This window comes from Massilia norwichensis, from assembly GCF_024753245.1.
GTDB classification, from domain to species: Bacteria; Pseudomonadota; Gammaproteobacteria; order Burkholderiales; family Burkholderiaceae_D; genus Telluria; species Telluria norwichensis.
The window spans coordinates 1-57,671 of the sequence record NZ_JANUGX010000003.1 but is presented as its reverse complement, the minus strand read 5'-3'; the positions used below and the strand labels follow the sequence as shown (position 1 = coordinate 57,671).

50 protein-coding genes, 3 pseudogenes and 1 riboswitch (1 of these 54 running past the window's edge) are annotated in these 57,671 nt (G+C 61.2%); of the genes and pseudogenes, 21 read left to right on the top strand and 32 right to left on the bottom strand.

The features are described from left to right. The 3 genes in view from NX782_RS03540 to NX782_RS03530 are tightly spaced (each overlapping or abutting the next) and all read right to left on the bottom strand, a layout consistent with a single transcriptional unit that may run on beyond the window. Positions 1 to 2,915, bottom strand: the 5' portion of a protein-coding gene (locus tag NX782_RS03540) for an efflux RND transporter permease subunit (RefSeq protein ID WP_258844088.1). The gene continues 166 nt to the left of window position 1, outside the view; the window shows 2,915 of its 3,081 coding nt (coding positions 1-2,915); the start codon lies at positions 2,913 to 2,915; the stop codon falls past the left edge of the window. Further along, the gene (locus tag NX782_RS03535; protein ID WP_258844087.1) at positions 2,912 to 3,985 is read right to left on the bottom strand and encodes an efflux RND transporter periplasmic adaptor subunit; all 1,074 of its coding nucleotides are present in this window, start codon (positions 3,983 to 3,985) and stop codon (positions 2,912 to 2,914) included. Before NX782_RS03535 ends, NX782_RS03540 begins: the two co-directional genes overlap by 4 nt. Beyond that, complete coding sequence (locus tag NX782_RS03530; RefSeq protein WP_258844086.1) at positions 3,982 to 5,358, bottom strand: TolC family protein; 1,377 nt, start codon at positions 5,356 to 5,358, stop codon at positions 3,982 to 3,984. The genes NX782_RS03535 and NX782_RS03530 overlap by 4 nt, the downstream gene beginning before the upstream one ends. 106 nt (positions 5,359 to 5,464) lie before the next feature. Here NX782_RS03530 and NX782_RS03525 point away from each other — a divergent pair. Then, positions 5,465 to 5,737: pseudogene (locus NX782_RS03525) on the top strand (efflux RND transporter permease subunit); the annotation flags it as partial. A 113-nt stretch (positions 5,738 to 5,850) separates the two neighbouring features. Here NX782_RS03525 and NX782_RS03520 read toward each other — a convergent pair. Together NX782_RS03520 and NX782_RS03515 are read right to left on the bottom strand one after the other, a co-directional pair. Continuing rightward, entirely contained in the window at positions 5,851 to 7,308 is a 1,458-nt protein-coding gene (locus NX782_RS03520; RefSeq protein ID WP_258844085.1) for a heavy metal sensor histidine kinase, read from the bottom strand. Then, the gene (locus NX782_RS03515) at positions 7,286 to 7,975 is read right to left on the bottom strand and encodes a heavy metal response regulator transcription factor (RefSeq protein ID WP_258844084.1); all 690 of its coding nucleotides are present in this window, start codon (positions 7,973 to 7,975) and stop codon (positions 7,286 to 7,288) included. Before NX782_RS03515 ends, NX782_RS03520 begins: the two co-directional genes overlap by 23 nt. A gap of 261 nt (positions 7,976 to 8,236) precedes the next feature. Here NX782_RS03515 and NX782_RS03510 point away from each other — a divergent pair, with 261 nt between their 5' ends. The 6 genes and pseudogenes from NX782_RS03510 to NX782_RS03485 form a co-directional block, all read left to right on the top strand. After that, a complete protein-coding gene (locus tag NX782_RS03510) occupies positions 8,237 to 8,887 on the top strand; it encodes a VTT domain-containing protein (protein ID WP_258844083.1) in 651 nt (216 codons plus the stop codon). A 44-nt stretch (positions 8,888 to 8,931) separates the two neighbouring features. Continuing rightward, complete coding sequence (locus NX782_RS03505) at positions 8,932 to 9,264, top strand: PepSY domain-containing protein (RefSeq protein ID WP_258844082.1); 333 nt, start codon at positions 8,932 to 8,934, stop codon at positions 9,262 to 9,264. A 35-nt stretch (positions 9,265 to 9,299) separates the two neighbouring features. Next, on the top strand, positions 9,300 to 10,058 hold the full coding sequence (locus NX782_RS03500; protein ID WP_258844081.1) for a COG4705 family protein: 759 nt from the start codon (positions 9,300 to 9,302) through the stop codon (positions 10,056 to 10,058). A 205-nt stretch (positions 10,059 to 10,263) separates the two neighbouring features. Beyond that, the gene (gene eptA, locus NX782_RS03495; RefSeq protein WP_258844080.1) at positions 10,264 to 11,898 is read left to right on the top strand and encodes a phosphoethanolamine--lipid A transferase EptA; all 1,635 of its coding nucleotides are present in this window, start codon (positions 10,264 to 10,266) and stop codon (positions 11,896 to 11,898) included. 7 nt (positions 11,899 to 11,905) lie between these two features. After that, complete coding sequence (locus tag NX782_RS03490) at positions 11,906 to 12,481, top strand: phosphatase PAP2 family protein (protein ID WP_258844079.1); 576 nt, start codon at positions 11,906 to 11,908, stop codon at positions 12,479 to 12,481. 151 nt (positions 12,482 to 12,632) lie between these two features. After that, positions 12,633 to 12,830, top strand: a pseudogene (locus NX782_RS03485) (YnfA family protein); the annotation flags it as partial. 24 nt (positions 12,831 to 12,854) lie between these two features. Here the strand turns inward: NX782_RS03485 and dmeF are convergent. The 3 genes from dmeF to NX782_RS03470 are packed head-to-tail and all read right to left on the bottom strand — an operon-like array spanning position 12,855 to position 14,328. Beyond that, entirely contained in the window at positions 12,855 to 13,847 is a 993-nt protein-coding gene (gene dmeF, locus NX782_RS03480) for a CDF family Co(II)/Ni(II) efflux transporter DmeF (protein ID WP_258844078.1), read from the bottom strand. Between the two features lie 22 nt (positions 13,848 to 13,869). Next, on the bottom strand, positions 13,870 to 14,046 hold the full coding sequence (locus NX782_RS03475; protein WP_258844077.1) for a DUF1289 domain-containing protein: 177 nt from the start codon (positions 14,044 to 14,046) through the stop codon (positions 13,870 to 13,872). A gap of 6 nt (positions 14,047 to 14,052) precedes the next feature. Beyond that, complete coding sequence (locus NX782_RS03470; RefSeq protein ID WP_258844076.1) at positions 14,053 to 14,328, bottom strand: metal/formaldehyde-sensitive transcriptional repressor; 276 nt, start codon at positions 14,326 to 14,328, stop codon at positions 14,053 to 14,055. Positions 14,329 to 14,532: 204 nt separating this feature from the next. Between NX782_RS03470 and NX782_RS03465 the strand changes: the two genes are divergently transcribed. From NX782_RS03465 to NX782_RS03450, 4 genes are all read left to right on the top strand, one after another. Further along, complete coding sequence (locus tag NX782_RS03465; RefSeq protein WP_258844075.1) at positions 14,533 to 14,904, top strand: hypothetical protein; 372 nt, start codon at positions 14,533 to 14,535, stop codon at positions 14,902 to 14,904. 155 nt (positions 14,905 to 15,059) lie between these two features. Continuing rightward, positions 15,060 to 16,280 carry a TolC family protein gene (locus NX782_RS03460; RefSeq protein ID WP_258844074.1) on the top strand — a complete coding sequence of 407 codons (1,221 nt, stop codon included), beginning with the start codon at positions 15,060 to 15,062 and terminating at the stop codon, positions 16,278 to 16,280. Then, a complete protein-coding gene (locus NX782_RS03455) occupies positions 16,277 to 17,452 on the top strand; it encodes an efflux RND transporter periplasmic adaptor subunit (RefSeq protein WP_258844073.1) in 1,176 nt (391 codons plus the stop codon). Before NX782_RS03460 ends, NX782_RS03455 begins: the two co-directional genes overlap by 4 nt. Next, positions 17,452 to 20,679 (top strand): CusA/CzcA family heavy metal efflux RND transporter, encoded by a 3,228-nt coding sequence (locus tag NX782_RS03450; RefSeq protein WP_258844229.1) that lies wholly within the window; start codon positions 17,452 to 17,454, stop codon positions 20,677 to 20,679. The genes NX782_RS03455 and NX782_RS03450 overlap by 1 nt, the downstream gene beginning before the upstream one ends. A 45-nt stretch (positions 20,680 to 20,724) precedes the next feature. Here NX782_RS03450 and NX782_RS03445 read toward each other — a convergent pair whose 3' ends face one another. From NX782_RS03445 to NX782_RS03430, 4 genes are all read right to left on the bottom strand, one after another. Beyond that, a complete protein-coding gene (locus NX782_RS03445) occupies positions 20,725 to 21,147 on the bottom strand; it encodes an EamA family transporter (protein ID WP_258844072.1) in 423 nt (140 codons plus the stop codon). A gap of 13 nt (positions 21,148 to 21,160) precedes the next feature. Further along, a complete protein-coding gene (locus NX782_RS03440; protein ID WP_258844071.1) occupies positions 21,161 to 22,474 on the bottom strand; it encodes a voltage-gated chloride channel family protein in 1,314 nt (437 codons plus the stop codon). Between the two features lie 80 nt (positions 22,475 to 22,554). Then, positions 22,555 to 22,617: riboswitch (Fluoride riboswitch) on the bottom strand. Between the two features lie 100 nt (positions 22,618 to 22,717). Next, positions 22,718 to 23,068, bottom strand: a complete 351-nt coding sequence (locus NX782_RS03435) for a DUF3147 family protein (protein WP_258844070.1) — start codon at positions 23,066 to 23,068, stop codon at positions 22,718 to 22,720. Positions 23,069 to 23,214: 146 nt separating this feature from the next. After that, the gene (locus NX782_RS03430; protein WP_258844069.1) at positions 23,215 to 23,343 is read right to left on the bottom strand and encodes a hypothetical protein; all 129 of its coding nucleotides are present in this window, start codon (positions 23,341 to 23,343) and stop codon (positions 23,215 to 23,217) included. Positions 23,344 to 23,517: 174 nt separating this feature from the next. Between NX782_RS03430 and NX782_RS03425 the strand changes: the two genes are divergently transcribed. From NX782_RS03425 to NX782_RS03415, 3 genes are all read left to right on the top strand, one after another. Then, positions 23,518 to 25,233 (top strand): ClcB-like voltage-gated chloride channel protein, encoded by a 1,716-nt coding sequence (locus NX782_RS03425; RefSeq protein WP_258844068.1) that lies wholly within the window; start codon positions 23,518 to 23,520, stop codon positions 25,231 to 25,233. 104 nt (positions 25,234 to 25,337) lie between these two features. Beyond that, a complete protein-coding gene (gene pstS, locus NX782_RS03420; protein ID WP_258844067.1) occupies positions 25,338 to 26,381 on the top strand; it encodes a phosphate ABC transporter substrate-binding protein PstS in 1,044 nt (347 codons plus the stop codon). Positions 26,382 to 26,678: 297 nt separating this feature from the next. Next, positions 26,679 to 27,251 carry a hypothetical protein gene (locus NX782_RS03415; RefSeq protein ID WP_051516974.1) on the top strand — a complete coding sequence of 191 codons (573 nt, stop codon included), beginning with the start codon at positions 26,679 to 26,681 and terminating at the stop codon, positions 27,249 to 27,251. 8 nt (positions 27,252 to 27,259) lie between these two features. Here the strand turns inward: NX782_RS03415 and NX782_RS03410 are convergent. The 9 genes and pseudogenes from NX782_RS03410 to NX782_RS03370 form a co-directional block, all read right to left on the bottom strand. Then, positions 27,260 to 29,356 (bottom strand): annotated as a pseudogene (locus NX782_RS03410) (Tn3 family transposase); the annotation flags it as partial. 33 nt (positions 29,357 to 29,389) lie between these two features. Next, entirely contained in the window at positions 29,390 to 32,356 is a 2,967-nt protein-coding gene (locus tag NX782_RS03405) for a Tn3 family transposase (RefSeq protein ID WP_012478188.1), read from the bottom strand. Between the two features lie 2 nt (positions 32,357 to 32,358). Further along, the gene (locus NX782_RS03400; RefSeq protein ID WP_012478189.1) at positions 32,359 to 32,916 is read right to left on the bottom strand and encodes a recombinase family protein; all 558 of its coding nucleotides are present in this window, start codon (positions 32,914 to 32,916) and stop codon (positions 32,359 to 32,361) included. Positions 32,917 to 33,068: 152 nt separating this feature from the next. Beyond that, complete coding sequence (locus NX782_RS03395; protein WP_000130000.1) at positions 33,069 to 33,374, bottom strand: PadR family transcriptional regulator; 306 nt, start codon at positions 33,372 to 33,374, stop codon at positions 33,069 to 33,071. Between the two features lie 10 nt (positions 33,375 to 33,384). Beyond that, positions 33,385 to 34,590, bottom strand: a complete 1,206-nt coding sequence (gene chrA, locus NX782_RS03390; protein WP_000184001.1) for a chromate efflux transporter — start codon at positions 34,588 to 34,590, stop codon at positions 33,385 to 33,387. 242 nt (positions 34,591 to 34,832) lie between these two features. Next, positions 34,833 to 35,977 (bottom strand): IS3 family transposase gene (locus NX782_RS03385; protein ID WP_258844066.1). Its coding sequence is split into 2 segments (ribosomal slippage): positions 34,833 to 35,719 and positions 35,719 to 35,977, totalling 1,146 coding nucleotides; the frame shifts between segments, so codons are not numbered across the junction. Positions 35,978 to 36,043: 66 nt separating this feature from the next. After that, positions 36,044 to 39,037, bottom strand: a complete 2,994-nt coding sequence (locus tag NX782_RS03380) for a Tn3 family transposase (RefSeq protein WP_258844065.1) — start codon at positions 39,035 to 39,037, stop codon at positions 36,044 to 36,046. Between the two features lie 81 nt (positions 39,038 to 39,118). Next, positions 39,119 to 39,982, bottom strand: coding sequence for a universal stress protein (locus NX782_RS03375; RefSeq protein WP_034303473.1), 864 nt, complete (start codon positions 39,980 to 39,982; stop codon positions 39,119 to 39,121). A 14-nt stretch (positions 39,983 to 39,996) separates the two neighbouring features. Next, positions 39,997 to 41,475 carry a SulP family inorganic anion transporter gene (locus NX782_RS03370; RefSeq protein ID WP_258844064.1) on the bottom strand — a complete coding sequence of 493 codons (1,479 nt, stop codon included), beginning with the start codon at positions 41,473 to 41,475 and terminating at the stop codon, positions 39,997 to 39,999. Between the two features lie 395 nt (positions 41,476 to 41,870). Here NX782_RS03370 and NX782_RS03365 point away from each other — a divergent pair, with 395 nt between their 5' ends. After that, positions 41,871 to 42,437 (top strand): recombinase family protein, encoded by a 567-nt coding sequence (locus NX782_RS03365; RefSeq protein WP_034303447.1) that lies wholly within the window; start codon positions 41,871 to 41,873, stop codon positions 42,435 to 42,437. Positions 42,438 to 42,619: 182 nt separating this feature from the next. On the opposite strand, the gene sorB is transcribed toward NX782_RS03365, so the two are convergent. The 8 genes from sorB to NX782_RS03325 all read right to left on the bottom strand — a co-directional run bounded on the left by sorB (position 42,620) and on the right by NX782_RS03325 (position 49,249). Then, complete coding sequence (gene sorB, locus NX782_RS03360; RefSeq protein WP_228892616.1) at positions 42,620 to 43,258, bottom strand: SorB family sulfite dehydrogenase c-type cytochrome subunit; 639 nt, start codon at positions 43,256 to 43,258, stop codon at positions 42,620 to 42,622. Positions 43,259 to 43,269: 11 nt separating this feature from the next. Next, positions 43,270 to 44,469 (bottom strand): SorA family sulfite dehydrogenase catalytic subunit, encoded by a 1,200-nt coding sequence (gene sorA, locus NX782_RS03355; RefSeq protein WP_370660048.1) that lies wholly within the window; start codon positions 44,467 to 44,469, stop codon positions 43,270 to 43,272. Between the two features lie 119 nt (positions 44,470 to 44,588). Beyond that, the gene (locus tag NX782_RS03350) at positions 44,589 to 45,983 is read right to left on the bottom strand and encodes a YncE family protein (RefSeq protein ID WP_091874567.1); all 1,395 of its coding nucleotides are present in this window, start codon (positions 45,981 to 45,983) and stop codon (positions 44,589 to 44,591) included. Between the two features lie 3 nt (positions 45,984 to 45,986). Further along, positions 45,987 to 46,430 carry a DUF305 domain-containing protein gene (locus NX782_RS03345; protein WP_051306793.1) on the bottom strand — a complete coding sequence of 148 codons (444 nt, stop codon included), beginning with the start codon at positions 46,428 to 46,430 and terminating at the stop codon, positions 45,987 to 45,989. 5 nt (positions 46,431 to 46,435) lie between these two features. Next, complete coding sequence (locus tag NX782_RS03340) at positions 46,436 to 47,233, bottom strand: anti-sigma factor family protein (RefSeq protein WP_075791080.1); 798 nt, start codon at positions 47,231 to 47,233, stop codon at positions 46,436 to 46,438. After that, complete coding sequence (locus NX782_RS03335; RefSeq protein WP_075791081.1) at positions 47,230 to 47,736, bottom strand: RNA polymerase sigma factor; 507 nt, start codon at positions 47,734 to 47,736, stop codon at positions 47,230 to 47,232. The genes NX782_RS03340 and NX782_RS03335 overlap by 4 nt, the downstream gene beginning before the upstream one ends. A 28-nt stretch (positions 47,737 to 47,764) precedes the next feature. Continuing rightward, positions 47,765 to 48,193, bottom strand: a complete 429-nt coding sequence (locus NX782_RS03330) for a nuclear transport factor 2 family protein (RefSeq protein WP_091874566.1) — start codon at positions 48,191 to 48,193, stop codon at positions 47,765 to 47,767. An 81-nt stretch (positions 48,194 to 48,274) separates the two neighbouring features. After that, positions 48,275 to 49,249, bottom strand: coding sequence for a LysR family transcriptional regulator (locus NX782_RS03325; protein ID WP_228892619.1), 975 nt, complete (start codon positions 49,247 to 49,249; stop codon positions 48,275 to 48,277). A 55-nt stretch (positions 49,250 to 49,304) separates the two neighbouring features. Here NX782_RS03325 and NX782_RS03320 point away from each other — a divergent pair, with 55 nt between their 5' ends. The 6 genes from NX782_RS03320 (at position 49,305) to modA (ending at position 54,455) form a co-directional block, all read left to right on the top strand. Beyond that, entirely contained in the window at positions 49,305 to 50,321 is a 1,017-nt protein-coding gene (locus NX782_RS03320) for a YeiH family protein (RefSeq protein ID WP_075791083.1), read from the top strand. A gap of 217 nt (positions 50,322 to 50,538) precedes the next feature. Beyond that, positions 50,539 to 51,366: an IS5 family transposase gene (locus NX782_RS03315; RefSeq protein WP_258844063.1), complete on the top strand. Its 828-nt coding sequence runs from the start codon at positions 50,539 to 50,541 to the stop codon at positions 51,364 to 51,366. Positions 51,367 to 51,391: 25 nt separating this feature from the next. Continuing rightward, positions 51,392 to 51,568 carry a Tn3 family transposase gene (locus tag NX782_RS26485; RefSeq protein WP_370661756.1) on the top strand — a complete coding sequence of 59 codons (177 nt, stop codon included), beginning with the start codon at positions 51,392 to 51,394 and terminating at the stop codon, positions 51,566 to 51,568. 699 nt (positions 51,569 to 52,267) lie between these two features. Further along, positions 52,268 to 52,606 (top strand): four-helix bundle copper-binding protein, encoded by a 339-nt coding sequence (locus NX782_RS03310; RefSeq protein WP_258844062.1) that lies wholly within the window; start codon positions 52,268 to 52,270, stop codon positions 52,604 to 52,606. A gap of 90 nt (positions 52,607 to 52,696) precedes the next feature. After that, a complete protein-coding gene (locus NX782_RS03305; protein WP_258844061.1) occupies positions 52,697 to 53,425 on the top strand; it encodes a hypothetical protein in 729 nt (242 codons plus the stop codon). Positions 53,426 to 53,666: 241 nt separating this feature from the next. Then, complete coding sequence (modA, locus tag NX782_RS03300; protein WP_258844060.1) at positions 53,667 to 54,455, top strand: molybdate ABC transporter substrate-binding protein; 789 nt, start codon at positions 53,667 to 53,669, stop codon at positions 54,453 to 54,455. Between the two features lie 265 nt (positions 54,456 to 54,720). Here the strand turns inward: modA and NX782_RS03295 are convergent, their stop codons facing one another. The 3 genes from NX782_RS03295 to NX782_RS03285 form a co-directional block, all read right to left on the bottom strand. Then, positions 54,721 to 55,542, bottom strand: a complete 822-nt coding sequence (locus NX782_RS03295; RefSeq protein ID WP_370661755.1) for an ABC transporter substrate-binding protein — start codon at positions 55,540 to 55,542, stop codon at positions 54,721 to 54,723. A 234-nt stretch (positions 55,543 to 55,776) separates the two neighbouring features. Next, positions 55,777 to 56,937: a mechanosensitive ion channel family protein gene (locus NX782_RS03290; RefSeq protein ID WP_502572699.1), complete on the bottom strand. Its 1,161-nt coding sequence runs from the start codon at positions 56,935 to 56,937 to the stop codon at positions 55,777 to 55,779. A gap of 62 nt (positions 56,938 to 56,999) precedes the next feature. Continuing rightward, a partial coding sequence (locus NX782_RS03285) for an IS3 family transposase (RefSeq protein ID WP_258844058.1) occupies positions 57,000 to 57,671 on the bottom strand: 672 nt, incomplete at its 5' end.

Here is a 57,671-nt window from a genome sequence, read left to right as displayed (position 1 = left end):
TGTCCCAGCGCGAACGCCAGCGGCAACAAGGTCAGGATCGCGGCCAGCGTGGTCATCATGATCGGCCGCATTCGATTCATGCCCGCCTGCAGTAAGGCCTGCTCGCGCGGCAGCGTGGGCGCCAGGTCCTGCTGCTCGGAGTAATAGAAGATCGCCACCTCGGTCACCATCCCGATGATCATCGTCATGCCCATCATCGCTGAGATATTCAGTTCGATCTTCGTGATCCACAGGCCGATGAACACGGCGGTGACCGCCAGCAGCGCAGTGACCAGGATCGACAGCGCGACGCGGAAGCTCTCGTACATGAACAACAGCAGCAGGAACACCAGAGCCGCGGCCGCCCCGAACACGGCGATCAGACCATGGAAGGCGATCTGCTGCTGCGCGTACAAACCACCAAGCTCGTAGTAGCCGCCCGGCGGCAGCAGCTTGGACTGATCCATCATCTGCTTGACGTCGGAGATCACCGATCCGAGGTCGCGTCCGCTGATGCGCGCGGTGACCGCGATCATTCGCTTCAGGTCTTGACGCGTGATCTGGGCCTGGCCGCTGATCGGCAGCAGCACTGCGACGCGGTCGAGCGGGAACACATGACCGTCAGGCGCCACGATGCGCATGTGACGCAGGTCGGTGTCCGTATTGCGCAGCGATTTCGGCGACCAAACGCGCACGCCGACCATTTTAAGGCCTGTCGCAACCTTGGTTGTCACCGTGCCGCTCAGCATGCCGTCGACGTAGCGTGTGATCGTATCGGCATCCATCCCTTCCAGCGCCGCCTTGGCCGGGTCGATATGAATCTCGAGGGCGTCACCGGCTGGATTGATGCCGTCCTTGACGTCGACCACGCCATTGATCTTGCCCAGCCTTGCCGCGACCTGGCGAGCCGCATTCGCAAGCTGGTCAGGCTGGTCGCCGAAAATCTTGATTTCGACCGGCTGCGGCACCGCGGTCAGGTCACCGATCAGGTCTTCCATCAGCTGCGCCATCTCGACTTCGATGCCGGGGACCGTATGTTCGATCTTGCCGCGGATTTCGTTCATGACCTCGTCTACCGGACGTCGTCCACTCGGTTTCAGGCGAACGAAGAAGTCACCTTCATTGGCTTCATTGATCCCGCCGCCCAATCCAGCACCTGTCCGGCGCGAGTAGTTGGCGACTTCCGGCGTGGCGCGGATGATCCCCTCGACCTGGCGCAGCACCCGGTCGGTCTCCGAGAGCGAAGTGCCGGGTGCGGTTCGGTAGTCGAGCACGAAGCCGCCTTCGTCCATCGCCGGCATGAAGCCGCTGCCGACCGCTTGGTAGGCGAGGAAGCCGGCCACCAGCAAGGGAGCGATTCCTAGTACCAGCAGCCAAGGGCGCGCCAACAAGGCGTTCAACAGGCGCTGGTAGTGGCGATGCAGCCACTTCACGAGGCGCGAATCCGGGTGTGGTTCCGCGTCCTTGGCTTTGAGGAAGCGGTCGGCCAGCAGCGGCACGGCAAGCCAGGCAATCAGGAAGGAGATGAACAGTGCAGCCGCCATCGTCAGCGACAGCGCCTTGAAGAACGCCCCCGTCACGCCGGACAGGAAGGCCAGCGGGACGAAGATCACCAGGGTCGCCGTGCTCGATCCAGCCAGCGGGCGCAGAAACTCGTCGGCGGCGTCCATCACGCGCCCGCGCACGTCACCCGCACCGCCCTGAAGGCGCCGAATGATGTGCTCGATCATCACGATCGCATCGTCGATGATCAGGCCCACCGCGGCTGCCATGCCGCCCAGCGTCATGATGTTGAAACTCATGCCCAGCACAGTCAGCAGCACGACGGTACTGGCGAGCACGGCCGGCACGACGACGATCGCGATCAGGGTCACCTTCAGGTTACGCAGGAACAGCAACAGCACCAGTGCCGACAGGGCGACGCCGATCAGCACCGCGTCGCGCACGCTGCCGGCGGACGCCGTCACCAGTTCGCTCTGGTCGTACCAGCTGGCCAGGCGCACGCCGCGTGGCAACTGCTTGAAGTCGGCCAGCTTGGCCTTGACATCGGTCGCGATCTGCACGCTGTTGCTGCCCGGCTGCTGGTACACCGAGAACAGCACCGCGTCATGGCCGTCGGCCGTCACCTTGGTCCACTGCGGCGTGGTCGATTGTTCGATGGTGGCGGCGTCGGTCAGCGGGACCAGCGCGTTCGAAGGCGTGCGCAACACGGTCTGGCGCAATTGCTGCAGGGAGGCGAATTGTGAATTCGAGACGGCCAGGTACAGCTTGTAGTGGTCTTCGAGCCGGCCCACCGCCGTGATGGTGTTCTGCGCCGCGAGCGTGTGTGCGACGTCGTCCAGTGTCAGGCCAACTGCGGACAGGCGTGCGGGATCCACCGTGACCCTGTATTCCTCGATGGCGCCACCTTGCACCTGGATGCGCGCGACGCCTGGGACGCTCGACAACAAAGGCCTCAGCTGGTATTGCGCGAGGTCGTATAGCTGCGTCGGCGAGAGGTTGCTGGATACGATGCTGTAGGCAATGATCGGAAACACGGTCGGGTCCATGCGTCGCGTTACGATTTGCACTCCGGCTGGCAGGCTGCCCTGGATCTGCGCGATGGCGGAATCGATCTGCAGCGTCGACGCCACCATGTCCAGGCCCCAGCCGAAGTTGATCGACACCTCGGCAGCCCCGCGGCTGGTGGTCGAGCGCACCGTCTGCACGCCCGGCACGCGGCGTACCGCTTCCTCGACCGGACGGGTCACCAGCATTTCCATCTGCTCGGCCGGCTGGTCGCCGGCGTCGATTGACACGACCACGCGAGGAAAGGCGACCGTCGGAAACAGCGAGACCGGCAAGCGGAATGCAGACACCGCCCCGGCCAGGGCGATCATGGCGAGCAAGAACAGAATCGAGCGGCGGTGGGTACGGGTCCAGTTCGACAGCGTCATTGCGCCCCCTCGCGCACCGCCATGCCATCGCTCAGCTCGTAATTGCCCTGCACAACCACGGGCAGTTGGCCATTGAGCCCGCCATCGACACCGTAAGTCTGGCCATTTTCGTTCACCTTGGTCACATCGACCCGGTGCGCCTTGCCGGCCTGGACCTGAAACAGGTAGTCGCCCCGGTCGTCGTTCAGCACCGACTGCCGTGGCACTGCCCAAGCGTCGTGGACGCCGAGTTGGATCGAGGCCTGGACGCGCGTACCGGCCACCAATTCGAGGTCCCCGGCGGCGGACAGCTCGACAATTGCGGGAACCATCAGCGACTTCGCATCGACGACCTTGCCGACTGTGGCGATCGTCGCCTCGAACGGTTTGGCGCCGTTCAGTACCGGCGTGATCGTCACCGGCATGCCCGCGCGTACCTGGGTGCTGCGAGCCGGCTCCAATCCAAGCAGCACGCGCAGCCGCCCGGTGCGGCCGAGTTGCACCACGGTCGTGCCGGCCACGATGCGGTCGCCCTGCGCCACCGCCAGCGATGTCACGACGCCATCGTACGGCGCACGCAGCTCGGCGCCGGCGCTGGCGCCGCCCAGCCGGGCCTGGGCGGCCAATGCGGCCTGGGCGTCCTCGAGCTGCTTGCGCGCGGCGTCGACCTGCGACCGGGTCGCCAACTGCAGGCTGAACAATTCCTGCTGCCTTTTCAGCTCGCGCTGAGCGAAACCGACGGCGTTCGCCGCCTGGGCATAGGCGCTGACGGCGTTCGGATCGCTGGCCAGGCGGGCGAGCAGATCGCCGCGCCGCACCTGCTGCCCCGCGACGACGGCGAGCGTGGTCACTTGTCCCGCCTGCGGGAAGCTGAGCGAATCGGGCTTGCCGGTCGCGACCTCGCCGAAGGCCTCCATCGTCTGCGCCAGGGACTGCTGCTGCACTGGCTGGGTCACGACCAGCGCGTTGACATTGTCCGCAGCGGGCGTGTCATCTGGCTGAGTAGAAGCGTGTGAGGTGTACCACCAATAGCCAAGACCGGCGGCGATCGCCACGCCGGCGAGCGCAATATAAAGTCGATTATGTTTCATCGTGATGACGGAGTTGAAGCGGTCTGCGGATGGGTTGCGATGGTCGGTTCGACGCCGAGCAGTGTCTGCAGCGCGACGTTCTGCTCGGCGATATGCTGCTCGAGCGTGATCTGTTCGACTTTCTTGGCGAGCAGCGCCGCGCGCGCGTTCGCATAGGCCAGCGCGTCTACCATGCCGGCCCGGTAGGCGACGCTCGCATGCGTGAGCGCTGTGTCGAGCTGCGCCACGGCGGCATGTACGCGGCCCAGCTGCGCCTCGTCCATGTCGCGCTGGGCGAGCAGCGCCGCGATCTCGCCACGGCTGGCCTGCACACGTTGCCGGTACTCGTCGTACAGCCGCTGGCGCGTCGCCTGTTCGATCGCGATATTGCCGCGATTGCGGTTCAGGAAGGGCAGCGAAAGGGTCACGCCCAGCGCGTTGCCGTAAATGTTGCCGGAGTCTCGCGCGCGCGTGATACCGACGTTCAGTGCCGGGAACTGGGCCAGCACCGCGCCGCGATAGCGTAGGTCCTGGGATTGGTAGCCGGCTTCGAGGGCCAGCAGGTCTGGACGCCGACGACCAAGGTCGGCCAGCGCGTCGGCCGGCCTGACGGTGGCGGGAAACGCGCCGCCGATGTCCTGCAACGGCACCGCGGCGCTTGCCTGCAGTCCTAGCAGGATATTCAAGTCCTTTGCGTTCTGCCCGGCCTGGCGCCGGGCATCGTACAGTTGCCGGTCGATGTCCTGCAAGGCGGCCAGCGCCGGCAGCACCACATCGCTGGCCACCAGGCCCTGCGCCTGTGCCTGCTGCGTTCGACGGACGCGGTCGGCGAACAGCCGGCGGTTCTCGTCCAGTACCTTGATCAGGCGGCGGCCATGGACCAGTTTTGTGAACAGCAAACGCGCCTGCGACACGACCTGCCATTCCTGCCACAGCAGAGTCAGCGAAACCTTGTGCTCGTCGGTACGCGACGCGCGTACGCCAGCCAGATGCTGGATCAGAGGATTGATGTCGTAGCTCAGGCCCGCACTGAATGCCTTGGACGCATCGGGTCCAGTATTACTGTTCGAGAAATCATGGCTGAGCGCCAGCTGTGGATCGGGCAGCAAGCCCGCCGCGAAGGACTGCGCGTGTGCAATGGCGAGATCGTCGCGGGCGAGGCGCAGGTCCGGGTTGTTCGCAACCGCCAGCATCGCGACTTCGGTCTCGTCGAGGCCGTCCGACGGATCGAAGCGATGACGCGCGAGTTGCGGAAACGGCAGCGCGGCCGTGTCGACCCGAATATCGCCGGCATGGGCCGGAGGCTCGGGCACGGTACCGAGCGGGAGAGGTTTGTAGGCGGAGCAACCGGACAAGGCAAGCGCCAGGCAGACTGCGAGGTAAGGTTTTTGCATTGAGTGAAGGGCTCAAGTAGTTGAGTCGGAGCATACATCAGGCAAAATGAACGCATCATTAATGCGCGGCACAAAATGCGGCCTTCGAGGTTGGATTTCCGTTATCTCGATCATGCTCATCTCGCATTACCGGCAGCTGGTGCATCACGAAGGCCGCCCGTGGAACATCGAAACGGCGACCCCGGACGCATCGCAACGGCTGGCGCCGATCCTGATGACGGCGTTGGTCACGGGGCTCGGCCTGTTGCCGCTGGCGATAGACACCGGCGAACCGGGCAACGAAGTCGAAGGGCTGATGGCCGTGGTCATCCTCGGTGGACTGTTCACCTCGACATTACTGAACCTCCTTGTGCTTCCTGCGCTGGCGTCGCGGTTCTGACGGTTCGGCAAAATATCGGCGCACGATGCCTACTGCTGAAGCCAAGACCGCTTTGCGCGAGGGCCGGCGCGCCGGCAGGCCGGGAATCGCCTGCGGGAGAATTCCGGCCCTTCCTATGCTGGCTTGATGGGAAAACGCAGGGTAAACGTGCTTCCTTGACCCACCACGCTGGCGACGCTTGCGCTCCCGCCGTGCAGCTCGACGATCGAACGCACCACGGCGAGGCCGAGGCCAGTGCTGTCGGCGGAACTGCGGGCAGCATCGGCTCGATAGAACCGGTCGAACACGAAGGGCAGGTGTTCGGCTGGAATCCCGACTCCATCGTCGCTCACCGCAATCACTATCGTATCGCGTTCGCGCGCGGCGGACAGTCTTACGGTTCCGCCGTGCGGCGTATAGCGCAAGGCGTTGGCCAATAGATTCGACAAGGCGCGGCGCAGCAGCATAGGATCGGCCACAAGCTCTCCATCGCCGCTTGCTGTGACGTCGATGCTCTGTTCTTCGGCAGCGATCTCGTAGAAGTCCACCAGCCTGCGAAATTCATCGGCAAGCGCAACCCGTTCCAGCTGCAGATGCTGGCCGGCGTTGTCGGCACGCGCCAGGAACAGCATGCTCGATACCATGCGCGAGAGCCGCTGGCCTTCCTCGACCACGATTTCGAGGGTGTTCTGGTATTCCACCGGATCGCGGGCACGTGCCAGCGTGACGCTGGCAGCCGCAACGAGGTTGTTGATCGGGGATCGGAATTCGTGCGCCAGGTCGGAGGAAAAGCGGGTGAGCTGATCGAACGATGCTTCAAGGCGCGCCAGCATGTCGTCGAACGTACTGGCCAGCACGCGCAAGTCGGAGGGCCAGGCTTCACTGGAGAAGCGTGCATGCAGTTTCTCTGCATTGATACGACCGATTTCCCTGCTGATGGCGCGAACGGGCGCCAGGCCGCGCCTTGCCAGGACCCAGCCGGCACCGGCGGACAGCACAATGGCCAGAGCGATCACGCCGGAGAGCCTGGCGCGATAGGCCTTCAGCACATGCTGGTCTTCCGATACATCGAGTATTCCGCGCATTACCGTGCCGGACGGACCGAGGGCAGGGCCGCGCAACTCCAGGGCTTCCGGACCGGGGGTATCGACCGCGACGGTGAGCAGGACGAAATAGCGGACGGGCGCGCGCGCGCGGTCGGCCCAGCGTACAAACCCGGGTTCGCCGCCGGCATGCGCGAGAGCGGCGCGGAATCTCCCCATATTCGGGGAAGCGGCGAGCACCTGTCCGTCAGGCGCCACGAGCTGCCATCCGAACTTCTGGTAGTCCTCCTGATATTCGCCCCACTCGTGCTGCCATTGGCTCGGCTTTTGTTTGCGCGCAAGGTGCTCCAGCACGTCGCGCTGGATCTGCAGATTGTCGCGCAATGTATTTTCCTCCTTGTCGTGCAACTGTTTCACGAGTTCGGCGTACATCATGATGGAGACTCCGAGCACAGTGACGGCGACCGCCAGGCCGAAGAACAGGCTCATGCGCGCCGTGAGCGACCAGCGGCGGGCGTCCAACAAGTCAATCGCGGACTTCGAGTACATAGCCGACGCCACGCACGGTGTGCAGAAGCTTGATCGGATAAGGGTCGTCCATCTTGGTGCGAAGGCGCCGGATCGCCACTTCGACGACATTGGTATCGGATTCGAAGTTCATTTCCCAGACCTGATCGGCGATGACGGCGCGGGACTGCACTTCGCCGCTGTGCCGGAGCAGCAGCGACAACAAGGCGAACTCCTTCGGTGTCAGTTCGAGCCGGTCGGTGCCGCGCGTGGCACGATGCTTGACGAGGTCGATCCTGAGATCATGCAGCTCGAGCACGGTCGGCTCGTTCGCTGGCGAAGGACGTCCGCTGCGACGCAGGATGACGCGCACTCTTGCCAGCAGCTCGCTGAAGGCGAACGGCTTGACCATGTAGTCTTCGGCTCCCAGTTCGAGGCCGCGCACGCGGTCGTCAATGGCGTCGCGTGCGGTGACGAACAACACCGGTGTCTGGCGCTGCGCGCGCCGCATCGTTTCCAGGATGGTCCACCCATCGAGGCCCGGCAGCATCACGTCCAGGATGGCCAAGTCGTATTGCACGGTCAGCAAAAGGTGAAGGCCATCGGGTCCGTTGTGGGCAACGTCGACCATCATCCCTTCTTCTTTCAGGCCTTTGGCCAGGTAGGCTGCGGCGGTAGGCTGGTCTTCCACCAGCAAGATCTTTGTCACGGTAGCAATCTCTTTGATTCCTTCGATAGGCCAGGCGTCGGCTCGTTACCTGGTCGCCCGCTCGGTGCTCGGCAGGCGTCATGATAGTGCACAGCATCGGCATCGCGCGCAACTCGAAGCGCTCAGGTTGGCGACAAACCCCCATTGTGCCGACATGCGGATAACGAATAGTGAACATCGCTATTACATTTTTGTAAGGAAGAGGTTGCGGGGACATGCCTTCGCTATCCTATGGCATCGACCTCCACCGAAAGACGATTGATGCTTCGCACCCTGATCGACTGGATACTGCACATCGATGCGCATCTCGCTGCGCTCGCATCGAGTCATGCGGTCCTCGTCTATGTCGTGCTGTTCGCAGTGATCTTCATCGAGACCGGCGTCGTCGTTTTGCCCTTCCTTCCGGGCGATTCCCTCCTGTTCGTGGCTGGGACGATGGCAGCGCAAGGTATATTCAGCTTTCCGGTGCTGGTGCCGCTGTTGATGCTGGCGGCGATCCTGGGCGACAGCATCAATTTTGCGATCGGCAGCCATGTGCGCAACGGCATGGCGGACGAACACGGGATCCGCTTCGTCAAGCCGGAATACCTGAAGCGCACGCACGACTTCTTCGACCGGCACGGCCGCAAGACCATCGTGCTGGCCCGTTTCGTTCCCGTGGTGCGTACCTTCGCGCCTTTCGTGGCCGCGCTCGGCGACATGCCGTACGGCGTGTTCCTCGCCTATAACGTCATCGGTGGCGTGGTCTGGGTTGGCGCCCTGATCGGCGCCGGTGCAGTCTTCGGGAATCTCCCATGGGTTGCCGAGCACCTGACGCTCGTGATCCTCGGGATCGTCGCGGTTTCGCTGTTACCGGGCGTGGTCGGCTGGATGACAGGAAAGCGACAGGAGAGCAACCGCACGAGCGGCTGACATCCCCACTTTTGCCGAGTATTTCTACTTCAAGGAGAATCGATATGTTCCGGACCAAAACCCTCGTAGTGGTTGCCGCCTTCGCCTCTACCGCCGGCACGCTTGCCTTCGCAGCCCAGAAGAAAGAGAACGATGCCCTTGGTGTGATGAACGCCAAGGTAAGCCTGGTCGAAGCCGTCAGCTTGGCCCAGCAGCATGCGAACGGCCGTGCTGCACGCGCCGAATACGAACACAGCAAGCGGGGCTGGCTGTATGACGTCGAGGTCGTCAGCGGACACAAGGTGTTCGACGTACGCATCGACGCAGTCAATGGTGCAGTAATCTCTTCCGTCGAAGACAAGTTGGACGGAAATGACGAGAACGACAAGGAAGACTGATAGTGCCGGCAGATCTCTATAGACGAGGCCTCAATATGGAAACATCGAAAGGACACGCTTTCGCCAAGGTTCCCGAGGTCACGCTGGGCTTCTGGATCATCAAGATTGCTGCGACGACGCTGGGGGAGACTGGCGGCGATGCTGTGTCGATGTCCATGAACCTGGGCTACCTGGTCGGCACGGCCATCTTTGCGGTGGTATTTCTGGTGGCAGTGACCGCGCAGATCAGGGCAAGGATGTTCCATCCCTTGCTTTATTGGGCCACCATCATCGCCACGACGACGGTAGGTACCACCCTGGCGGATTTCGCCGATCGGTCGCTGGGGATCGGGTACGCCGGCGGTTCCGCATTGCTGCTGGCTTTGCTGCTCGGTTCGCTTTTCGCATGGCATCGCAGCCTCGGCTCGGTATCGGTCAGCACGGTAAGCTCACCCAGGGCGGAGGCCTTTTACTGGGTCACCATCATGCTTTCCCAAACCTTGGGCACCGCGCTGGGCGACTGGACCGCAGATAGCGCCGGCCTGGGCTACACGGGTGCAGCCGCCGTGTTCGGCGGCTTTCTGTTGCTGATCTTGGCCGCATACCGGTGGACCAGGGTTTCGCGGACCCTGCTGTTCTGGGCGGCGTTCATCTTGACCCGGCCCTTGGGCGCGGTGGTCGGCGACTTTCTGGACAAACCCGTCAGCGCCGGCGGATTGGCATTGAGCCGTTATTCGGCGACGGCCGCCCTGTTTGCGTTCATCCTCGCCTGCATCCTACTCTTCAGGCAACGGCCCGCGCGAAGCGGTCACTGAGCCACCTTACAAAATTGTAATGCCCACGGAAGCTTTTTGTCATGCGGCGCCGATCATAATAACAGTGATAACAATTGCCTTTCGCCACCAGTTCGCCTAGTTCCCGGAAACGATCCATGATCGGCGCGTACCCTACCAAGTGCGCGTCGGATGGCTGCGCCTGGTGCCACCGACAGCGCCCTGCGGCCGGCCAGAATTGATGGAAATGAGAAAAACGCTTTTATCGAACTTGTTCCCCAAAGGTTCGAATGGCCGCGAAATCGGGGCAGGGTGGTTCATCTTACTTTTTTCCCTGTTTAACACGGCCGTTTTTCAATGGCCCCTCTATGTCCTCGCCATGTCGACACGCACGTCGCAGGACTGGAGCACGGTACTGGCCATCGGTACGCTGTTCGTGTTCCAGCTGACCATATCGACGATCGTTCTCGGCATGTTCGCGCTGGTATCGATCAGGCTTCTCAAGACGGTTTGTGCGCTGTTCACCGTCGGCAACGCGATCGCGCTTTATTTCATCGTTCAGTACAACGTCGTGATCGACGCGACGATGGTCGGCAACATCGTCAACACGAACGCCAAGGAAGCGTCGGAACTGGCGCATCCCAAGCTTCTGCTGTATGTCGTTCTGCTCGGTCTTGTGCCAGCCGTACTCATCCTGCGGCAACGCGTGGCTCCCTCATCCCGTGTACGGCGTGGTGCGGTGCTCGTGGTCTCGTTGATGCTGGGTTCCAGTTGGCTGTACGCGAACGCGCAGAGCTGGCTATGGATCGACAAGAACGCGAAGGCATTTGGCGGGTTGATACTTCCCTGGTCCTACGTGGTCAACACGGTGCGGTATTACAAATCGGAGGCTGAGCGCCACCGCGTTGCCGAGCCCTTGCCGCCGATTACCGGCAACAGGCCCGGAGGCATGGTGTTCGTTCTCGTGATCGGCGAAGCGGCACGAGCCCAGGATTTTTCCCTGTACGGCTATGGCCGCGACACCAATCGCCGATTGAAGCAGGACAGCGTGACCGCGTATCCCGGCGCCCACTCGTGCGCAACCTACACGACGGCTTCGCTGCGGTGCATGCTCTCGCACAAAGGCGGGAATGGACTATCGGGAAATGACGAACCCTTGCCGACCTACCTCTACCGCCACGGCATCGAAGTAGTCTGGCGTACCAATAACTTCGGCGAGCCGCCGCTGAAGGTAAGCCGCTACGACACGGCCGACGAGATCCGGAAATCGTGCAGGCAGGATTGCGCAAACCTCGATTACGACGAGGTCCTCCTGCATGGGCTGGACAGGATCCTCCGCAATGGGAAGCCGGAGACGAAGACCCTCATCGTCCTCCATCAGGGGGGAAGCCACGGCCCCCAGTATGCGAAGAAATACCCGCCCGGCTTCGAACGCTTCAAGCCGACCTGCCAGAGTGTCGAATTGCAAAAATGCAGTTCCAGTGAGCTCGTGAACGCGTATGACAACACGATCGTGTACACCGACGACGTCCTGCATCGCGTCATCGAGCTGCTGAAGTCCGTGAAGGACAGACCAAGCGCGATGCTCTACATGTCCGATCACGGCGAGTCGCTGGGTGAAGGTGGCCTGTACCTCCATGGCCTGCCGATGGCCCTGGCTCCGGAAGTCCAGTTCTCCGTGCCCTTGCTAGTATGGACCTCGGACGAATTCGCGCGGCGTGGCGGACGCGCCAAGAACCCGTCCAGCCTCCGCCGCCGGCCGTCCCATGACCTCATCTTCCACAGCGTGATGGGCGCGATGGGCTTGCGTAGCGCTATTTATGCCCCGGACGAAGACCTGTTCCAATTTACCCCCTCCACGCCGGCGCCGAGCTTGCGCTGAAATGACCATGACCAACCGCTCAATATTCCGCACTGCATATGCCGAGGTCCGGCGTCCGGTCGCCCTGATCGTCTTTCTTGTGATCGGCATCGTTCTGAGTGCAGCGTATCCCAGCAAACTGGCGAGCTATCCGGTCTTGCCCGCCGGCGCCGAGGTTCCGATCGAGGTCACGCTGACCGAGAACTATGTGCGCTTCGTACCGACGGCCGTCCAGGTCGCGTTGCCCGTCGTGCTCGGCGATAAAGTCGGACTCGTGCAACTGTTTTATGTGGCAGTCTCGACAACGATCGTGACCCATGGGCTGAAGCATTTTCTGGACGATCGCTGGGTTATGGACACCAGGCTCGGCCAGCGGCCAAACGGCGGCTCGATCAACATGCCCTCGGGCCATTCATCGATGGTCTCATGTGCGGTGTACTTCGTCGGCAGGCGCTACAGTATCTGGCTTGGGCTTCTGCTATCGATAATCGCGGCGTTGACGATGTATGCGCGGGTCATGCTGAACGCCCACACGGTTTCCGCTGTCATCGCTGGCGCCCTGGTTGGGTGTTTGACCACGGCCTGCTTCACTGCGCGCCGATAGATTTCTGATAGGTTTCTTACCGTTGTTGCTCATCGGTACGCCGAACATCAATGTGCATGGTGTCAGGATCGGTGTCCGTCTCGACTGGCGCACCTCGGAATTTCGACGAGGTAAATCCAGCCACGCCTGAGGCCAGTGAGGCAAGCCTCGCCTCTTTGTGTGGCTGCTGACCTTGCATCCCGCGGCCAGCGGCCGGGTGTATGCGGCCTATGGCGGCGTCCACGTCGCCACGGCCCTGGTCTGGTTGCGGGTGGTCGATGGCGTCAAGCTGTCGACCCTGGACTGGATCGGTGCGGCGATCGCGTTGTCCGGCATGGCGATCATTGTCTCCGGTTGGTCCAGGGGTTGATGCCGGCTTATCGCATGGTCGGATTCACGCTGCGTTGACGGGCCGGTAATGTACTTCGATCGTTGCGTGCACGATTTCTTCGTGGATCCCTAGTTGCTCACGGACCCTGGCTGGTGTCAGGGACGGGTCATTCGTCACCAGGCTCAGGGCGCAGGAATAAAACTGCTTGCCGACGCGCCACACGTGCAGGTCGACCAGCCTGGCGTAGCCGGCAGTCGACGCGCTCGCCACGACTTCGCGGATTTCCTCGACGACTGGCGCATCCATTTCGCGGTCGAGCAAGACTGTTCCGGTCTGGACGATGAGGTTCTTCGCCCAGACTGCTACGAGCACCGCGCCGACAATACCCATCACCGGATCGAGCCAGGACCAGCCGAACGCCCAGCCACCAGCCAGCGCGCCGATCGCCAGCACCGATGTCGCCGCGTCTGCAATGACGTGGATATAGGCCGACTTCAGGTTCAGGTCGTGATGACCGTGACCATGGTCGTGATCATGTCCGTGGTCATGCCCATGGTGATCATGCCCGTGACCGTGACCGTGATCGTGGTGCGCATGGCCAAGGATCATCGCACAGACGACGTTCACAACCAGGCCGATCACGGCGATGACGATCGCGTCCCGATAATGGATCGGTTCGGGCGCGAAGATGCGCTCGATCGAGCTGAATGCCATCAGCGCTGCGATCCCGAGCAGGAAAACGGCGCTCGTATAGCCTGCGAGGATTTCGATCTTCCAGGTGCCGAAGGCAAAGCGTGGATCCTTCGCATATTTGCGCGCGGCGGAGTAGGCGAATGCGCTCAGGCCGATCGCCAGTGCGTGCGAGCTCATGTGCCAGCCGTCCGCCAGCAGGGCCATCGAGTTGAACCACCAGCCGGCGGCGATCTCGACCACCATCATGGCCGCTGTGATCCACATGACCAGGCGCGTGCCGCGTTCGGCCGCGTTGCTGCCCTGGTCGAAGATGTGGTCGTGTGTCAGGCCGTCGCTATTAGGCTGATGTGTCAGGTCTTGCATGGGTTTTCCTCCGCCGGCCGCGCTATCGGCCAGCCAGTTTTTTCTCGCGCCGCGCGCGTTCGTTGATAATCTGGTGCCTGCGGTGATCGGTCATCTTCTTCCACTCGCGCGCCTCGGCGAGCGTGCGCAGGCATCCGTTGCACAAGCCCGTCCTGCCGTCGAACTCGCAGAGTTCGATGCAGGGTGATTTAACGGCCATGGCCGCTTACTTCAAATATGCTCGAATCACTTCGAGCAGTTCGTCTGTGCCTTCGGCACGCGCGGCTTCGGTCAGCTCGCCTGCGGCGACATGTTCCCGGACGTGGTCCTCGATCACCTCGGCCATCAAGCCATTCATGGCGCCCCGGCTGGCCGCCAACAAATGCAGCACTTCGGAGCAGCCGGCTTCGGCCTCCAAGGCGCGTTCGATCGCCTCGACCTGGCCGCGAATCCGGCGGACACGGGCTAGCAATTTTGCCTTCTCTCGAGTGGTATGCGACAACTTATGACCTCATAATATAGGGTACGGGGGTATAATATCAGATGCGGCACGCTGCTGCTTTGACCGATACCCCTCAGTATGCCAAGGGCGGAGGCGGGACGACCGGCTGCGTAGCGTGCTGTGATCTGTCCGGTTGAAGTGTTTTTTTGCCATGAATATACTAATGTGCTGCCTTGTCGCGTCAGCGTACGTCCTCCCTCATCCATGAAGAAAGCCCTCGTCATCGTCATGCTCGTGCTGCTTCCATTGCAGGCCTTTGCTGCAATGGAGCGTGGTCTTGCGCACTTGCTGGGCGGGGGATATGGCGCGACGGTGTTCGCCAAGCACCTGGTCGAACACGAGGAGTACATCGCCCATCACCATGATGCGCATGGCACGCCCCATGACGATGGCTCGCCGAAGTCGCTGCAGCACCTGGCCGACTTCGAGCACCAAAGTGCGTCACCCATGCTGCTGCCAATGGAAGTGCAGCTGGCCCAGGTGACGATCGCGCGCATCGCACCGGACACCCGATGCGCATCTTATTCGGATCACATCCCGCTTCTTCCGCTGCGCCCGCCACGCCACGCCGCCTGAATCGCGGGACGGCTCATCATTCGAGAAATGCCGTCCGGCGCAATTCCACATCTGCTTATCTTTCAGGGGTAGTTATGCAAATAGTCTTGAGACGGCCGGGCGCGCTCGTCCGTCGAACACATGGGTATTTAGCGTGGCCAATGCCGTTGCGCGCATTGGCAATTGTTGCTGCGCTGGGCGCAGCCTGCGCCCCGGCGCATGCCGAAGATGCGCCGGCATTCGATGCCTTGCTGCGGCAGGCGCAGGCCAACGCGCCGCGATTGCTGGAAAGCGCGGCCAATGTACGTGCCGCCAGTGCCCAGGCCAGGCAGGCGCATGCCTGGTTGAACCCGACGCTCAATGTCACGGCCGAGGACATCGGCGCACCGAGCAACGACGGCCGGAACCAGCGCCAGGATACGTATTCCTTGACACAAGTGTTTGAAATCGGCGCCAAGCGCTCGGCACGGATCGCGGCCGAAGAGCGCGGCGCGGCTGCCGTCGGCGCACGCGAACGCGTCGCGCGGCTTGCCTACGCCGGCGAACTGGCCGTGGCCTACGCGACGACCGAGGCGATGCAGCTGCGCAGGGAGGTCGCCGAGGCCGAACTGCAGCGCGCGAGGGATGACCTGCGTGCGGCACAGGCGCTCGTCACGGCCGGCCGCGAGGCGCAGTTGCGGCTGGCCCTGGCCCAGGCCAACACCTCGGCTGCCGAGGCTTCGCTTGAAGCCGCCGCGGCAGCCGCGACGGACGCGCTGGAACGATTGTCGGTCCTGGCGGGCGTCGCCGAACCCTACACCCGCATCAGCCAGCCCTTCCTGAACAAGGCCGCACTGATCCAGCCGGATGCGCAATGGCAGGCCGCCGATGCACCGTTGCTTGCCAGCGCTAGCGCGGACCTGGAGGCGGCCAGCGCCCAGGTTCGCGCCGAACAGAACAGGTGGTTGCCGGACATTGGCGTGACGGTCGGCATGCGCAAATATGCCTGGTCGAGCGACAAATCCGCGACCGTCGGCGTTTCCGCATCGATCCCCTTGTTCGACCGTAACAAGCATGGCGCCGACGCAGCCCGCGAGCGCGCTGCCGGCGCAGCGCAGCGCGTGCAGGCAGCCCGCCTGGAGACGGCTGCCACGCACCGCTCGGCGCTGGCCCAGGTCGCGGCGGCACGCAGGCAGCTGCAAGCAGCGGAACAAGGCGAAACGGCCGCGGCCGAAGCCTACCGCCTGGCGCGCATCGGCTACGAGGCCGGCAAGACCTCGCTGCTCGAGCTCCTCGCCGTTCGCCGCGCCGCGAACGATGCCCGGCTGCAGACGATTGACGCGCAGCTTGCCCGCGTGCGGGCCCTGGCAACCCTGTCGATGGCCGAAGGCCGCAACCTATTTGGAGTATCCCCATGATGGAACAAAAATCACGACCTGCGAACTGGTCTCAGGTCATCGTACTGGTGGCGGTCGCCGCGGCCCTCGGCTTTGGCGCGGCAACCTGGCTGACGGGCAGGAACCGGCCCGCAGCCGCCGTCGCGGCTGCACCGGCAAAGACGGACGCCAAGGCTGACGCGGACATCGTCGTACCGATTCCGGCAGAGTATCTGGCAGCAGCAAAGATTTCCGTGGAGCCCGTTGCGACCGGCAGCGTCACGGCCGAGCTCCTGGCGCCGGGCGCGGTGACCGCGCAACCGAACAGTGAAGCCGTCGTCGTGGCGCGTGCGGCCGGCAATGTCACGCGCATCAGGCGTCAGCTCGGCGACAAGGTCCGGGCCGGCGAAACGCTGGCCGAAGTCGAGAGCCAGGACGCGGCCGCGATGGCGGCCGAGCGTAAAGCAACAGCGGCCAAGCTGGATCTGGCACGCAAGGAATACCAGCGTGAATCGAGCCTGTTCGGGCAGGGCGTCACGCCGCGTCAGGAACTGGAGACAGCGCAGGCGCAGCTGGCCGTTGCGCAAGCGGATGCGCAGCGCGCGGCATCGGTCGCGCGGGCCGCACGCGTGAGCGGCGACGGCAGGTCGATCGCCGTGGTGAGCCCGATCTCCGGCACGCTGACTGCGCAATCGACGACGCTCGGCGGTTTCGTCCAGCCGCAGACGGAACTCTTCCGCGTTGCCGGCGACGGCCAGGTCCAGGTCGAGGCATCGGTCGGCGCCGCGGATATTGGCCGCGTTGCTGCGGGCGACAAGGCAACCATCGTTACCGCCGGCGGCAGGCCGATCGAGGCGAGCGTGCGCGCCGTGACGCCGACCGTCAGCGGCAACGCACGCAGCGCGACCGTCGTCGTGGTGCCTGCCGTCCGACCATCCGGGCTGGTGGTCGGCGAAGGCGTCCAGGTGCGGCTGCACATGAAGGATGGCGCCGCAGGCCTGGTCGTGCCGGAAGACGCGGTGCAGAACATCGGCGGCCGCGACGTGCTGTTCGTGCGCACCAGGGAAGGCTTCCGCGCCCAGCCGGTACGCGTTGGCATGCGTAGCGGCGGCACGGCGCAGATCGTCTCTGGGGTCGAGGCCGGGACCCCGGTCGCGACGCAGAATGCCTTCCTGATCAAGGCCGATATGATCAAAAGTGCAGAGGCGGAATGATGATCGACAGCATATTGACCGGCTCGGTCCGCTCGCGCTGGCTGATCCTGTTCCTCACCTTGGTGATTGGCGCGATCGGCGCCTGGCAGCTGAACCTGTTGCCAATCGACGTGACACCCGACATCACCAACAAGCAGGTGCAGATCAACACGGTGGTGCCGACCTTGACGCCCGTTGAAATCGAAAAACGGGTAACCTTCCCGATCGAAACGGCCCTGGCGGGCCTGAATGGCGTCGAGAGCGTGCGCTCGTTCTCGCGCAACGGCTTTTCGCAGGTGACTGCGGTCTTCGAGGAAAGCGCAGACCTGTATTTCATGCGCCAGCAGGTCGCTGAACGGCTGGCGCGCGCGCGGCCGGACCTGCCGGAAGGGGCGGAACCCCAGATGGGGCCGGTCTCGACCGGACTTGGCGAGGTGTTCCATTACAGCGTCGAATACACCCATCCGGAGGGCAAGGGCGCACCCCGCCAGGATGGCAAACCCGGCTGGCAGGCCGACGGCAGCTTCCTGACCCAGGAAGGCGAACGCTTGAGCGACGCGGTGGCGCGGCTGGCCTACCTGCGCACCGTACAGGACTGGATCATTCGCCCCCAGCTACGCACGACGCCAGGGCTGGCCGACGTCGACTCGCTCGGCGGCTACGTCAAGCAGTACGTGGTCGAGCCGGATTCCGCCAAACTGGCGGCTTTCGGCGTCGCCTATGCCGACCTGGCGCGTACGCTGGAAGAGGCGAATGTCTCGGTCGGCGCCAACTATATTCGCCGTTCGGGCGAATCCTACCTGGTGCGCGCCGATGGCCGCATGCACACGCTCGACGACATCACGCGCGCCGTGGTGGCAACCCGCAACGGTGTGCCGGTCACGATTGGGCAGGTGGCCAGGGTCGGCATCGGCGGCGAGTTGCGCACCGGTGCGGCCAGCCGCGACGGCGTCGAGACTGTAGTCGGCAGCGCCCTCATGCTCGTGGGGGCCAACAGCCGCACTGTCGCGCATGCGGTTGGCCTCAAGCTGGAAGAAATCGGCAAGACCTTGCCGGCCGGGATCAGCATCGTTCCGACCCTGGACCGCTCGCAACTGGTAGTGGCCACGATCAAGACCGTCGGGAAGAACCTGGCCGAAGGTGCGCTGCTCGTCAGCGTGATCCTGTTCGCACTGCTCGGCAACTGGCGCGCCGCCATGATTGCCGTCCTCGTCATTCCGCTGTCACTCCTGCTGAGCGCGATCGGCATGAACGCGTTCGGCATTTCCGGCAACCTGATGAGTCTCGGCGCGCTCGACTTCGGCCTGATCATCGACGGCGCCGTCATCATCGTCGAGAACACGCTGCGCAGGCTGGCCGAGCGCCAGCACCGCGAAGGGCGCGCGCTGCACTTGCGGGAGCGGCTGGACGAGGTAGTGGCGTCGTCGCGGGAAATGCTGCGCCCGACGGTCTACGGCCAGCTCGTGATCTTCCTGGTGTTCCTGCCGTGCCTGACATTCCAGGGCGTGGAGGGCAAGATGTTCTCGCCGATGGTCATCACCCTGATGCTTGCCCTGGCCTCGGCCTTCGTGCTCTCGCTGACCTTCGTGCCGGCGCTGATCGCGGTGTTGATGCGCAAGCCGGTGGCGGAAAAGGAAGTTCGTGTGATCGCCGCCACCAAGCAGCGCTACGCGCCGTGGCTGCGCCTGGCGGTGGCGCGTCCGCTTCCGTTTATCGGCGCCGGCGCTGCCGTTCTGGTACTGGCGGGCGTGGTGTTCAGCTTCGTCGGGCGGGAATTCATGCCGACCCTGGACGAGCAGAACCTGAACCTGTCGTCGGTGCGCATCCCGTCGACCTCGATCGACCAATCGGTCGCGCTCGACCTGCCGCTGGAGCGGGCGGTGCTGACGCTGCCGGAGGTGAAGACCGTGTATTCGAAGGCCGGCACGGCCAGCCTTGCCGCCGACCCGATGCCGCCGAACGCATCGGACAACTACATCATCCTGAAGCCGAAGAGCGAATGGCCGGCCGGCGTCGCCACCAAGGAACAGGTGATCGAAAGGATCCGCGCCAAGACGGCCAGCCTGGTCGGCAACAACTACGACGTGACGCAGCCGATCGAAATGCGTTTCAACGAGTTGATCGGCGGTGTGCGCAGCGATGTGGCCGTGAAGATCTACGGCGACGACCTGGACCAACTGGCTGCCAGCGCGAAACAAGTCGCGGCGGTGCTGCGCAAGATCCCGGGCGCGGCTGACGTGCGGGTGGCGCAGACCGAAGGCTTCCCGACCTTCGACATCGCCTTCGATCGCGCCGCCATCGCGCGCTATGGACTCACGATCAAGGAAGTCGCGGACACGGTGTCGACCGCGCTGGCAGGGCGCGCCGCCGGCCAGATCTTTGAAGGCGATCGCCGCTTCGATGTCGTGGTGCGCCTGCCGGGCGCGATCCGCAACAACCTCGACGAGCTCGGCGCGTTGCCGGTCATGCTGCCCGCCGTGGACGGCCAGCCGCGCGCCTCGGTACCGCTGCGTCAGCTGGTGCAGTTCCGGTTCACGCAAGGTCTCAATGAAGTCAGCCGCGACAACGGCAAGCGGCGCATCTACGTCGAGGCCAATGTGTCTGGCCGCGACCTGGGGAGTTACGTGAAAGATGCGCAGGCGCAGCTGGCCCGTGACGTGAAACTGGCTCCGGGATCGTGGATCGCGTGGGGCGGGCAGTTCCAGAACCTGGAAGCGGCGACGAAGCGCCTGGCGATCATCGTGCCGGCATGTTTCGTGCTGATCACCGCCGTACTGTACCTGGCGATCGGCAATGCAATGCTGACCGCCACGGTACTGACTGCGGTGCCGCTGGCCCTGGCAGGGGGCGTGTTCGCGCTTGCGCTGCGCGGAATTCCGTTCTCGATTTCCGCATCGGTCGGCTTCATTGCGGTATCGGGCGTCGCGGTGCTCAATGGCCTGGTGCTGATCTCGGCGATCAACAAGCGCCTGTCGGAGGGCCTGGACGCGGCGACGGCGGTGGTGGAAGGGGCGATGGAGCGTGTGCGTCCGGTGCTGATGACGGCACTGGTTGCATCGCTCGGCTTCGTACCGATGGCAATCGCGACCGGGACCGGCGCCGAGGTGCAGAAGCCTCTGGCAACGGTCGTCATCGGTGGACTGATCACTTCGACCGTGCTCACGCTGTTCGTGCTGCCGGCGATTACCGGGATGGTATTGCGTCGACGTGCGGCGCAGCCACGATCCGTCGTGTCGGTCGACAGCTGATGTAGCCAGGATCGGGGAGGCCGGGTTTCGTCGGCCTCTCCGGCCTCAGCCGCGTGCGATGATCAGCAAGCCAAGGGCAATGCAGCTTCCCCCGATCAGTTTGGGCAACGTGATTGCTTCCTGCAAAATGAGCCAGGCAAGGAAGAGGGAAACGATCACGCTCCCTTTATCGACCAAAGCGACCGTTGAGACATCCCCGAGCTTGATCGCTTTGTAGTAGAACACCCAGGACGCGGCCGTCGTGACGCCCGACAGGCCGAGCCACAGGAAGTTCCTCCACGAGAGCGCTTCAAGCTGCGATGTCGGCACGACGACCGCAGCGAACAGCAGGACAAACACAAATACGAAGCAGGTGCGAATGGCCAAACCCAAATCGCCCGAGATGCCCGTAAGCCCCAACTTTGCGATGACGGAGGTGAATCCCGCAAAGCCCATCGACACAAATGCATAAACGATCCAACGGTCCATGTGGCATTCCTCCTTAATTCGACAGGCTGAGATCGGGCGCCTGGTTGCGCTGCCGTTCATCGTTTGCCGACAGCTCGCCGAGCTTGATTCCTTCCGGCACGGCGCGGTGCTTGGATTGGCCGATACGCTGCGAGCGGTAAATGCCAGTGTGACCCGAGAACAGGTAGCTGACCACGCAGGCGAGCATTGCGTAGATGCCGACTTCAGCACCGAACAATTCGATCGCCATCAGCGTGGAAGCGATGGGGGCATTGGCGGCGCCGGCGAACACGGCGACAAAGCCCAGGCCGGCTAGCAGGGGAAAGGGCAGATGCAGTATCGGCGCGAGAGCGTTCCCCAAGGTGGCCCCGATGTAGAACAGCGGCGTCACTTCGCCACCCTTGAAACCGGAGCCCAGCGACACGACCGTAAAAGCGAACTTTGCAGCGAAGTCGTAAGGCGCCACGGGTTGGCGAAAAGCATCAACGATGGTCGGAATGCCGAGGCCGATATAGCGATCGGCCGTGAACAGCCAAACTGCCGCTGCAACGACGGCGCCGCCGACCAGGGGGCGCAACGGTGCATAAGCGATCAAGCGCTTCAAGCGGGCGGCCAGCGCGTGGGTGAAGCCCGCAAACAGGCGACCCACCAGGCCGAAGGCGGCGCCGGCGACGGCCACGCCCGCAAGGCCACAGGCCGAGACTGCCGGGATGGCAGGGATCGCGTAGTGTACATGCTGTACGCCCCACAGCAAGCCCACCTGATCCGCGACGATGGCAGCCAGCATGCAGGGCAGGAGCGCATCGTAGCGCATGCGTCCGATGGCCAACACCTCCAGGCCGAACACCGCGCCGGCGAGAGGCGTGCCAAACACGGACGAAAAGCCGGCACTGATGCCCGCCATCAAGATGATGCGCCGGTCGGCAGCTGGCAACTTAAGCAAGTGCGTGAGCTGGTCGGCCAGCGCCCCTCCCATCTGGACGGCCGTTCCCTCGCGCCCGACGGAGGCGCCGAAGAGGTGCGACACCACGGTGCCGCCGAGTACCAGTGGCGCCATCCTCAACGGCACGATTTTTTGGGGATCATGGATCTCATCGATCAGGAGATTATTCCCTGCCTCGACTTTCTGACCGAAGTGCAGATACAACCAGCCAACCGCGAGGCCCGCCAGCGGCAAAAGCCCTATCAGCCAGCGATGACTGGAACGAACATCGGTTGCCCACTGTAGGGCGAAGAGGAAAAACGCGGATGCGGTGCCTGCCAGAAGCGCTACGGCCACGGCAATCGCCAGCCACTTGGCCGCATGGCCGAGTGCGTCGACGAGTTCGGAACGGTTTGCGGAATTCATGCGTGTCCAGTTAGTTGATTACAGCAACCTGGACAGCGGAGAGTGCGGGCGAACGCCTACATTCTCCTGTCTGGCCAGGAACGAATGCAGGCATCATCAGCCCCGAGGGCGGTTAAAGGAGGAATGCCATCTCCAATCCTGAAGTGTAACACGACGGATGTATCTGGACCGGCGCTGAACACCATGCCAAGCGCGGCTTATGGCATCCCTGTTTTTCCGACTCTGACGCGCCCCTTCATGCCTCTACATGAGCATGATGCCGAAACGCTTGACGACCAAGGCAAACAACGCGAAACAGGCAATGGTGAGAACGACGCAAAGGCCAAGCGCGGACCAGAAACCCACCCGGGCCAGCAGCGAGGGGAACACGAGGAACATGGGCAGCGTCGGCACGACGTACCAGAAGGTGTACCAGGCATGGTTCGCCACCTTGGACTCCGGTTGCTTCTCCATATGCAGCCAGATGAGTGTCAGCACGGTCACCATTGGCAAGGCGGCAATCAGCGCGCCCAGCTTGTCGCTACGCTTTGCGAATTCCGATACGGCGACGACCATGGCGGCCGTGATCAGGTACTTCGTTATTATCCAAGTCATATTCGTCCTTACACGCTCACTCAACGATTAGGAGCCTCGATGTGTGAGCAAGCTCGCTCGTGCGCTGTAGTCATCGATTCCTCGACCGGCCGCATCGTAACACAGGGCGATTTTCGGTCTCGGTTTGACTACTCGCACTTTGACACTCAAGAGGTACTCAGCTTGTTCAGGCGCAGCAGGCCGGTCACGCTGACCCACAGATTCTGCTTGATCACGCGGCGGGTGCTGCGCAACAGGCTCACCGCGAACGAAAGCCGGCTAAGGTCGCCGCTCATCAGCGCGACATATGTAGCCTGGGTATCCGAATGCTGATGAATCCCCAGAATCATTGAAAGCCCGTACAGACATACAGCGATCCGAAGGGCAGGCCCCTTCAATGATGCGGGATTGTCAACGCCGTGCGAAGATGGATCTTTTCACGTTTGCACCATTTCGGTCTCATACAACTCATGCCTTCCGCTTTTTCCGTCCTCCGCATTCGGTCTCTTCTAGAACCGCACGTCATGCTTTTCTGGGCCGCTCTGGTAGGGGTGCTAGGAGCACTTGCGACGATCGCGTTTCGTGAAGGCCTGGCCGGCACACAGCATCTGCTGGGTGGACACAGTGGCTCCTTCGTCGAAATGGCAGCCGGGCTGTCATGGCCCGTTCGCTTGGTCCTACCATGTGCGGGCGGCGTCCTGGCCGGCTTTTTCCTGTCGCTCGCGAAACGCCGGGCGGACAGCGCGCCGAACGATTACATGGAAGCGATTGTGGTCGGTGACGGCCGGATTCCGGTTGGGCAGACCTTGTTGCGAGGCGCTTCTTCGCTATGTACGATCAGCTCGGGTGGCTCGATCGGACGAGAGGGGCCGATGGTGCAGCTCGCAGCGATGTGCGCCTCCGTCGTCGGTTCGCTGGCACGCTTCGATCCGCGGCGGCTGCGCCTCCTGGTCGCGTGCGGGGCCGCTGCCGGCATCGCTTCGGCCTACAACGCGCCCATCGCCAGCGCCTTTTTCGTCACCGAGATCGTGCTCGGCAATATCGCCATCGACAGCCTGGGACCGATGATGATCGCCGCGGTCGCAGCGAACATCACCATGCGCCGCTTGCCGGGCTACCATCCAACCTACTTGATGCCGGCCTTTCCGTTCGTGCCGGGCATCGAGGTCGCGCTGTTCATCGTACTGGGGGGCCTCGCCGGATTGGCGGCGCCACAGTTCCTCCGCCTGCTGGACTTGATGCGGCGGGGCTTCCAGCGCAGCGGCTTGCCCTTGCCAATGCGTCTCGGTGCGGGCGGCCTGGGCGTCGGGTTGCTGTCGATCTGGGTGCCACAGGTCTGGGGCAATGGGTACAGCGTCGTCAATTCGCTGCTGCACTCGCCCTGGGCCTGGTCTGCCGTGCTGGCTATCCTCGTCTTCAAGGTGGCAGCAACGCTATGTACTGCCGGCTCAGGTGCAGTCGGCGGGATTTTTACACCCACCCTGTTCGTCGGCGCAGCGCTTGGCCAGCTGTTCGGGCAAATCGTGCATGGCCTGTTTCCCGGCCTTGCCGCCGCGCCGGCCGCTTATGCCATCGTTGGCATGGGCGCCTTCCTTGCTGCCTCGACGGGAGCCCCCCTAATGGCGATACTCATGATCTTCGAAATGACGCTCAGCTACCAGATCATGCTGCCGCTGATGCTGGCCTGCGTGATCGCGTACTTCCTTGCGCGAGGTGTCGGCGGGCCATCGATGTACGAGGTCACCGCGCGCCACCGTCACGCGGCGCTGATGCGCCAATCCCTGCGCGCGACCCAGATGCAGGCGCTCGTCGAGCCCGCGCAAACCGTGCTGACCCTGGACGCATCGGTGTCCGATATGCTGGCGATGTTCGGTAGCCATGCGGTGAAGTACATCTATATCGTCGACGCGGCGAATCGCTATCGAGGTGTCGTCGCCTTGCGTGATCTTGCGACCGCCGCCATGGATGGCGCCGGAAAATCGGCCCGCGACTTTCTCCACCCCGACCTGCTGCCCTTGATAACACCCGACATGACGCTCGCCGACGCTTACCGCCAGTTCCTCTTGCATCATGGCGAACGGTTGCCAGTGGTCCAGAGCAAGGAGGAGCCCCTCCTGCTCGGCGCGATCCGGAAAACCGAGATACTCAGTGCTTTTGCAGAGCTTCAGCAAAAGGATCCGTTCTAACGCACCTGACAACCGCTTTTCGTGTATGGCTGCGTCATAAAAATGTCATGTTGCAGGAATAAACTGCGCACATCATTTTTGTCACTTACCACCAAGGACTTGATATGCGCATGAAGCAACTGCTGGCCACCGTCATCATCGGCACCACCGCCGCGTTCGCGAGTACCGCGACCCTGGCCGCGGACATCACCGGGGCGGGTTCCACCTTCGCCTACCCGATCTACGCGAAGTGGGCGGAGATGTACAAGAAGACCAGCGGCAGTGGCCTGAACTACCAGTCGATCGGGTCGGGCGCCGGCATCAAGCAGATCAAGGCCAGAACCGTCGAATTCGGTGCGTCCGACATGCCGCTGTCAGTCGAAGAGCTGAACGAGTCGGGTCTCATGCAGTTCCCGACCATCATGGGCGGGGTGGTGACCGTCATCAACCTCGACGGTGTCGCGCCGGGTCAACTGAAGCTGACCGGACCGGTCGTTGCCGACATCTACCTGGGCAAGATCACCAAGTGGAACGATCAGGCGATTGCCGCCCTGAACCCGGGCGTCAAGCTGCCGGCCGAAGACATCACCGTCGTGCACCGCGCTGATGGCTCGGGAACCTCCTTCCTGTTCACGAATTACCTGTCGCAGACCAACGCCGACTTCAAGACCAGGATCGGTGCCGGCACCGCCGTGAAGTGGGCTGTCGGTGTGGGCGGCAAGGGCAATGATGGCGTTGCCGCCAACGTCCAGCGCATCAAGGGCGCGATCGGCTACGTCGAGTGGGCCTATGCAAAGAAGAACAAGATGACCCACACGCAGCTGAAGAACCATGATGGCAACTTCCTGCAGCCGGACGACGACGCGTTCAAGGCCGCCGCTGCCAACGCGGATTGGGCCAAGGCGCCGGGTTTCGGCGTCGTGCTGACCGACCAGCCGGGCAAGTCTGCCTGGCCAATCACCGGCGCGACCTATGCCCTGGTTCACAAGCAGCAGGCCGACATTGCCAAAGGCAAGGAAGTCCTTAAGTTTTTCGACTTCGCCTTCAAGAATGGCGCCAACGCGGCGGCCGAACTGGACTACGTGCCGATGCCGGAGTCCGTCGCCAAGCTGGTGGAGGCGGCCTGGAAGAACAACCTGAAGGATGGCTCCGGCAAGGCCGTCTGGTAAAAGCATCTTCTACGTTTTCCAGCACCCGCGGTTCGAAATGGACCGCGGGTGTTTTTGCATGGACGAGCGATAATCCGCTCTGCACCCAGTTTCGAGCGGCATCTTGCGCGCCCGAATCGTGCTATTGCGCCAATGTAGGGGCGAATAGGGAAAACGGAAAAAATCGGGCGCTAAGGCGATTTGGCCGAGCATATCGCCCGCAAACCATTCCGCGCAGTCGACTTGCAAACGCCCTGACCCTATACTGTATAGTCGACATTTATGACCGGGGGCGGTCTTTGCTTGGAAAAATAAAAGATGTCGAACGCGCAGCTGATGGCAGTAGTCGAGGTAGACAAAGGAGATCGGATAATTTGTCAGCGCGACGGCTGTCGCCACAGCGTGTACAAACGCATCCACATCGTGCGGGAGAATGGGCGGTTCACCGTCCTCGGCTCCGAGTGCTTCAAGCTCCTATACGGCTCCTATGACACCGGGGCGGTGCCCGTTTATGGATCAAGCGCTGGCCAGCTTCTTACCGACGCCGAGCGTCAGCTACTAGCCGAAAACACTGAACGCTTCATTGCCATGCTGGAGGTACAGCGGCTTCAACTGGAGCATGCCCGAGCACTGGATTTACGCGCTAGACAAGAAGAACAGCGAGAGCGCGAGGAAGCTGCACGAATTATCAGAGGCGCCTCGGATGCGCTGCGTGACGAAGAACGCAATGCTCAGTCGCCTGCCCTGGAAAACTGCCGCCGGCAATACCCAGGGCTCAATCTGGCCACACCAGGCTGGCAGGGCTTGGTTTATTTAGAGAAGCTAAGAATCTTGCGTGAGGGGCGGGGGAATCGATTCACGCAGCCGCGAACTGAATCTTCCCTTTTCTAGAATATTTCCTACTCTTGGGGCTTGCGCAGCTCCCTGAACCCGCCTTCGGCTATACGCTGCTGGCGCCACACATAGTCCCCGGTCAGGTTGATGTGCTCCCAGCCCAGCGGTGACAAAAATTGCAGCATACCGTCGTCTGGCAACTTGCCTTTCTCACGTAAGGCCTGCGTCGCCCGCTCCAGGTAGACCGTGTTCCACAGTACGATTGCGGCCGTCACCAAATTCAGGCCGCTGGCGCGGTACCGCTGCTGCTCAAACGACCTGTCGCGGATCTCGCCCAGCCGGTGGATGAATACCGCCCTGGCCAGCGCATTGCGCGCTTCGCCTTTGTTCAAACCGGCGTGTACGCGTCGGCGCAGCTCGACGTTCTGGAGCCAGTCCAGGATAAACAGCGTGCGCTCGATCCGCCCCAGCTCGCGCAGCGCGATCGCCAGGCCGTTCTGGCGCGGGTAGCTGCCTAACTTGCGCAGCATGAGCGACGCTGTGACGGTGCCGTGCTTGATCGAGGCGGCCAAGCGCAGCACGTCGTCCCAGTGTGCGCGCAGGTGCTTGACGTTCAGGCTGCCGCCGATCATCGAGCGCAAGGCGGGGTGATCGCCCACTTTGGCCGGCACGTACAGCTTGGTGTCTCCCAGATCGCGGATGCGCGGCGCGAAGCGGAAACCCAGCAGGTGCATTAGCGCGAACACGTGGTCGGTGAAGCCGGCGGTGTCGGTATAGTGCTCCTCAATGCGAAGGTCCGATTCGTGGTACAGCAGGCCGTCGAGCACATAGGTCGAGTCGCGCACGCCGACGTTGACCACTCTGGTGCTGAACGGCGCGTACTGATCGGAAATATGGGTGTAGAACAGCTTGCCGGGCTCGGCGCCGTACTTGGGGTTGATGTGGCCCGTGCTCTCGGCCCGGCCGCCCGCGCGGAAGCGCTGGCCGTCCGACGACGACGTTGTGCCGTCGCCCCAGTGCGCAGCGAAGGCGTGCTTGAACTGGGCGTTGACCAGTTCAGCCAGGCCGGCCGAATAGGTTTCGTCCCGGATGTGCCAGGCCTGCAACCAGGACAGTTTCGCGTAAGTGGCGCCGGGACTCGATTCCGCCATCTTGGTCAGGCCGAGGTTGATGGCGTCGGCCAGGATCGCGGACATGAGGAACGTCCGGTCCTTGGCCTGCTCCCCGCTCTTAAGATGGACAAAGTGGCGCGTGAAACCGGTCCAGTCGTCCACGTCCATCAGCAGTTCGGTGATCTTGATCCGGGGAAGCATGCCGCTGGCGAAGTCAATCAGCGCCTGGGCCTCGTCCGGCACCACGGCGTCCTGTGGGATGATCCTCAGTCCTGTCTCAGTAATGATCGCATTGGGCAGTTCGTTCGTCAGCGCGAGCCGGTTGGCGGTGGCCAGTTGCTGTTCGAGCAAGAGCAAGCGGTCGTGCAGGTACTGGTCGCAGTCCTGGTTGACCGCGATCGGCAGCTCGCGCGCTGATTTCATCGCCCCGAACTTTTCCGTGGGTAGCAGGTATTCCTCGAAGTCCCGGAACTGGCGCGAACCCTGCACCCAGATGTCGCCCGACCGCAACGAATTCTTCAGCTCCGACAAGACGCAAATCTCGTAGAAGCGGCGGTCAAGACCGTCGTCGGTGATGACCAGGGGCTTCCACCGCGCCTTCACGAACGCGATCGGCGCATCGTCCGGCACCTTGCGCGCCCCGGTCATGTTCATCTCGCGCAGGACGTCGATCGCGTCCAGCACCGCTTGCGCCGCCGGCGCAGCTTTAAGCCGAAGCACATCGAGGAACTCAGGCGTATAGCGCCGCAGGGTGCTGTACTGCTCTCCCACCAGGTGCAGGTGGTCGAACGTCTCGGGCTGGGCCAGTTCTGCCGCCTCGGTCACGCTTTGCGTGAAGTCTGTCCACGGCAGCACGGCCTCGATCGCGGCATACGGGTCCATGCCGGATTCCTTGGCCTCGACCAGCGCGCGCCCGATTCGGCTGTACAGGCGCACCTTGTCGTTGATGGCCTTGCCCTGCTTCTGGAAGTCCTGCTGATGCTTGTTCTTGGCCGCGCTGAACAGCTTGATCATGATGCGGTCGTGCAGGTCGACCAGTTCGTCCGTCACGGGGTCGTCTCAGAAAACGGAGAATAAAGCACGTTAAGCCGATTGCAGAGGTCGCAACGGCCTGAACTTGCCCGCGCCGATCTTGGCGCTGCTGCGCCAGAGGTAATCGCCGGTCAGATTGATGTGTTCCCAGCCCAACGGCGACAGGTACTGCAATAGCGTTTCATCGACGGCATGGCCGTTGCTACGCAACGCATGCGCTGCGCGCTCCAGGTAGACCGTGTTCCACAGCACGACAGCCGCCGTCACCAGATTGAGGCCGCTGGCCCGGTAGCGCTGCTGCTCAAAGCTGCTGTCGCGGATTTCGCCCAGCCGGTTGAAGAACACGGCGCGGGCCAGTGCATTGCGTGCTTCGCCTTTATTCAGCCCGGCATGGACGCGGCGGCGCAGCTCAACGCTTTGCAACCAGCCCAGGATGAACAACGTCCGCTCGATGCGCCCCAGCTCACGCAGGGCGACAGCCAGGCCGTTTTGGCGCGGATAGCTGCCGAGTTTCCTAAGCATCAGCGAGGCCGTCACCGTGCCTTGCTTGATCGAGGTGGCCAGGCGCAGAATTTCGTCCCAATGGGCGCGGACGTGCTTGATGTTGAGAGTGCCGCCGATCATCGGTTTCAGCGCGTCATAGGCGGCTTCGCCTTTCGGGGTGTAGAGCTTGGTGTCGCCCAGGTCTCGGATGCGCGGTGCGAAGCGGAAGCCCAGCAGGTGCATCAAGGCAAAGACGTGATCGGTGAAGCCCGCCGTGTCCGTGTAATGTTCCTCGATGCGCAGGTCGGACTCGTGGTACAGCAGGCCGTCAAGCACGTAGGTGGAATCGCGCACGCCGACATTGACCACCTTGTTGTGGAACGGCGCGTACTGGTCAGAGATGTGGGTGTAGAACGTCCTGCCTGGGCTGCTGCCATATTTCGGATTGATGTGCCCGGTGCTTTCTGCCTTGCTGCTGGTTCGGAAATTCTGTCCGTCCGACGATGATGTGGTGCCATCGCCCCAGTGCCCGGCAAAGGGATGCCGAAACTGGGCGTTGACCAGTTCGGCCAGCGCCATCGAATAGGTTTCATCGCGGGTATGCCAGGCTTGCAGCCAGGCGAGCTTGGCGTAAGTCGTACCGGGGCAAGATTCGGCCATTTTGGTCAGGCCCAGGTTGATCGCGTCGGCCAGGATCGTAGTCAGCAGCAGATTTTTGTCTTTGGCGAGGTCGCCGGATTTCAGGTGCGTGAAGTGGCGGGTGAAGCCCGTCCACTCATCGACCTCCATCAGCAGCTCGGTAATCTTGACGTGCGGCAGAATCATGGCCGTCTGGTCGATCAATGCCTGCGCGGTGTCGGGCACCGCAGCATCCAGCGGCGTGATCTTCAAGCCCGATTCGGTGATGATGGCGTCCGGTAGGTCGTTGGCCGCCGCCATGCGATTGACCGTGGCAAGTTGCGCTTCCAGCAACTCCAAGCGCTCGCTCAGGTACTGGTCGCAATCGGTGGCCACGGCCAGCGGCAATTCGCTGGACTGCTTGAGGCTGGCGAACTTCTCGGGTGGCACCAGGTAGTCCTCGAAGTCCTTGAACTGACGTGAACCCTGTACCCAGATGTCGCCCGAGCGCAACGCGTTCTTAAGTTCCGACAGTGCGCACAACTCGTAATAGCGTCGGTCGATGCCGGCGTCGGTCATCACCAGCTTCTGCCAGCGCGGCTTGATGAAGTTGGTCGGTGCATCAGCGGGCACCTTGCGGGTGTTGTCGATGTTCATGCCGCGCAGCACCTCGATGGCGTCGAGCACGTCCTTGGCGGCGGGCGCTGCTCGCAGCTTGAGCACGTCGAGGAATTCCGGCGCGTAGCGGCGCAATGTGGCGTAACTCTCGCCGATGCGGTGCAGGAAGTCGAAATCATCGGGCTGGGCGAGCTTCTGCGCCTCGGTGACGCTCTCGGCGAAAGCGTCCCAGGAAATGACGGCCTCGATGGCGGCGAATGGGTCGCGGCCTGACTGCTTGGCGTCGATCAGCGCCTGGCCGATGCGCCCGTACAAACGCACCTTGGCATTGATGGCCTTGCCGGACGCCTGGAACTGCTGCTGATGCTTATTCTTGGCGGCGTTGAACAGCTTGCCCAGGATGCGGTCGTGCAGGTCGATGATTTCGTCGGTAACAGTAGCCATGCCCTCGATGGCCAGCGCCATGAGGGTGGCGTAACGTCGCTGTGGCTCGAACTTGGCCAAGTCGGCGGGCGTCATCTGGCCACCCTCGCGGGCGATCTTGAGCAGCCGGTTTTGATGAACCAGCCGCTCGATGCCGGTAGGCAGGTTGAGCGCCTGCCAGGCTTTGAGACGTTCGATGTGTTCCAGCATGTAGCGGGAATTCGGCTTGGCCGGTGATTGCCGCAGCCATGCCAGCCAGGTGGTCTTGCCGTTGTCGCGGCGCTTCAACAGTTCATCCAGGCGATGCCGGTGCCCGCTCGACAACGGCTCGGACAGGGCTTCGTAGATGCGCCGATTGGCGCGGGTGATGGCCTCGGCACTGGCGCGCTCGATGGCGTTGAGCGCGGGCAGGATGATCGACTGCCGCCGTAGATGCTCAATCAAGGCGTTGGCCAGGACGATGCCCTTGTCGGTTTGCATAGCCAGCTCAGTCAGCGTGTGGACAGCCTGCCGGTAGTGACTCACGGTGAACGGCTGGAAGCCGAACACCGTTTGCAGTTCGACCAGGTGCTCGCGCCGGGTCTGCTCCCGCTGCCCGTAGTCGTCCCAGCTTTCGACCGGCACTTTGAGTTGCGACGCCACGATGCGCAGCAAGGGCGGAAACGGCGGCTCATCAACGCCCAGGATGACGCCGGGGAATCGCAGGTAGCAAAGCTGAATGGCGAAGCCCAGCCGATTCGCAGGCCCGCGCCGCTGACGAATCACCGACAGGTCGGTGTCGCTGAACGTGTAGTATCGGATCAGATCGTCTTTGACATCGGGCAATGCCAGCAGGCTTTGTCGCTCGGTGGCGGACAGAATGGAACGACGCGGCATGCTCAGGACTCGCGCAGGTACTGGTACAAGGTTTCACGGCTAATGCCGAAGTCGCGGGCGATCAGGGCCTTTTGCTCGCCCGCCGCGACGCGCCGTTTCAGTTCGGCAATCTGCTCATCGTTCAGTGACTTTTTGCGGCCCCGGTACGCACCCCGCTGCCGGGCCAGCGCGATTCCTTCGCGCTGCCGCTCGCGGATCAAGGCCCGCTCGAACTCGGCAAACGCGCCCATCACCGACAGCATCAAATTCGCCATCGGCGAATCCTCGCCAGTGAAGGCCAGGCTTTCCTTGACGAATTCGATGCGTACCCCGCGCTTGGTCAGGCCCTGCACGATGCGGCGCAAGTCATCCAGGTTGCGTGCCAGGCGATCCATGCTGTGCACCACCACGGTGTCGCTTTCGCGCACGAAGGCGAGCAGCCTTTCCAGCTCGGGACGCTGGGTGTCCTTGCCGGATGCCTTGTCGGTGAACACCCGCGCCACCTGAACCCCTTCCAATTGCCGTTCCGGGTTCTGGTCGAAGCTGCTGACGCGAACGTAGCCGATGCGTTGACCGTACAAAGTGTCTCCAAGGGTAATGTGTCAGAGTGAAATCTATTACTCTTGACTGATTGTGTCAATAAATTTCATATTGGACTCTATTCTGACGTGATTACAGTCTCTTCCCTGACGTTGCGTTAGGGTATAGCTCAACCTGACATAGAAGCAAAAACTCAACCACCTTCTACCAACTCTCCGAACAGCTCCTTGACCTTTGTTTTCGCATCAGCAAGTGCAGTTCTGCCTTGTTCAGTGATGTCATAAACACGCCGTTCACGTCGCCCGGTGCGTTCGTGGCGTGAGGTCAGATAGCCTTTTTTTTCCAGGCCGTGCAGCATCGGGTACACGGTGCCAGCGCTCATCTCGTAGCCGTGTCGGCGTAGCTCTTCGATGATCCCCAGCCCAAAGACAGGTTCCTCGGCTGCATGGTGAAGGATGTGCAGGCGGATCAAACCGCCGTAGAGGTCTTTGTCAGTCATTTTTTGTGCCTCACAGAGCGACGCTCAACAGCCACCCAGCTGCACCGCTACCGAGGACAACCAGCCACGGCGGGAGCTTCCAGAACATAAGTGCGACAAGGGCAACTAATGCCAAGCCGAAGTCTTGCGGCTGAAAGATGGCGCTAGTCCATACAGGCTGATACAGCGCGGCCAGCAGCAAGCCGACTACAGCGGCATTGATCCCGGCCAGCGCAGCTTGGATGCCTGTATTGCGGCGCAAACGCTCCCAAAATGGCATTGATCCGACGACCAGCAAGAACGAGGGCGCGAAGATAGCCAGCAGACACACAATGCCGCCGATCCAGCCCGACGGGGCGGTGTTCATCGAGGCACCAAGAAACGCGGCGAACGTGAACAAAGGGCCGGGCACCGCTTGAGCTGCCCCGTACCCCGCGAGAAAGGATTCATTGTTGACCCAGCCGGAGGGCACCACTTCGGCTTGCAGTAATGGCAGCACAACGTGACCACCGCCGAACACCAGTGATCCGACACGATAGAAGGAATCCACCATTGCCATGGTTTGACTTGGCATCAGTTCGGCCAACACCGGCAGGCCAATCAGCAAGACAAAGAACAGCGAGAGCCAAAGCACGCCGGCCCGGTGACTGACCGTGATAGGTAGGGGGTCATGCTCAACAACTTTCGCTGGCTTGAACAATAACCGGCCTGCGATGCCTGCGATAGCAATCACGCCAACCTGTCCCCACGCGGACGGCACAAGTAAAACGACGCAGGTAGCAATTGCCATGATGGTGACTCGCAGCCCATCCGTGCATAGGTTACGCGCCATGCCCCATACTGCTTGAGCGACCACGGCCACAGCCACCACTTTTAAGCCATGCAACGCGCCCTGCGAGACGTAATCGCCATAGCTGGAGATGCCGAGCGCAAAAAGGATCAAGGCTATGGCAGACGGCAGCGTGAAGCCAGCCCAAGCAGCCAGCGCCCCGCTGTATCCAGCCCGAGACAGTCCTACCGCTATGCCGACCTGGCTGCTTGCAGGCCCTGGCAAGAACTGACAAAGCGCGACCAAGTCAGCATAGCTCCGTTCGGAGAGCCAGCGCCGCCGTGTGACAAATTCGGCGCGGAAGTAGCCCAAGTGCGCAATGGGGCCGCCAAAAGATGTCAATCCAAGCCGCAGAAAAATAAGAAAGACCGACCATGGTCTGCTGTCATCGGTAGGGTTATTCGTCATACTTTCGCCTTCATGATCTGCAACGAGTTGATCAATAATAAGCGAAATTCGATAACGAAATTCGATATAAATCTAGAAAAAAATACCTCTATGTGTACTACGCAGTTTTAGCTGTGGCTTTCACAGGAGCACGCTTACTTACGGCTTAGCGTGCTTTATTTTCCGTTTTCTGAGGCGATCCCTATTTCTGGCCATATCCTGACTGACGTATTGGCATTCCCCCGTCTTCACGGACACTTCCGTTAGGCGCATTTTAGATTTTCAAACTGTACCGGGCTAATGTAGCCGATAGTGGAATGACGCCGGCGTGGATTGTAGAACCTTTCGATGTAGTCGAACACATCTGCCCGTAAATCATCCCTGGTCCGGTAGTGCTTTTTGCTCAGGCGCTCGGTCTTGAGCGTCGAGAAAAAGCTTTCCATTGCAGCGTTGTCCCAGCAGTTACCGCGACGGCTCATGCTGCAAACAATGCCGTGGGATTCAAGGAGTCGCTGGAAGTCCTCGCTCGTATATTGCGAACCTTGGTCCGAATGATGCAGTACTGCACGGGGACGGCCGCGACGGAAAATAGCCATCAATAAGGCATCTATCACCAACTGCGCCGTCATCGTCGGTTGCATCGACCAGCCCACCACACGCCGCGAGTACAAGTCGAGGACGGCTGCGACGAATAGCCAGCCTTCGCCGGTCCAGACGTAGGTAAAGTCTGCTGCCCATTTCTGGTTCGGGCCGGTCGCTTCAAATTGCCGGTCCAGCAGATTCGGCGCGATGGCATGGACTGGTGAGTCGAGCTGCCCTGGCGCCCGACGCCGCTTGTGACGGGCCTTGATGCCGGCTGCTTTCATCAGTCGCGCCACGCGGTTCTCGCTGCAGGAAAAACCAGCGTCGATAAGGTCTCGCACTACGCGCGGCGAACCATATGTGCCATCGCTGGCTTCGTGGCTATGCTTGATTGCGTTGAGGAGCTGGGCATTCTCGCGTTCATGGGCACTTACGGGCCGACCAAGCCAGTCGTAAAAACCACTGCTCGATACGCCGAGTAGACGGCACATCGTTCGCGTTGGCCAGATGGTTCGATATTTGGCGATGAAGCCGTACTTCACTTGAGGTCGGCTGCGAAGTAGCCGAGCGCCTTTTTTAATATGTCGCGCTCCGTCTTGACCTTCGCCAGTTCGCGCCGCATACGCTCATATTCCTGGGGCGATACCTTCTCGTGCCCGACTGCGAGCTCTGCATCGACGTTGGCATCTCTGCACCATCGTCCCAGCAAATTGGCGCCGATGCCAAGGTCTCGGGCTATTGCCGCCTTGCTCGCACCTGGCTGGCCTACCAGCTTGACTGCCTCGCGCTTGAACTCTTCTGAAAACACCCGTCTTTCACGTGCCATGTAATACCTCCGATAGGGACATCATACCTATCGAAAGTGTCCGTCTTGCTGGGGGAATGCCAGTATCTACTCATCGCTCGCTGGGTTGCGCAACGGACGCAGCTCGCCCTTGGCCACTGCATCCGGTACCGAGAACGAGTACCGTCCCAACATGTTGATATGCTCGTGCAGCAACGGCGACAGCCTGGCTACGTCCTCATCCCTGACCGCGAAGCCGTCCACGCGCAACTGGTTCAGCGCCGCTTCCATGTAACTCGTGTTCCACAGCACGATCATGTTGAGCACAAGGCCGAGCGCACCGAGCTGATCTTCCTGTCCTTCGCGATAGTGCTGCCGCAGCTCGCCGCGCTTGCCATGGAAAACTGCGCGAGCGACGCTGTGCCGCCCCTCGCCACGGTTGAGCTGGGTCAGCGTGCCCCGGCGCTTGGCTTCGTCATCGATGTAGGTCAGCGTGTGCAGCGTCTTGTCGATCCGGCCGAACTCAGCGATGGCCTGGGCCAGCCTGGTCGGGCGTTCGCCGACCTGGAGCGTGCGCATGATGCCAGCGGCCGGTACCCGGCCGAGCTTGAGCGAGCCGGCCAAGCGCAGCATGTCATCCCAATGCGGTTCGATCTTTTGCAGGCTGATATTGTGTCCGGATACAGAATTGAGCAGGCCGTAGTCGGCCTTCGGGTCGATTCGCCAGAAGCGGGTACCGCCGACATCAGCCAGGCGCGGGCTGAATCGGTACCCAAGCAAGCGGAACAGGCCGAAAACCACATCGCTGTAGGCCCCCGTGTCCGTCATGATCTGGGTCGGCTGAAGGTCAGTCTGCTGTTCCAGGACCACGGCCAGCAGTACCAGGCTGTCGCGCAGCGTGCCCGGCACCGTGATGTCGTTCAGTCCTGAAAACTGGTTCGATATCAGGTTGTACCAGGTAACGCCGCGCCCGACGCCGAAGTATTTCGGGTTCGGCCCGGAATGCACTGATCGCACCGGCACCACGAACCGCATGCCGTCGGCCGAGGCGACCTCGCCGCCACCCCACAAGCTGGCAAGCGCGGAACGGCTCTGTGCGGCGACCAGCAGTGTATTCGCTGCGGTGATAGTGTCGTCGCGCAGGTAGTTCTGGTCCACCCAGGATAGCCTGTCGCGCTTAAGCGCCGGCACGTCGCCGCGAATCAGTGGCTCTGGACCAGTGTTGCAGGCTTCGGCCATCAGCACCGCGCAAATGCTCACATGTAGATCGGAAGCTCGCGCGGTACGCTCCGATATATGGGTGAAGGCGTCCGTGAAGCGGGTGCGTGCGGCAATCTCCAGGATCAGTTCCGGCAGGTCGACGCGTGGCAGCATGCCCATGACCTTGGCGCGTAGCGCGATCAGCGACGCCGGCTCATCCATTTTGTCCAACGGGCTGAGCACCAGTTCTTGTTTGTCGCCCACCTTATCGAAGCGCACGGCCGGATTCTCGGGCAACCTGGCGGCGACCGCCTGGTAGGTTCGGTCCAGTTCATCGGCCAGCGCGGTCAAGGTCGGCCCCGGCACCGCCGACAGGCCGAGCGTGCGGCAAATGATCGGGCGCGTCGATTCCCATTCAGCGCTATCGAGCAGGCCGGCGCGCGGGTCGGCGTACCGCCAGCTCGGGGCCACGAACACATCGCGTCGGCGCAGCGCGATACGCAATTCTGACAAAACGCAGAAAGTATAAGCGTGGAAGTCGATGGCATCATCCTCGCGCAGCACATGGCGTTGCCACGGCTTGGTGATGATGTCGCGCGGCGCATCGTTGCCCGGACGCTTCACCGTCATGTTGGCGCGAAGCCAGGCGAATGCAGCGATGAACGGCTCTCCTGCGGCATTCGCGCCAAACTGAACGTGTTCGGCCAGCGCAGGCAGGAAGCGGCGCACGGTCTTGTACTTGGCATCCAGCTCCTGGTAGTACACGTTGTCGGTCGGCCGAATCAGCTTGTTGACGCCGGCCATGGCCAGCGCGAGCGCGTCCGGCGAAATCCGCGCGAACAACTGTTTGCGCAGCTCGGCATCCGGCACAGTTTCGTCCAGCAGCAACTGGCAGGCGCTGGCGAGGGTGGCCGCCGCTTCGTCAAGGTCTTTGAGCGATCGGAGGCGCGATTTTCTGTCGGCTTTCACAGCGTCACCGAAAAGCTCCCGCAAGATGACCTCAAGGACCTCCAGGGCGTCGTCCTGTGCCGATGCTTCGAGGCAGTGCACGAACGCGACCAGCGTTGCCAAGCGGCGCAGCGCCGGCAGGCGCAGAATCGCGCTGGCCTTGGCGGCTCCGGCGAAGCGGGCCAAGGCCGCGACCCGCGTGGCCGGGATGCGCGTGGCGGCCGGCAACCGGATGCCAAGCTCACGGACGGCTTGCAGCCGCATCAGCGCCAGGCTCATCGACCGGCTGCTGGCCACTACCGGGCCGGTACGCAGGCGATCCAGCGGCGAATTTCGCGTACCGCCAGAAGAGACCAGGAGGCCTTCCAGACGGGTTTGCTGGTCCAGGCTGATCCCATTGGCAAGCGAGCGCCAAAGGCGCTCCTCGACGCGGATGCGCAAGCGCGCAACGTACCGTTCGAGCGTCGTGCAACCGGGCAGCAGCACCTTGTGCGTCACCAGCCATGTCGTGGCCCGCTCAAACAGCACGCTTGGCCGGTCGGTGCCGGTCCAGCAAAGGGCGTACAGCCACCGGGTCAGGCGGAAGGCGATCAGGGGTTCCGTGAAATCGACATATCCATAAGACGCGCGAATCTCGGTTGCATGCTGCCAGCGCTGCTCGCCAACACTGTAGGCACTCGCCTTGTCCAACGCCTCGATGCGCAGTTGCTTGGCCAGCGTCCGCAGCACGGGCTGGGGCACGGCCAGCGGGTCTTCCAGGAACGTGCCCAAGTAGCGCACCGTCCCGAGTTGGACGGCAAAGCCGAGCCGATTGTGCGCGCCGCGCTTCTGCGCGATTAGCGCATGGTCGGTGTCGTCCAAGTGAAAATGCCGGGCAAGGTCGTGAGGTGACGGTGGGCCGGCGTAGCGGCCGTAGTTTTCGCGCTGGTCATTCGAGAGAAAGCTGACTGGCATGAGTTCTCCTACTGAGTTCGGGCGGTCATTTCGCGGGGCTCTACAAGGACTAATCGACCTTGTAGAGCCGATGTTTTGACGCTATCCGAGCAGCAGTGTCGGCACGGTGGCGGCGTGTAGGATATCGCTGGTCTTGCTGCCAAAAAGCAGACTGCGCAGCGGAGAATGGCTATATGCGCCCATGATAAGCAGGTCGATGGACTGGTCAATCACAGTCTTGGCAATGATGGCATCCACATCGCCGAAAGCGAGCGAAGCGACCACTTCAAAGCCTGCTGACTCCAACGTCATTTTGGCCCATTCAAGCTGCTTTGCTGCGTCCCGACTTTCCTTACCAGACATCAGCAAATATATTGGGATGCCACGGAAAAGTGGGCTGGTCGCCACCATCTCCACGCCGCGGCGGGTGACGATGCCACCGTCGAAAGCGATCATCACGCGCTGCGGTTCCTTGAAATTCGCCGTCACAGTGAGGACGGGCTGGTGCAGTGCACGCACCACCCGTTCAACATTGCGTCCCAGCTTGCGTTCGGTCGAGTCGGCAGTCTCGCCACGACGCCCCAAGACGACGAGGCGGACACCGCTTCCCTGTTCCGCGATGGTTTCTTCCAGTTCGCCATGGCGCTGACGCACATCCACGGACCAGGCACCGGCGGCACGGGCACGCTCGCGCAATCGGTTCAAGAAGACCCTGCCTTGTTCCCGCGCGGCTGTGGTGCGTGCTTCGTCCTCGGCGGAAAGCTGTTTCAGCAGCGTCTCATGCGCGTCAATCCCGATAGCACCGCTATGATCCTTTCCCGATCCGATCTCTGGATGGTGGTCGATAACATGCAGGAATTCCAGCGGTGCGCTCATTCGGAGGGAGGCCCAAGCTGCGTAGTCGGCGACATATTCGGCGAAGTGCGATTGGTCCACACATGCCAGCACTTTGTTCTCGTTGTTCATAGTCATGTCTCCGTTTAATGACCCATCAGCATGTCTTCGGCGCCGTCTTTGTCATGCACGGCAAACTTGTCCACCAGCGTGGTGCTGGCCTCATTGAGCCCGATGACCTCGACCTCCGTCCCATCGCGGCGGAATTTGACGACTACCTTGTCTAAGGCGCTAACCGCCGTAATGTCCCAGAAGTGGGCGCGGCTGACATCGATACGAACTCGGTCGATGACTTCCTTGTAGTCGAAGGCATTAACGAACCGATCCGCCGAAGCAAAAAAGACCTGGCCGGCTACTTGATAGGTACGCACACGGCCCTCGTCTTCGGACATTGAACTCACGCGCAGGATCTGTCCCACTTTATTGGCGAAGAAAAAGCCAGACAGGAGCACCCCTACCAGCACGCCCTTGGCCAAGTCGTGCGTCATGACGACGACGACAACCGTGGCCACCATGACTACGCTGGAACTTTTTGGATGATCGCGCAAGTTGCGGATCGAGGCCCAGTTAAAGGTTCCGATGGATACCATGATCATTACAGCGACCAGGGCCGCCATCGGAATCCGCGCAACCCAATCGCCGATGAACACCACCATCAGCAATAGGAATACGCCGGCTGCAAGGGTAGAAAGCCTTCCGCGTCCTCCGGACTTTACATTGATTACTGACTGACCAATCATGGCGCAACCGGCCATGCCCCCGAGGAAGCCCGTGGCGATATTGGCGATGCCTTGGCCCACGCACTCACGGTTCTTATTGCTATTGGAGTCGGTCAGGTCATCCACAATCGAAGCGGTCATCATGGACTCAAGCAGTCCGACGACGGCAAGCGTAGCCGATACCGGGAAGATGATTGAAAGCGTCTCCAGGTTCAACGGCAGATCAGGTAACAGGAACACCGGCAAGCTGTCAGGTAGCTTGCCCATGTCGCCCACAGTGCGGATATCGATACCGGCGAGGATCGCCACGGCGGTCAATACCACGATAGCGACCAGCGGGGAGGGAACAGCCTTGGTGATGTATGGAAACAGGTAAATGATAGCCAGACCTGCCGCCGTCATCGCGTATACGTGCCAGCTCACGTTGGTCAGCTCGGGCAGCTGCGCCATGAAGATCAGAATCGCCAGCGCGTTGACAAAACCTGTGATGACGGACCGCGAGACGAAGCGCATCAGCGCGCCGAGTCTAAGCCAGCCAGCAAGGATTTGCAGAATTCCCGTCAGGATCGTGGCGGCCAGCAGATATTGCAAGCCATGGTCCTTGACCAGCGTGACCATGACCAGAGCCATTGCACCGGTGGCGGCGGAAATCATACCTGGGCGGCCGCCTGCAAACGCGATAATTGCAGCGATACTGAACGAAGCATACAAGCCCACTTTGGGATCGACCCCGGCGATAATCGAAAAGGCAATTGCTTCAGGGATAAGCGCTAGCGCGACAACCATGCCCGCTAAAAGATCGTTTCGGACATTGGAAAGCCAGTCCTGGCGTAAGGATTTCATCATTCTTGATTCCATTGATTGTGCCTGCCACAGGGGCAAGGGGCGAACGTGAACACGTCTTTCCGGCCAGCGGAAATGAGAGGGAACCAGGAAATCCAGGAACGGAAAGACGCAATGAATCGGACGTGCAGCCTCGTGCGACAGGTGGAGGTAATACTGAGATCGCAGCGAGGAAGGAGGCTTACACGGGTGGAAATTCCGATTGATTAAAGGCTTAGCCTTTGGGAAACTCATTTTAGCTTACCGGCAGACGCCATGTCAATTTGGGCTACACCCTAACCTGATGTCAGAAGACCCAAGCGGAAGCCGTCAGGATAGGGTTGTTATCGCAATTACTTGACATATTCCTTGAAGGGTCATAGAGTCTTTACTGACATATATTGTTAAGGAGGCATGTTTTGCGAGGTCAACGCATAGGTTATGTTCGGGTCAGCAGTTTCGACCAGAATCCAGAGCGTCAGCTCGATCAGGTCCAGGTGGACAAGCTGTTCACCGACAAAGCCTCGGGCAAAGATACACAGCGGCCGCAGCTCGACGCCTTGCTGTCGTTCGCCCGTGAAGGCGACACGGTAGTCGTGCACAGCATGGACCGTCTGGCGCGCAACCTGGATGATCTGCGCCGGCTGGTCCAGACGTTGACCAAGCGCGGAATACGAATCGAATTCGTCAAGGAATGCCTGAGCTTCACCGGCGAAGACTCGCCGATGGCAAACCTGCTGCTGTCGGTCATGGGCGCGTTCGCGGAGTTCGAGCGGGCCTTGATCGGCGAGCGGCAGCGCGAAGGGATCGCATTGGCCAAGCAGCGCGGCGCCTACCGAGGCCGCAAGAAAGCGCTGGCGGACAACCAGGTTGTCGAGCTGCGCCGCCGTGCTGGGGCCGGCGAACAGAAATCAACGCTTGCGCGGGAGTTCGGCATCAGTCGGGAAACGCTGTATCAATACTTGAAGTTGGTTCCAAGTCCTTAACCCGGTTTTCCGTTCCACTGCACCTCAAACCCCTGATTTGTCTCAGCGCCCGCTTGCCCGTTGTTGAAAAGCAGCACCGGCCGGCCCCCGGCTGTGCCGGGGCGAGCGACGGCATGGCGCGAAGCACGTCCCCGGCGGGCATGCTCAGTAAAGGCGTCTACAAGAAGGGGATGGCATCAAATTCATTGCGCCAGGACATAATGCGCCAAGGCCATCGCTTCGCCCTCGCTCAGTTGGGAGAAAGCTGGCATCGGTACAGGCCCCCATTTGCCAGCGCCGCCCGCTCGAATATTCCTCGCCACCAGTGATACCGCGTCTGCCTTGCCCTTGTACTTTGCCACCACTTCCTTGAATGCCGGCCCGACGACCTTTTTGTCGATCGAATGACATCCCATGCAAGCATTTGCGGCAAGCAACGCTTTCGTATCGATTGCTGCGGTGGCGCCGGCCTTCGGTGCAACTGCAGCTGGCTTTATCGCCGCGTTCGCAATCGGCACTGCGTTACTGCGTTCGGCACCGTAGGTCTTGACCAGGTAATCGACCATGTCCGGGATATCCGCGTCTGAGAATTGCGCACCGAACGGTTTCTTCATCTTTCTCACGGTGGCATCCCAGTAGCCGCGCGGCGATGTGGTGGGCTGCGACTGGATGTAATGGACCGAGTGACATGTCATGCAGTTGCGCTGGGCCAGCGCATATCCCGGCAACTCGCTGGGTTTGAAGACAGCAGTTTCAGGCGGAAGCTGAATGTCGAGGGCGAAAGCTGGGGCCGCAGCCATCAGACTGATGGTGAACAGAGAGCAAATCAGTGGATGTTTCAATGTGGTTCCCCTTATACCGCGACGACGCGCGTCGATTCGACCACATTGCGCATGTAGCCGGCAGGGTTCCACAGGGCGCTCGCGGGTTGGCCTTGACCGATCCGGTTGCCCGCCCGAACCAGCAGTTCGTGGTTTCCTTTTTGTTTCGGCGTGAACGCCGCGCTCCACTCTCGAAAAGAATAGCGCCCCAGGTCCTTGCCCAGTTGTGCGGCTTGCCAGTTCTTGCCACCGTCGGACGAAAACGCCACCTCATTCACGCCGTAGCCGCCGTCGAACGCAATCCCGCGCACCACCGTCTGGCGCCCGACCTTGACGTGCATGCCGTCGGTCAGGCTGGTCACGAACGAGCGCACGTTGAGGCGATTGATCGGGACGGTCTTGGTCGGCGCCTTTCCCGGCTCGGTACAGGCGCACTGATTGTCGGGGATGCGATAGGCCGTGCTCATCCAAAATCCGTCGAATACCTTGTCGGTCACGGTAATGTCGGACAGATGCTTGACCCAATAGGTGCCGTAGTAGCCGGGCACCACCAGGCGCAGTGGGTAGCCATTCAACATCGGCAGATCGGCACCGTTCATTTGCCAGGCCAACATGACTTCGCCGTCGAGCGCATGGTCGATATTGAGCGCCTTCATGAAATCGGGCCCGTCGCCAACGGGCGGCGTGTCAAGGCCGTTGAACGAGACCTGTACCGACCCGGCCTTGACGCCGGCCTTTTCCAGCACCTTGCGTAGCGGCACGCCAGTCCAGCGTGCGTTGCCCATGGCACCATTCGATAGCTGGCCGCCGTTGGCGCGCGGCGACAGGTGGCCGCGGCTGTTACCGGAACACTGGTTCACGGCAACCAGTTCGGTGGCGTCAGCCATTTGCTTGAGGTCGGCGAGCGAGAGCTCCAGCGGCGTATTAACATTGCCGCCGACTTTGAGACGGTATGTTTGCGCATCGATCGCGGTGGGAATGCCGCTCCAGTGATATCGGACGAAAAACGCATCGTTCGGCGTAATCACCGATTCGTTGAACACACTGAACGGAGTTTCCAGCTGCGGCGGACGGGCGGTCAGCAGGATCAGCGGCCGCTTTTGAGGATACACGACCAGTTCGCGCTCGCCGTTTTCAAACGGCAGCGTGACGTGGCCTGCCTCCGCCGCGAGCGCGCTCAATACCGGACTGCCGAACACGCCGGCGGCACCGAGCGTGCCGGCCTGCCTCATAAAGGAACGGCGCCGCAACGCCTCCGCCGTCAATATCAACGAGTTCTTCGCCATACTGGTCTCCGTTATTATTGTGAAATCGGTTAGCTCGATACTGCCACAGTATTGTCGTGATTTGCTTACTGCACGCTACTCAATACGGCTTTTTGTGGATCGACGGCCACGTCCCCTTCCATCACCAGGATGCGACTCGCCGTCGCGGCCTTGTCGTTGAGGCTGTTGCTCACGGCGCGCATCGGTCCGATCGCAGTGCCGTTCGCCATCCCCATCGGATTCGTCTTGAAACTGGCCACCGGCGCGGCCTGGCCGGTGACGTACACGCTGTACGCGGTCTGCGGCTTGAGTTTGAACAGCGACACTTCCAGCGCGTCCACCACGCCCAGGTTACGGGCCACAACGAATCCCTTGGCCTCGCCGGCAGCGGGTTTAAGCGCAATGTTGATTGGCTCGCTGTTGGCGCGCGGGACCAGGTTGGTCATGCCGTCGCCGTGCGGCACGGCGTTCGAAACGTACACCAGTGCCTGCGGCGCCTGGCCGACCGGTGCGCGCGCAATCACCTTGTTGGTGGCGCTGTCGATGACATCGACCGCGTCGCCGTTTTCAAGTCCCACATACAGACGTGTGCCGTCGTCGGAGGTCCAGATGCCGTGGGGCAACGCGCCGGTAGGGATCGTCGCAACCAGCGTCGGCGTGGCGTCGGTGGTGTACACCTTGACGACATTCTCACCGCCGATCGTTACGTAAGCACGGGTGCCAGCCGCAGTCTTCGCGAACGCCAAGTGGTTGGTAATGAAGCCGGTATCGATGACGCCCTTTACTTCCAGGCTGGCAGTATCGATGCGCGTCACTTTGCCGGCATCCTTGTGCGTCATCCACATTTCCTTGAAATCAGGGGTGAACTGAAGGAACGGCGAGAACGGGCTGACGACCTTAATGTGCTTGATGACCTTGTGCGACTTCATGTCGATCACGTCGACCACGGGATTGAAGCTGGAGACGACGAACGCCAGCTTGCCGTTCGGCAGGAACTGCACCATGCCGGGGCCGGCGGTCGTCTCGATCCGCTTTTTCTCCTTGAAGGTGACCGGGTCGATCACCGAGATGTAGTCTTCGCCGCGCACCACCGCCCAGACTTCGCGGCCGTCGGCAGTGAAAAACCCTTCATGGGGCGAGCGACCGATATAGGTGATTCCTTTGACCTTGTTGGTCGCCGTGTCGATGAATGCCACCGAGTTAGAGCCGTTTGAAATGGCAATCAGGGTCTTGTGGTCGGGCGAAAAGCCCAGGCCGTGCACATTGATCTCGCCCTTGTATAGCGGCGACAACACGTCCGGACGCTGGTTGCCCAGTTTGATCTGGCCGAGCAGCAAATTGGTCGCCGGGTTGATCACTGAAACGGTATTGGTATTCTGGTCAGCGGTGTAGACGCGGTCTTGCGCGCCAGGAGCGGCAAACGCGGAGGCGGTGAGCAGGCTGCTGACGGTCAACGAGAAAACGCAGTGACGGAGTTGCATGATTTATTCTTTCTTGGTGATCGAAGTGGGAGCAACTTTTGCCTGAGCCGATTGGTAGCGCTGCAACCAGGCCTGCATAATGTTGATTTCGTTTTGCTGTTCCGTGATGATGCCTTGGGCGACGTTGCGCAATTCAGGATCCTTGGTGGTGAGCAGGAGCGCTTTCGCCATGTCGATGGCGCCCTGGTGGTGCGGAATCATCATCGTCACGAAATCATGTTCCGCAACGCCATTCATTGGCGCGCGCTTCATGCCGTCATCCATGACGGCCATGGCATCGTCCGTCAGCGCGGCAAACGGCTTGGCCGTGCTGGCGATAAATACGGGGGGCTTTGCCGCTGGCGACTGGCCATGATGGTGGGCCATGGCCTGTCCGAGAGCACTAGCGCCAATCAGGGCGGCAACGGCGAACGTGGCCAAGCGTCGAAGGTACAAGGGACGGTTCATTAAGGTCATGACGGTTTCTCCAGTTGGTCGTACACGGCGGTGGCAACGCGCGCCAGTTCGGCCTTGTTAATTCCAGCCGACAGCGCATAGCCGAATTTGCCGTCGATCCAATAAAACACATTCACCGGTCCCTCCTGGGCGAAGCGAAAACCTGTGTCCTTGTTGTGCGCCTGGTCGGTCGACACGTACAAGGTGAGGCGCTGCCCGGTCGCGTCGTGGTACATGAACTGCGCCACCGCGCCTTGGGCGCCAGGGAGCAGGCGACCACCGATCAGCTCGTAGCCGAGTTTGCCCAGCCGGGGTGGCCGAATTGCCGTGCCGAGGCGTTTGGACAGCCATGCCACTAGCTGCTCTTCCTGGTCAGCCCCGATTTCCACCGGCCGCTTGACATCCGGGCTATAGACAACGTGGGCGATTGCGGCCTGATGGGCCAAGCCGGCAACGTACAGCGCCGGCCTGGCCTGCATGGAATCACCTTGGGCGTACTGAATCTCGCCTGCCTGCTGGCCATGCAGCAGCCACCCTGTCGTGCCGCTGAACAGGGCGATGGCAAGACCGGCTACCAGCCGCTGCCATTGCCACTGGCGCGGTCGCGCTGCGCTTAAGCGCTCCGGCACCGCTTCGTCGAGCACGGGATTGAAAAGCGCGCGCAGTTCATCGTTTTGCGCTGTATAGGCGCGCAGCCGCTCCGCCTCTTCCGGGCGCTGCGCCAGATAGGCGTCGACCTCGAGTCGGCGCGCGGCAGGCAGCTTGCCGTCGACGAAGGCGTGCAAGTCGGCTTCCGTGATGGGTAGGGTATTCATTTGACCACCTTCAAGGGTGCGATGTACGCTCTCCCTTCCATATTCGCGCGCATTTTTTCACGCGCGCGCGACAGGCGCGACATGACCGTACCGATGGGAATCTTGAGCGTTTGCGCGACGTCGTCGTAACTCATTTCTTCCAAGGCCACCAGCAGCAGGATTTCACGCTGTTCCTCTGGCAGCGCACGCAAGGCCGTTTCCATGTCGCGCAGTTCGAGTCCGCTTGAAGGACTGCCAGGTGCTAGTGCCATCGATGTCTCCTCGTTGAGCGCTTCCGTCGGCACTGAAGGCCGCCGCGCCTGGTCGATACGCAGGTTGTGCATGATGCTGAACAACCATGCGCGCATATCGCTACCACCCTCCCATGACGCCAGTCTCCCCCATCCGCGCTCGACCGTGTCCTGCACCAGGTCGTCGGCGCCGGCCCGATCGCCGACCAATGCCCGCGCATAGCGGCGCAGACGGGGAATGCAGGCCAGCAGCTGGTCGCGCGAATTGGGCATGGATGTCACTGGAGTATCGGTCGATTAATCAATAAGCTGCTGCGGTCAGTTTCGGATCGATCTGCCAGGTTTCGTTGACCAGCTTGCCATCGCGGTAGGTCAGCACATAGCGCACATTGACCTGTGCCTTGCCTTCGAACTGCACCTTGGCGACGATCGTCGCACCCTTTGGGTTCGCCGATTCCTCCAGAGCAAGCACAGTCACGCGCGCCGGCCCGACAGCCTTGCCGAACTTTTCCCAGGTGGCGCGAATGGCATCGGAACCGGCGTACATGCCGTCAAGCGGCCCGCCGACCCATGTCAGCTGGGCGTTGTCGGCATAGCCACGCATGATGACGGACGTGTCACCGGCGCCAATGGCGCTAAAGTGAATCTGCGCGGCATCGCTCATCGGGCTGGCGACAGCGCTGCCGATCGAAGCGATAGCGAGGATGACGGCGAAGGTCGCTTGTTTCATGAAATTCTCCCTGGTTGGGTCAGTCGGACGGAAAAAACCGGTGTTATCGAGGTGAACGGATCTGCGGATGATTTATTCCATCTATTTCAAATTAATTTTCGCAGGCGTTTCGTCGCGCGCTATTTGGGAGAGGCGGATCATCGCTTCCAGCGCCAGAGATGCCTTTGTCTTGTACCGTTCGGGATGGCGCAACATGTAGAACGCGCGCTCCGGCAAGTCGATGTTTGCTTTCGCCAGCAAACCTGCCCGCAGATGCGAGGCTACTACCAGTTCCGACATGGCGGTGGCGAACTTGCCGGCCATCACAGCGGAGCGGACCGCTTCGTTGGACGGCAATGTGAGTGCGATATCGAGTGCATCGAAGTCGACATGCATCGCCTGAAGTGCGCACTCGAGCGCCGAGCGCGTGCCGGACCCCTTTTCGCGCAAGATCCACTGTGCCTCAAGAAGATCCGCGTGCAGCAGCCTCCTCCCTGAAGCCCATGGATGGTGCGCTGCGACTACAGCGACGATCTGGTCGGATGCGATGGCATCGACCGATAGTGTCGGCTCGTCGATGGCGCCCTCGACAAAGCCAAGGTCGGCGCCCCCCTGAAGCACTGCTTGGGCGACATTATGGGTGTTATCGATGGTCACGCTCAGTGCGATCGCCGGATGCGCTTGGCGAAATTGCACGAGGTACTCGGGTAGCCAATAGCTGGCGATAGTCTGACTCGCATGAATGGTCAGCGTGCCACGTTTCATTCCACCCAGCTCGGCCAATGTCAGTTCGGCGGCGCGCGCGCTGGCGATCGTGCGGCGTGCTTCTATCAGGAAAATACGGCCCGCTTCGCTGATCTCGATGCCGCGGCCGACGCGATTGAATAGGGCAGTACCATAGCGTTCTTCCAGCACCTTGATCGAAGCACTTACCGCTGAAGGGGTGAGCGCCAACACTGCGGCGGCCTGGGTCAAATGCTGTCGCTCGGCGACTTCAACAAAAATCCGCAATTGTTCTAGTGTCATCTGATTGTTCAATTCTATTGAACGATATATTCGATATTGTAAGATGGACATAACAATCTGTCGACTTGATAATCGTTCTATTGAATTCGAGAATCAGGAGCGGCAAATGGTCAAGCAACCACTAAAACTCGTTCGCAACGCGCTGCCAGGCTTGGCACTTTGCGCTGTGGTTACTGCGATAGCTTACGCAATGGAAAACATCGAAAGCGCTTTATTTGGCCACGCATGGCTCGAAAGCCTGGTGCTGGCCATTCTTCTAGGCACCGCCGTGCGGACGGTGCATCGGCTCGATACTCGCTTCGAAGACGGCATCCAAGTCGGTGCGAAATTATTGCTGGAAATCGCGGTCGTGCTGCTGGGCGCTTCGGTCAGCGCCGGTGCGCTGCTCGAAAACGGCATCGGTCTGATGAGCGGCATCGCGGCAGTGGTCGCCATCGCGATTGCGCTCAGCTTTGCCCTTGGCCGTGCTTTTGGTCTGCCGCGCAAGATGGCCATCTTGATTGCCTGCGGCAATTCGATTTGCGGTAACTCTGCCATTGCCGCGGTGGCCCCGGTTATCGATGCGGATGGAAAGGACGTCGCTGCGGCGATCGCCTTCACTGCCGTGCTTGGCGTTGTCGTGGTGCTGGTGCTGCCGCTAATGGTGTCACTGTTGTCGTTTTCACCAACGCAGTTCGGTGTCTTTGCCGGGCTGACCGTCTACGCGGTGCCCCAGGTGCTGGCCGCGACCTCATCGATATCGCTTAGCAGCGTCCACATCGGCACCCTGGTGAAACTGGTGCGGGTGCTGATGCTGGGCCCAGTCGTGCTGGTACTGTCGCTGATTGGTCGGCGCGAAGGTGGTCGTCGTCCTGCGCTGTCGCATATGGTCCCGTGGTTCATCGTCGGCTTTTTGCTACTGCTGACCTTGCGCTCGTTCGGCGCCATTCCAGAGGCGGCAATTGCGCCGATGCACGTGACGGCGAATTTCCTCACCATTATGTCGATGGCCGCACTCGGACTCGGCGTCGATGCGCGCTCAGTCATGCGGGCCGGTTGCCGGGTCGCCGCAGTTGTCGTGTTGTCGCTGCTGGCGTTGGCAGTCATCAGTTTTTTCCTGATAAAAATGCTCGGCATCGTTTGAAGCACTGCCCGATTAGCGGCTACCGTTAGAAATCGAGGATCTGTATTTTTTTAATACGAGAAACTTGGTGGTATTGCAGAAAGTTACAGTCTGATACGCTTGGCAAGCAGTCGCGCAATGCGCTTGCCAGAGCGGTCTTGATTCATCGCTTAGAGACGGTTTGAAAACTCGGAAGCAACTATGATGTCCAAATGGTCCTCTTCGATAGGAGTACGCCATGTGGACAGCAGAGCAACGAACACGGCATAAGGTCCGGGTTCCCAAGGAGCGCAAGGGTTATCCTACTGATGTGAGTGATCAGGAATGGAAACTCATCGAGCCATTACTGCCGGGCGCTGCTCGTACTGGTCGCCCCCGCAGGACGGAACTTCGCCAGGTGATCAATGCACTTCGTTATCTGGTCCGTTCGGGCTGCGAATGGCGCATGTTGCCAAACGATTTTCCTCCCTATCAAACGGTGTATTACTGGTTCCGTCGGCTAGTGCGACGCTTCCTCTTCCGAACGATCCACGATCTGGCATTGATGCTGGACCGAATGTCCGAACAGCGCGAAGTCGTCCCCTCGGCCGGCATCGTCGACAGCCAGTCCGTCAAGGCACCAGGCGCACGTGAGCGCGGCTACGACGCACACAAGAAGATCAGCGGCCGCAAACGACATATCGCGGTCGATACCGACGGGCGACTGCTGGCAGTGAATCTGACGCCTGCCGACATCGCCGATTCAACAGGTGCGCAATCGGTCCTCGATGCTTTAGTCAAGCGTTGGCCATGGGTCAAGCATCTGTTCGGCGATGCGGCTTACGACCGACGCACCTTGCTCGACAAGGCAGCCTATCTCGACTTTACCGTCGAAGTCGTACGTGGCTTACAGGGCCAGGACGGCTTTCAGGTACAACCGCGACGCTGGGTCGTCGAGCGCACGTTTGCATGGCTGATGCGCTATCGCCGTCTTGTCCGGGACTACGAGCAGCGCCTTGATGTGTCGGAAGCGATGATTTTCATCGCGCTCGGCTCTTCATTACTGCACCGGATGCGTTTCCGGTGAGTTATTAAACCGTCTCTTAGGTGATATGTGCGACCGCGGCTTAAACCTGGTGACGGGCGCCATCGTTCTTTGGCATGCGGTGTTTCTGGAGCGGGCGACACAGGTTGCGCGCGGTCCTGGCAGCTCCTCGACGCCAGTATGCTGCAGTTTCGTGTCCTCGTTGGCCTGGGAGCACATCTACGGGACCGGATATTACATTTGAAGGAAGAGCAAGAAGGTTGATGAGAAAAATATCGGCCGCTGCGGACTTCAAGAATCGGTAACAGGGCTTAGCGCCCGATTTTTTCCGTTTTCCCTATTCTCCCCATGTACGGATGATATATTCGTCCACATGTATTCCTTGGCTCGAACCCTCGTACTGTGGATACTCGTTGCCTTGTCGCCCGTGCAGGGCATCGCCGCCGTGGTATGGCTGCCGTGTTCCTCAGCGCCTAGCGAAGAGGCGGGGCAGATCTCGCGCTCGTTGGGCGACGGTGATGGCCAATGCATGAGGACCGCCAGGCGGGAAAGCCATCAGGCCACGGTATGTCGAAAAGCGCATCAATCGCAGGGCGCCTGCCGGACATGCCTCGGGTACTGCGGCGGAGCAATCGCGCCTCCACCATTTACCTCGGCTCAAGCGCCGATATCGCGCCTTCGCTTTCACACCATTCCCGACTCGCTTTCTTTCGACGAGTGGATCCCGTCCCGCATCGAGCGCCCACCACGCCACGGGATCCTTCTGTTCATTTGAACAAGTCACGCACCCGGTACGTCCGACGATCGCCAGGCTTTCACCACGCCAGGCGAACATTGGCGGTCGGTGACGCAACGCTGCCGGGTTACAAGCGTGCCACTGGCTTTACGCTGTTCCAGAGCGGTGTCCCAAAGAGGTATTCGTAACCCACACAAGGAGAGCATCATGCAACAACAGTATCAGTCCTGTATCGCAGCCTGCAATGCCTGCGCCGACGCCTGCGATATGTGCTTCGCCGCTTGCCTGCAGGAAGATGATGTGAAGATGATGGCGCGCTGCATCGCGCTCGACATGGATTGCGGCCAGCTTTGCCGGCTAGCCGCCTCCTTCATGGCCAGGGGCAGCGAGTTCGCTGCGGCGCTGTGCCAGGTTTGCGCCCAGGTGTGCCTGGCATGCGGCGACGAGTGCGCGAAGCACCAGGCCCAGCATTGTCAGGATTGCGCCACCGCATGCCGGCACTGCGCAGAAGAGTGCTGCAGGATGGGATCGACAGCCGCCGCTTGACCGTCAGCAGTAGCCGCCCCGGCGCGTGTACGCCACGGCGGCATTCGGTTGTCGGTCGAGTCCCACGAACGCATGGATGGAAGATCTCATATGCTTGTCTACGTACTTGTTGCCACGGCCGGGCTCATCCTGGTGCATTTGTTTGGAGCGAAGTTGAAGTTCCTGGAAGGAACGCCGCGTAGCATCTGGCTATCTTCTGCGGGAGGCATTTCGGTGGCCTATGTATTCATTCATCTGCTTCCTGAACTGGCCGAAGGCCAGGAAGTCATACGAAAGTCCGTGACCGGCATTTTCAAGGTGCTTGACCAGCACGCTTACCTCATGGCCCTGGGTGGGTTGATCATTTTCTATGGATTGGAACGGGCGGCGAAAGAATCGCATGCGGAGCATCATGCGAGCGATAACGAAGAAACACCGGACAAGAAAGTATTCTGGCTGCACATTACTTCGTTCTCGATATATAACGTGCTGATTGGCTATCTGCTCGCCAATAATTTTCGGGAGCTTAAGCCTCTGATCTTTTTCTTTGTCGCCATGGCGCTCCATTTTCTGGTGACGGATTTCGGCCTTCGAAGCGAATTCAAGAACACTTACCACACCGTTGGACGATGGATTCTTACGATCGCCGTGGCCATCGGTACCGCCGTGGGCCTTTTCATGGAAGTCCCCGAGGTCGCTACCAGCGCGCTGGTTGCCATATTGGCCGGAGGCGTCATCCTGAACGTCTTGAAGGAAGAGCTTCCCGAAGAGCGACGGAGCCGCTTTACGCCATTCCTGCTCGGCGCCTTGGCATATGCCGCGCTGCTGCTCGCATTTTGAGGAGCCACCGGTACTGTGCCGATTAACCAGGCACCGTATATCGCGAGTTCTACCTGCCTCCGATGTTATCGGTGCCGTGCAGCCGCCGCGGTGGATATGAATCGCAGCGAATCGAGCGCGTACCTTGCAACGGAACCGGACGACCGACCTTCGTCCTGAACGCTTTTCTATTTCGGAAATGCTTGGAAGGCATGCAAGCCACAGCTAACATATTGCCATTGGATTAACATGAGAGAGTAAAATGACGAAGAAGACTGCGGTTGCTGCGCTCGGGCTGGCTTGTGCGATGCCGGCCTTCGCCCAGCAGAGGGAACAAAACACGATCATGGTGCTTGCTGCCGGCAGCCTGCGCGAAGTGATGACCGAGCTGGGCGAAGCCTGGCGTGAGCAATCCGGCGTTGGTATCGCCGCGTCGTATGGCCCCTCCGGCAAGCTGCGCGAGACCATTGAGCAGGGGCACCAGGTGGACGTGTTCGCCTCTGCAGCGGTCGAGCACACAGACGCGCTCGCTGCGAAGAATCTGCTGTCCCGCTCGGCCACGTTCGCCTACAACGACCTGTGTGTGGTGTCGACACCAGCAGTGGGCCTTACCGAGGCCAACCTGGTCGGCACCCTGGTGAAGCCGGACGTGCGCTTGGCGACATCGACGCCCGTTTACGATCCGATGGGCGACTATACCTGGCAATTCTTCCGCAATGCCGACAAGGCGCAGCCCGGCGCATACGACCTCCTGGACGCCAAGGCGCTGAAGCTGTCGGGGGCAAGCGCCCCTGGGCCCGGGCAGAAGCTGCCCTATGTGACCGCCTTTGAGGACAGCAAAGCCGACGCCTACGTCATGTATTGCACGAATGCCGCGAGCACGCTACGCGCGCTGCCGAACCTGACAGCGCTCCGTATCCCGGACGCGTTGAACGTCCGCAGCGCCTACGGCATCGGCGCTGCGCCATTCTCGTCGGAAGGCCAGCGCTTCGTCGCCTTCGTGCTGGGGCCGGCCGGTAAGGCAATCCTGCACCGTTACGGTTTCGATTGACACCGCGCGGCAAGGCGTGACTGCTGCACGAGTTGCTTGAGTTCGGGTTCGCGCAGCCACTTTACATGACGCGGTCCGCTGCGCAGGTCACTGATGGATACCAACGCGATCTGCCGTTCGTTCCAACGGCGCGCCATTGTCGGCAAAGTACGCCAGCACGATCGGCCGCTCGACGACGCCGGCCAACATCAACTGACGGCTGAGGTAGGGGCTGCAGCGGCCAGGAACAGGATGGGGGCGAGCTGGCACATCGTGCTCTCGTTGATTACGGTTTCGCCGACGGGAAGAACAGCTGTTCCCCGGCTGGCTTGAACGCGGCGATCTTTGCCTGCCCCTCCGGCGACGTCATCCACTGGATCAGTTGTGTCGCGCCCTTATAGTTGATGCCCTTGTGCTTTTCCGGATTGACCGCAATGACGCCGTAGGGATTGAACATGCGCTTATCGCCTTCCACAACAATGGCTAGGCCTGTCTTGGCCTTGTAGGCGCCGTAGGTCGCACGGTCGGTCAAGGTGTAGGCGTTCAACTCGGCCGCCATGTTCAGCACTTCTCCCATGCCCAGTCCTGCCGACACGTAGTTGGCGCCGGCGGGCTTGGTGCCCACTTCCTTCCAGTAAGCTTTTTCCATCACATCGGTGCCGGAATTGTCGCCACGCGAGATGAACTTGACGTTGGTTGAGGCGATCTTCTTGAAGGCACCTAGGACGTCGTGCATGCCCTTCACGCCGGCCGGGTCGGACGCCGGGCCGACGACGATGAAGTCGTTATACATGACGTCACGGCGGTCGATGCCCCAGCCCTCGGCCACAAACTTGTCTTCGAGTTGGCGTGCGTGCACGAGTGTCACGTCGACGTCGCCGTTCTTGCCCAACTCCAGGGCCTTGCCAGTGCCGACCGATATCACGTTGACCTTGATGCCGTACTTGGCTTCGAACGAAGGCAGCAGGTATGCCAGCAGGCCGGAGTTTTCAGTGCTGGTGGTGGTGGATAGTCGCAGCACCTTGGCGTCCTGCGCCTGGGCCGGCGCGTAGGCCATCCCGACGGTGGTGACGAGGACGAGGGCAAGATTGAACAGACGACGTTGCATGGTTCTTTCTCCTGGGTTTGTGAGTGGAAGTCCGAGCTTCGGCTCCCTGCTTTCGGTACCACGTGGGACTTTCATTTGTTAGTTTAGCAAATGAAGACGGAATTTTTCTTATGGCAAGAACTCATCGGCCGGACCATGCTTTCCGTTTGCTTTCGGAGCATTTGTCGAAGCCTACGAACGTTGTGACAGTTACGCTGCGGTGATCAGGTTCACCAAAAGCCTGACCGCCTTTGTTTAATCAGCAGGTTTCGTTAGTGCCACTCGCAAATCGGAAGAGGGCAGCTCGATTCCAGCTTTGCGCAACTGTTCAATGACCGCGAGTCTGACGTTGGAGGAGGTGGCAACGAAGTCCGAACGCCGCGAGTCCGTCCAGAAACGTAGCTCAAGCACGAGCTCGTCCTTTTCGAGCTGCACAAGTCGCACCGAAGGAGAAGGATCAGGCAATACACCTTCTACGGAGCCGGCTGCGTTCGCGAGCACCATGCTGCAGTGCCTCAGGTCGATGTCATAGTCCGCATGAACCTGGACCAACGCGCGGCGCACCGGATTGGCGGTGTTATTCGTCACGCGGGAGGTGAACGTTTCCGAGTTTGGTACGGACACGATCCTTCCGTCATAGGTGCGGATCAGTGTTGCGCGCAGCTCGATGCGTTCGACGCTGCCCTCGGTCGTACCGATGATGATTTGATCGCCCAACTGGAAGGGACGCAGGCTCAGGATGAGCAAACCGCTGACGAAATTGGAAAGGATATCCTTCAGCGCAAAGCCCAGCGCGATACTCGTGAGTCCCAGCCCGGTGGCGACGTCTCCCGGTTCTATACCGAAGGCGCCGGCGGCGACGAGAAGACCGAGCGCCCATACAGTGTAGTAGCCGATCTGCTTGATGAGATTTTCGACTGTGAGGTCGGAAACAAACTTCCGGAAGACGAGGCGCATCGCCCAGCGGACAAATGAGGCGAGCGTCCAGAAAGCGGCAATCACCAGCGCCGCAGCCACGGCACGCGGGATCACCACGATGGCCGATTCCAGCAAGCGGACAAAGGCGGTCTCGATGCTTGACTGAATCGAGGTGATGAAGCGGCTTCCGGCTGACCTCCTGCGTTCAGCCGCGCGAGCAAGTGCACGTTCAACGAGACCTGCCCATTGCGAAGCCAGAACCTGGACCGTGACGCCAGCATCCTGTGCATCGGCGAGGGTGACAACGACCATCGTCCGATCCGAAACGGAAACCGACCATGCCCCTGGTGGGCTGGCAGCGGGCACCGCTTTCACCGTGCGTTGCCTGCCTGGGGTATCGAGCATGGCGTTCAGCCGTCCTTCGATTTGTCTCGCCCGCGAACGGGCGTCCTGGTCATCGAGGCCAGTGACGACGAACAAGGCTCGACCATCAAGCAATACCGTCGCGTGCTGGGTTTGCGCGCGCCCGTGGAGTGGCAGACTGAATCGCCACCATTTTCCTAGATACTCTGCAGCCGTAAAAAATGCCGCTTTTCAAACTCGACTGGCGACAGCCGTTCACTGAAGCTGTGGCGCCGCTTCGGATTGTAGAACATCTCGATGTAGTCGAAGATGTCCTGCCTGGCTTCGTCGCGGGTAGCATAAACCTTGCGGCGAACGCGCTCCCGTTTCAGCAGCTGGAAAAAGCTTTCGGCAACTGCATTATCATGACAGTTGCCGCGTCTGCTCATGCTCTGCACCAGGTTGTGTGATTCGAGGAAGTCGCGCCAGTCGTAACTGCTGAATTGACTTCCTTGATCGGAATGTACTAGCACTGGGGCTGACGGTTTTCGACGCCATACCGCCATCAATAAAGCACTCATTGCCAGCTCTTTGTCGATGCGCGAACTCATCGACCAACCGATGACCTGGCGCGAAAACAAATCGATCACCACAGCCAGGTAGAGCCAGCCTTCATAAGTACGCAGGTACGTAATGTCCGTGACCCAGACTTTGTTTGGCTCGGTCACATCGAATTGGCGCTGCAAATGGTTGGGCGCGACGATAGAAGGCGCTCCACCGTTCTTGTGCTTGCGCTTGGCGTAGCCGGTTTGGGATCGAATTCCTTCGCTGCGCATCAGGCGATAAACCCGATTGATGCCGCAACTTTCGCCGAGCTCTTGCAAATCGTA

Coding starts and splice junctions, on each gene's coding strand:
- NX782_RS03490 (WP_258844079.1), top strand. CDS start 11,906: ATGACCAACCGCTCAATATTCCGCACTGCATATGCCGAGGTCCGGCGT.
- pstS (WP_258844067.1), top strand. CDS start 25,338: ATGCGCATGAAGCAACTGCTGGCCACCGTCATCATCGGCACCACCGCC.
- NX782_RS03425 (WP_258844068.1), top strand. CDS start 23,518: ATGCCTTCCGCTTTTTCCGTCCTCCGCATTCGGTCTCTTCTAGAACCG.
- NX782_RS03475 (WP_258844077.1), bottom strand. CDS start 14,046: ATGGCCGTTAAATCACCCTGCATCGAACTCTGCGAGTTCGACGGCAGG.
- dmeF (WP_258844078.1), bottom strand. CDS start 13,847: ATGCAAGACCTGACACATCAGCCTAATAGCGACGGCCTGACACACGAC.
- NX782_RS03415 (WP_051516974.1), top strand. CDS start 26,679: ATGTCGAACGCGCAGCTGATGGCAGTAGTCGAGGTAGACAAAGGAGAT.
- NX782_RS03520 (WP_258844085.1), bottom strand. CDS start 7,308: ATGTACTCGAAGTCCGCGATTGACTTGTTGGACGCCCGCCGCTGGTCG.
- NX782_RS03440 (WP_258844071.1), bottom strand. CDS start 22,474: ATGAATTCCGCAAACCGTTCCGAACTCGTCGACGCACTCGGCCATGCG.
- sorA (WP_370660048.1), bottom strand. CDS start 44,469: ATGAGGCAGGCCGGCACGCTCGGTGCCGCCGGCGTGTTCGGCAGTCCG.
- NX782_RS03465 (WP_258844075.1), top strand. CDS start 14,533: ATGAAGAAAGCCCTCGTCATCGTCATGCTCGTGCTGCTTCCATTGCAG.
- NX782_RS03345 (WP_051306793.1), bottom strand. CDS start 46,430: ATGAACCGTCCCTTGTACCTTCGACGCTTGGCCACGTTCGCCGTTGCC.
- chrA (WP_000184001.1), bottom strand. CDS start 34,590: ATGACGAATAACCCTACCGATGACAGCAGACCATGGTCGGTCTTTCTT.
- NX782_RS03335 (WP_075791081.1), bottom strand. CDS start 47,736: ATGCCCAATTCGCGCGACCAGCTGCTGGCCTGCATTCCCCGTCTGCGC.
- NX782_RS03380 (WP_258844065.1), bottom strand. CDS start 39,037: ATGCCAGTCAGCTTTCTCTCGAATGACCAGCGCGAAAACTACGGCCGC.
- NX782_RS03310 (WP_258844062.1), top strand. CDS start 52,268: ATGCAACAACAGTATCAGTCCTGTATCGCAGCCTGCAATGCCTGCGCC.
- NX782_RS03395 (WP_000130000.1), bottom strand. CDS start 33,374: ATGACTGACAAAGACCTCTACGGCGGTTTGATCCGCCTGCACATCCTT.
- NX782_RS03295 (WP_370661755.1), bottom strand. CDS start 55,542: ATGCAACGTCGTCTGTTCAATCTTGCCCTCGTCCTCGTCACCACCGTC.
- modA (WP_258844060.1), top strand. CDS start 53,667: ATGACGAAGAAGACTGCGGTTGCTGCGCTCGGGCTGGCTTGTGCGATG.
- NX782_RS03305 (WP_258844061.1), top strand. CDS start 52,697: ATGCTTGTCTACGTACTTGTTGCCACGGCCGGGCTCATCCTGGTGCAT.
- NX782_RS26485 (WP_370661756.1), top strand. CDS start 51,392: ATGTGCGACCGCGGCTTAAACCTGGTGACGGGCGCCATCGTTCTTTGG.
- NX782_RS03370 (WP_258844064.1), bottom strand. CDS start 41,475: ATGATGAAATCCTTACGCCAGGACTGGCTTTCCAATGTCCGAAACGAT.
- NX782_RS03455 (WP_258844073.1), top strand. CDS start 16,277: ATGATGGAACAAAAATCACGACCTGCGAACTGGTCTCAGGTCATCGTA.
- NX782_RS03330 (WP_091874566.1), bottom strand. CDS start 48,193: ATGAAACAAGCGACCTTCGCCGTCATCCTCGCTATCGCTTCGATCGGC.
- NX782_RS03505 (WP_258844082.1), top strand. CDS start 8,932: ATGTTCCGGACCAAAACCCTCGTAGTGGTTGCCGCCTTCGCCTCTACC.
- NX782_RS03430 (WP_258844069.1), bottom strand. CDS start 23,343: ATGAGCGGCGACCTTAGCCGGCTTTCGTTCGCGGTGAGCCTGTTGCGC.
- NX782_RS03315 (WP_258844063.1), top strand. CDS start 50,539: ATGTGGACAGCAGAGCAACGAACACGGCATAAGGTCCGGGTTCCCAAG.
- NX782_RS03405 (WP_012478188.1), bottom strand. CDS start 32,356: ATGCCGCGTCGTTCCATTCTGTCCGCCACCGAGCGACAAAGCCTGCTG.
- NX782_RS03320 (WP_075791083.1), top strand. CDS start 49,305: ATGGTCAAGCAACCACTAAAACTCGTTCGCAACGCGCTGCCAGGCTTG.
- NX782_RS03325 (WP_228892619.1), bottom strand. CDS start 49,249: ATGTCCATCTTACAATATCGAATATATCGTTCAATAGAATTGAACAAT.
- NX782_RS03530 (WP_258844086.1), bottom strand. CDS start 5,358: ATGCAAAAACCTTACCTCGCAGTCTGCCTGGCGCTTGCCTTGTCCGGT.
- eptA (WP_258844080.1), top strand. CDS start 10,264: ATGAGAAAAACGCTTTTATCGAACTTGTTCCCCAAAGGTTCGAATGGC.
- NX782_RS03445 (WP_258844072.1), bottom strand. CDS start 21,147: ATGGACCGTTGGATCGTTTATGCATTTGTGTCGATGGGCTTTGCGGGA.
- NX782_RS03450 (WP_258844229.1), top strand. CDS start 17,452: ATGATCGACAGCATATTGACCGGCTCGGTCCGCTCGCGCTGGCTGATC.
- NX782_RS03510 (WP_258844083.1), top strand. CDS start 8,237: ATGCTTCGCACCCTGATCGACTGGATACTGCACATCGATGCGCATCTC.
- NX782_RS03340 (WP_075791080.1), bottom strand. CDS start 47,233: ATGAATACCCTACCCATCACGGAAGCCGACTTGCACGCCTTCGTCGAC.
- NX782_RS03350 (WP_091874567.1), bottom strand. CDS start 45,983: ATGCAACTCCGTCACTGCGTTTTCTCGTTGACCGTCAGCAGCCTGCTC.
- NX782_RS03375 (WP_034303473.1), bottom strand. CDS start 39,982: ATGAACAACGAGAACAAAGTGCTGGCATGTGTGGACCAATCGCACTTC.
- NX782_RS03435 (WP_258844070.1), bottom strand. CDS start 23,068: ATGACTTGGATAATAACGAAGTACCTGATCACGGCCGCCATGGTCGTC.
- NX782_RS03535 (WP_258844087.1), bottom strand. CDS start 3,985: ATGAAACATAATCGACTTTATATTGCGCTCGCCGGCGTGGCGATCGCC.
- NX782_RS03500 (WP_258844081.1), top strand. CDS start 9,300: ATGGAAACATCGAAAGGACACGCTTTCGCCAAGGTTCCCGAGGTCACG.